We start from the raw sequence: 56,957 nt of genomic DNA on the forward strand, positions 1-56,957 counted from the left end.
GCAAGCTGGCCGCACACGCGTTTTCCGCGCGCATCGAAACGGTCGCGCGATTCGGGTTCAGGTTCGACGCGGGCGGATGACGATGCGGGATCGCGCCGGGCTGGTGGAGGGTGCGCATGCCGCGCGTCGCGCGGCAGGCTCGATTGCGTGCGGTCAGTGCGAATAGAGTTCGCGGTTGAGCTGCGCGAGCTGGCCGTCGTGTTCGGCGCGGACGAGCTGGCGATACACCTGCGCGCGTGTCAGCGGCGTGGCCGGCCGTGCGTTCCATGCCGGTTGCGACGACAACGCTGCGGACGCGGTTGCGGCGAACGTCCGCGGTGCAGTCGCGGCGTCGGGCTGCGTTGCGCTGGCCCGGCCGGGCAACGCGACACACAGGGCGGAGAGCAGGGTGGCGAACATCAATGTCTTCATGGCGTGATCCTTGTCGAAGGTCGGAGGCCAGTGTCGCGGATGCGATGCCGGCCTGAAACACGTTATCGGGCGCGTCCGTGCGGGCACCGGGCGCGCCGCTGAAGAAACGTTCATGAACGCGCGTCGTGCCAGCCGCCGCCGAGCGCGCGCACGAGCCCGACGGATGCCTGCAGGCGTCGGGCGTCGACGTCGAGCGCCGCGATCTGCGTATCGAGTTCGGTCGTCTGCGCGGTGACCACGTCGAGATAGCTGACCGCGCCGTCGCGATAGCGCGACATCGCCAGCGCAAGCGAATGCCGCGCCGCGATGAGTGCCGCGTCGTCCTGGTCCGATTCGTCGCCGAGGCGGTGCAACCGGGCAAGATCGTCCTCGACGTCGCGGAACGCCTGCAGCACGACCGCGCGGTAGCGCGCGCCCTGTTCGTCGAACTGCGCGCGCGCATTGCGTACGCCGGCGGCACGCCGGCCCCCGTCGAACAGCGTCATCGCGAGACGCGGCCCGATCGACCAGATCTCGTTGGGCGCCGCGAGCCAGGGCGAAAACGTATCGCTCTGGAACCCGGCGTCGAGGCCGAGCGACAGGTCGGGAAAGTACGCGGCGCGTGCGACGCCGATCCGCGCGTTCGCGGCCGCGACGCGGCGTTCGGCGGCGGCGACGTCAGGCCTGCGTTCGAGCAGGGTCGACGCGAGTCCCGTCGGAATCGACGGCACGCCCGGCAGCGCAGCAACGGGCGGCAGCGAGAACGTCGACGCGGATTCCCCGACGAGTGCCGCGATCGCATGCTCGTCGAGCGCGCGACGCGCGGCGATGTCGGACGCACGTGCCTGGGCGAGCGCGAGTTGCGTTTGCGCACGCGAGACGTCGAGTCCCGATGCGAGGCCGCCGCGATGGCGGCTGACCGTCAGTTGCCACGCACGGCGGTATGTGTCGATCGTTTGCGCGAGCGTGTCCGCTTCACGGTCGAGCCCCGCAAGGTCGAAGTAGGTGCTGGCGACGCCGGCCTGCAGGCTGAGCCGGACCGACGCGAGATCGTCGTCGGTCGCCTGCGCGTCGTCACGGCCGGCCGCGACCGCGTTGCGGACCTTGCCCCACAGATCGACGTCGTAGCCGAACCCCGCTTCGAGCGTGTTCGACTCATAGGTATCCGGCTGACCGCTGCCGCGCAGCGGCCGGCGCGCGGACTGACGGTCGCGGTCGGTCTCGGCATCGATCCCCACGGTCGGCAGCAATGCCGCATGCGCCTCGTCGAACAGCGCGGCGGCTTCATCGTGCCGCGCGACGGCGGCGGCCAGGTCGGGATTCGCGCGCGCGACGAGCGGTTCGAGCCGGTCGAGTGTCGCGTCGCCGTACACGCGCCACCAGCCGTCACGCGGCAGGCGATCGGCTGGTACGGCATCGACCCACGCGCCCGTTTCGCGAAACGCGGTCGGTACCGGAACGGCCGGCGCGCGATAGGCCGGTGCCAACGAGCAGCCGGCGAGCAGTGCGATGCTGCCCAGCCACACAGCGAGCAGACGGTCAGCCATGCGCACGCTCCGTCGCCGCGGTGCCGGCGATACGCACGGGGTCGCCATCCGCGAGCGAATCGGGTGGATTGTCGATCACGCGGTCGGCGGCCGCGAGCCCCGATGCGATCTCGACGCGCGTGCCGAGATCGGTCGCGATCGATACGTTGCGCAGCCGCGCATGCCCGGTGGCATCGAGCACGGCGACTTGCAACCCGTCGTGGCGGAAGATCAGCGTGCTGGCCGGAATCGACAGCGCATGCGCGGCGCCGGGCATCGCGATCCGCACCTGCGCGTACTCGCCCGGGAACAGCGTGCCTGCCGGGTTGGCGATCGAGAACTGCGCGAGCAGCGTGCCGGAACCCGGATCGATCGATTGGGCGGAATCGGCGAGCGTGGCGTCGAACGTCATGCCGGGCCGCTCGGGCACGGTCAGCGCGACACGCATGCCTGCGCGGATCGCGGCCGCGTCGTCTTGCGGCACGTGGACGTACAGCCGCAGCCGCCGCGCGTCCGAGACGGTGAAGAGCTCGGCGCCGTTGCCGCTGCCGGCGTCGATCAGTGCGCCGACATCGGTCTTGCGGGCCGTCACGATGCCGTCGAACGGTGCGGTGAGCCGCTTGAACGATTCGAGCGCTTCCAGCCGCCGTACATTGGCGGTGCTCGCCGCGACGGCCGCGCGTTTCGCGTCGAGGTCGCTGCGTTTCTCGTCGGCCTCCTGCTGCGAGACGGAATCCTGCGCGAGCATCTCGGTCCAGCGGGCGGCCGTGACGGCCGCAAGCCGTTCGTTCGCGGTCGCGCTCTCCAAGTCGGCACGTGCCTGCTGCAACTGCTGGTCGAGATCGGGCGTGTCGATCGACGCGAGCAACTGGCCGGCTTTCACATGCGCGCCGATGTCGGCGTACCACGCGTGCAGGTAGCCGGGCACGCGCGCGTAGATCGGCGCGTCGACGTACGCGTCGAGCCGGCCGGGCAGCACCAGCGCGTCGGCCGCGGCCGGCTGCGGCGCAACCGTCGCGACGGTCGGGATGGCCTGTTGCACGGTCCAGGCGGCGACTGCGTGCGCATCGTGCATGCGGGCGACGAGGCCGGCCGCCGCGACGGCGAGCGCGGCGATGGCGCCCGCGATCGCGAGCGGTTTCAGATGGCGCGGCGTGCCAGGGGGGCGGACGTCGAATTCAGTGGACATGCTGTTCTCCCGGAGTGAGGGGCAGGGATTCGGAACGGGGCGCGCGATCGCGCCGGTGGACGAGACTGAACACGACGGGCACGAACACGAGCGTGGCGACGGTCGCGCACAGCAGGCCGCCGATGACCGCACGGCCGAGCGGCGCGTTCTGCTCGCCGCCGTCGCCGAGACCGAGGGCCATCGGCGCCATGCCGATGATCATCGCGAGTGCGGTCATCATCACAGGCCGAAAGCGCGTGAAGCCGGCCTCGAGCGCGGCGACCGCCGCATCGGCGGTGTGCGCGAGCCGTTCGCGCGCGAAAGTCACGACGAGGATGCTGTTCGCGGTCGCGACCCCCATGCACAGGATCGCGCCCGTCAAGGCCGGCACCGACAGCGGCGTGCGCGTGACGAACAGCATCCAGACGATGCCGGCGAGTGCCGCGGGCAGGCCGCTCACGATCACGAATGCGTCGCGCCACGAATGGAAGTTGACGACGATCAGCAGGTAGATCAGCAGGACCGCGCCGGCGAGGCCCGCGAGCAGCCCGCCGAATGCGCCGTTCATCGTCTGTACCTGGCCGCGCACGGTCACGCGCGATCCCTTGGGCAAGCCGGCCGCGCTCGCGCGCAGCACGCGTTCGATGTCGGCGCTGACCGCGCCGAGATCGCGATCCTGCGTCGTCGCGAAGATGTCGTACAGCGGGGCGATGTCGTAGTGCGACACCACTGCGTCGGTCTGTCCGCGCACGATCGTCGCGAGGCCGCCGAGCAGTTGCGGCGCGCCCGAGCGGCCCGTGACGGGCAGCGCGCGCAGGTCCGACAGCGACGTCATCCGGTACTGGGGCGTCTGCGCGACGATCGGATACGACACGCCGTTGTGCGGATCGAGCCAGTAGGTCGGCGATACCTGGCTCGTGCCGGACAGGCTGGCGACCACGGCATTGGTGACATCCTGCTCGGTGATGCCGAGTTGCGCGGCACGCGTACGGTCGACCGATACGGTGAATTGCGGATAGGTCGATGCCTGCTGCACGCGGGCGTCGGCCACTCCCGGCACGCTGCGGATGCGCCGCAACAGCTCGGTCGCATAGGCGCGGTTGGCGGCGCGATCGGGGCCGGTTACCTGCACGTCGATCGGCGCGGGCGCGCCGAAGTTGAGGATCTGGCTCACGATGTCGGCGGGCAGGAACGAGAACGTCACGCCCGGAAACGCGCGCGGCAGCAGCGTACGCAACTGCTTGACGTAGTCGGCGGTCGGCGCGTGGTCGCCCGTGAGCGACACGAGGATATCGCCGTCCTGCGGGCCGATCGTGCCGCTGTTGCTGTACGTGAGGTTGATCCCGCTGTTCGGCAGCCCCATGTTGTCGACGATGCTCGCGATCGCGTGCGGCGGCACGACGCCGCGCACCCTCTGCTCGACGTGGTCGAACAGCGCGGCCGTCTCCTCGATGCGCGTGCCGATCGGTGCGCGCACGTGAATCGCGATTTCGCCCGCGTCGACCGACGGGAAGAAATTGCGGCCGAGCCACGGCACCAGCACGAACGACACGGCCACCGCCGCGAGGAACAGCGCGACGAAACGTGCGCGGTGGACGAGTGCGAGGCCGAGCACGACGCGGTAGCCGGTGCGCAGTGCGGCGAAGCGGCGCTCGAACCCCTGCTGGAACGCGACGAGCGGATTGCGCGCGCGTGGCGGCGGGAAGGGTGCGCCGTGCGGCGCGAGTGCGGCCGCCGGATGCGCGGCATGCGGTTTCAACAGATAGCGGGCCATCATCGGCACGAACGTGCGCGACAGCACGAACGACGCGATCATCGCGAAGATCACGGCTTCGGCCATCGGCACGAACAGGAAGCGGGCCACGCCATCGAGCAGCAGCATCGGCACGAACACGATGCAGATGCACAGCAGCGACACGAAGGCCGGCGCGACGATCTGCGACGCGCCGTCGAGGATCGCATCGCGCACCGCCTTGCCCTGTTCGAGGTGCCAGTTCACGTTCTCGATCGTGACGGTGGCATCGTCGACGAGTATGCCGACCGCGAGCGCGAGCCCGCCGAGCGTCATGACGTTGAGCGTCTCGCCCGCGGCCGCGAGCGCCGCGATCGCGGCCAGCACCGCGAGCGGAATGGACGCGGCGATGATCAGCGTCGAGCGCCAGCTGCCGAGAAACAGCAGGATCATCGCGGACGTGAGCGCGGCGGCGATCAGGCCTTCGCGCGCCACGCCGCTGACGGCGCCCTTGACGAACACGGACTGGTCGCCCATCACGACGAGCCTGAGCGACGGCGGCAGGGTCGCCTCGATGCGCGGCAACTGCGCCTTGACGCCCGAGATGATGTCGAGCGTCGACGCCGAGCCGCTTTTCAGTACGCTCATCAGCACCGCGCGCCGGCCGTCGACGCGCACGATGTTGCCCTGCGGCGGATAACCGTCGCGGACGTGCGCGACGTCGCGCATGAAGATCACCGCGCCGTTCACGCTCCGGATCGGCAGCGCATTGAGCTGGTCGATGGTCAGCGGGCTGTCGTTGAGCCGGATGTTGTACTCGAAGCCGCCGATCTTCTGCGTGCCGGCCGGGATGATCTGGTTCTGCTGCGCCAGCGCGGTCGCGACATCCTGCGCGGACAGCCCCTTGGCCTGCAGCGCCTGCGGATCGAGATCGATCTGCACCTGGCGCACCTTGCCGCCGTACGGCGACGGAATCGCGACACCCGCGACCGACAGCAGCTGAGGCCGGATCACGTTGGTCGCATAGTCGCCGAGCTGCTGTTCGTTCAGCGTGTCGCTCGTCAGCGCCAGCTGCAGCACGGGCACCGTCGACGCGTTGTAGTTGAGGATCTGCGGCGGCGTGGTGCCCGGCGGCATCTGCTTGAGCACGGTCTGCGAGATCGACGTGACCTGCGCGGTCGCGGTGCGGATGTCGACGCTCGGCTGGAAGAAGATCTTGACGATCCCGAAGCTGCGGAACGATTGCGACTCGATGTGCGCAACGTCGTTGACCGTCGTGCCGAGCGTGCGCTCGTAGTAGGTGACGATGCGTCCGGCCATGTCGGCCGGTTGCAGGCCCGCGTAGTTCCACACCACGCTGATGACCGGAATCCGGATGTCGGGGAAGATGTCGGTCGGCGTGCGCAGCGCCGCGAGCGGCCCCGCGATCAGGATCAGCAGCGCGAGGACGATGAACGTGTAGGGGCGCGCGAGCGCGAGTCGGACGAGTTTCAGCATCGGCGAGGTCTCCGCCGGCGCGGGGCGCCGGCCTGTCAGCGAAGTGCCGAAGCGCGGCGGGAGCCCGGTTCGGCTCGCGCAGTGTGCGTGGCGCCGCTTAACGTGGGGCGCGGGGCAGGATGAAAGATGTTTTAGGAATGGTGCGTGAGGGGCCGGACGGGCACCGATTGTTACAAGACGTTAGCGCGAGCTTCCCGTTGCGATGCCGCGCATCAGTTCTTACAAAGTGGAAATATGCGGAGACGGCGCTTGCCGTTATAGTCGAATCACACATGAAACAACCAGAAGAGGAATCCATGAAGACCTTGCGTGTTGCCTCGCTCTTGACCGGTATGACGGCCTTGCTCGTGTCGGGCGCAGCAATGGCGGGAGTCAATGTCGGGATCAATCTCGGCGTTCCGGCGCCGGTCTACGTCGCGCCCGCACCCGTGTATGCGCCGCCGCCTCCGCCGCCGGTCGTCTATCAGCCTGCGCCGGTCTACGCGCCCGCTCCGGTGTACGCACCTGGGCCGACCATCGTGATCGGCTGGCACGGCGACCGCTACTGGGACGGCCGTCGCTACTGGGGCCGTGACGAGTGGTACCGCCGTCACGGCCGCGGCTGGGGCGATCGTGGCGATCGCGGCCACTGGGACAACGGCCGCCACAACGGCTGGCGCTGATCGGCAGGGCGCGCCCGCATGACGCGCGCCCCCGATCCGCTCGTGAAGAAACCGCCCGCGTGGCGGTTTTCTTTTGGCTCGCCGGCTTGAATGGGTAGAATCGTCTCTCGTTACTACCCTCATTCGACCGACAGGGCCTCTATGACGAAGGGTTCGCCCCGGGCCGCCGCCGCGCGCGTCCGCCGTGCGATACGAACTGCCGGCCGCACGGCCGTGGTGTTCGTGCTGCAAGCGGTGCTGGCCGCGACCGCTGCGCACGCGGTCTACGCCATTGCGCAGTACGGTGAGCCGAAGTATCCGCCGGGCTTCAGGCATTTCGACTACGTCAACCCCGATGCGCCGAAGGGCGGCACGCTGGTGCTCGCGAACCCGAACCGGCTGACGTCGTTCGACAAGTTCAACCCGTTCACGATGCGCGGCAATGTCGCGCCGGGCATCGACATGCTGTTCGAGAGCCTCGCGACCGGCAGCTCGGACGAGCCGGCGTCCGCGTACGGGTTGCTCGCCGACGACATCGACATCGCACCGGACCGCCGTTCGGTCACGTTCCACCTGAATCCGCGCGCGCGCTTCTCGAACGGCGACCGCGTCACCGCCGATGACGTCAAATTCTCGTTCGACACGCTGAAGAGCAAGCAGGCCGCGCCGCAGTTCGGCGCCTATTTCGCGGAGATCGTGAAGGCCGTGGTCGTCGATCCGGCCACCGTGCGCTTCGAGTTCCGCAGTACGAACCGCGAATTGCCGCTGATCGCCGGCGGCATGCTGGTGTTTTCGCGCAAGTGGGGATTGCGCGCGGACGGCTCGCGCATCCCGTTCGACCAGCTCGCGTTCGAGCAGCCGATCGGCAGCGGTCCGTACCTGATCGACCATTACGACAACGGCCGGACGATCACTTACCGGCGCAATCCGACGTACTGGGGCGCCGAGCTGCCGGTGCGGGTGGGCACCAACAACTTCGAGCGGATCGTCTACAAGCTGTACGGCGACGGCGTCGCGCGGCTCGAGGCGTTCAAGGCCGGCGAATACGACGTGCTCGTCGAGTACATCGCGCGCAACTGGACGCGCCGCGACGTCGGCAAGCGTTTCGACAACGGCGAGCTCATCAAGCGTGAATTCCGCCAGCACAACGGCGCCGGCATGCAGGGCTTCTTCATGAACCTGCGCCGGCCGCTGTTTCGCGACGTGCGCGTGCGCCAGGCGCTCGATCTCGCGTTCGACTTCGAATGGCTGAACCGCCAGCTGTTCTATAGCGGCTACACGCGTATGAACAGCTACTTCGCCGACACCGACCTGCAGGCGACCGGCACGCCCGGCCCCGGCGAGCTGAAGCTGCTGGAGCCGCTGCGCGCGCAGCTCGACCCGGCCGTGTTCGGTCCGATGGTCACGCAGCCGAACACGAATCCGCCGGGCTCGCTGCGCGCGAACCTGCTGAAGGCGCGCGCGCTGCTCGCGCAGGCCGGCTGGACCTATCGCGACGGCGCGCTGCGCAACGCGAAAGGCGAGCCGTTCACGTTCGAGATCCTCGACGATTCCGGCGCGGCGATGGAAGGGATCGTGGCGGCGTACCAGCGCAACCTGGCGAAGCTCGGCATCGACGCACGTTTTCGGACGGCCGATTACGCGCTGCTGCAAAAGCGCCTCGACGCGTTCGACTACGACATGACGACGATCCGCTTGCCGGGCGTGCAGGTGCCGGGCGCCGAGCAATACTCGCGTTACGCGAGCAAGTTCGCCGACGAGCCGGGCTCCGACAACTTCATCGGGCTGAAGTCGCCGGCCGTCGACGCGCTGCTGCACGCGCTCGGTACCGCCCAGACGCGCGAAGACCTGCTCGATGCGACGCACGCGCTCGACCGCGTGCTGATGCACGGCTACTACGCGGTCCCGCAGTGGTACAGCACGACGCACCGGGTCGCGTACAAGCACACGCTTGCCTATCCGCAGACGCTGCCGCTGTACTATTCGGCCGAGGGCTGGGTCGTGTCGACCTGGTGGGCGAAGCCCGATCACTGACCCACGCCGCCCTGACGTCCAACCCCGCCTACCGATCGCGAGTCGACGCCCTATGTGGAGCTACATCCTCAAACGCCTGCTGCTGATGATCCCGACGCTCATCGGCGTGCTGACCCTCACGTTCGCGGTGATCCAGTTCGTGCCGGGCGGCCCCGTCGAACAGGCCGTGCAGGAATTGCGCAAGGGCGCGACGGAGCAGGGCGCGGTGCCGTTCGGGTTGCGGGCGCATACCGGCGTCGACGCGCAGCAGCTCGCGCAGCTCAAGGCGCTGTACGGCTTCGACAAACCGCCGCTCGAACGCTACTGGCTGATGCTCAAGCGCTTCGCGCGCTTCGATCTCGGCGACAGCTATTTCCGCCACCAGAGCGTGTGGTCGCTGGTCGTGCAGAAGCTGCCCGTGTCGATCAGCATCGGACTGTGGACGTTCTTCCTCACGTACCTGATATCGGTGCCGCTCGGCATCGCGAAGGCGGTGCGCAACGGTTCGCCGTTCGACGTCGCGACGAGCCTCGTCGTGCTCGTCGGCTATGCGATTCCGGGCTTCGTGCTCGGCGTGCTGCTGCTCGTGCTGTTCGGCGGCGGCTCGTTCTGGCAGCTGTTCCCGCTGCGCGGGCTCACGTCGGACAACTTCGCGCAGCTGTCGCTCGTCGGCAAGGTGCTCGACTACCTGTGGCACATCGCGCTGCCGATCACGGCGTCGGTCGTCGGCAGCTTCGCGGTCGTCACGATGCTCACGAAGAATGCGTTCCTCGACCAGATCCGCCGGCAATACGTGCTGACCGCGCGTGCGAAGGGGCTCTCCGAGCGCAACGTGCTGTGGAAGCACGTGTTCCGCAACGCGATGCTGCCGCTGATCGTCGGCTTTCCGGCCGCGTTCATCGGTGCGTTCTTCACCGGCAGCCTGCTGATCGAGACGCTGTTCTCGCTCGACGGCCTCGGGCTGCTGTCGTACGAGTCGGTCGTGCGGCGCGACTATCCGGTCGTGCTCGGCACGCTGTACCTGTTCACGCTGATCGGGCTCGCGACCAAGCTGATCTCCGATCTCTGCTATGTGTGGGTCGATCCGCGCATTCAATTCGACACCCTGGAGCGCTGACATGAAACCGTCCGTCTGCATGCCCGGCGTCACCGGGCGAGGTGAGCGATGAACCGGGCTGTCGTGTCATCCCGCATCGATGCGGCGCGCGCCCGCGTGTCGCCGTCGCCCGCGCGCCGCGTATGGCAGCGCTTCAGGCAGCAGCGCCTCGGCTACTGGAGCTTCGTGATCTTCTTCGTCGCGTTCGCCGCGAGCGTGGCGGCGCCGCTGTGGTCGAACGACAAGCCGCTCGTCGTGCGTTACGACGGCCAGTACTATTTCCCGCTGTTCCACGCGTATCCGGAGACGACCTTCGGCGGCGATTTCCCGACGCCGGCCGACTATCTCGATCCATACGTGCGCAAGCGGCTCGAGGCGCCCGGCAACTTCGTCGTCTACCCGCCGAACCGTTACAACTACGACACGCTGAACTACTTCTCGAACGTGCCGAACCCCGCGCCGCCGTCGCGCGCGAACTGGCTCGGCACCGACGCGCAGGGGCGCGACCTGCTCGCGCGGCTCGTGTACGGGTTCCGCGTGTCGGTCGAGTTCGGGCTGATCCTGACCGTGATCGGTACGCTGCTCGGGATTGCCGCGGGCGCCGTGCAGGGCTTCTTCGGCGGGCGCATCGACATCGTCGGGCAGCGGCTGATCGAGATCTGGAGTTCGCTGCCCGAGCTGTACCTGCTGATCATCTTCGCGTCGATCTTCGAACCGAGCTTCCTGCTGCTGATCGTGCTGCTGTCGCTGTTCGGCTGGATCGGGCTCGCCGACTACGTGCGCGCGGAATTCCTGCGCAACCGCACGCAGGACTACGTGCGCGCGGCGCGCGCGATGGGCCTCACGAACTGGCAGATCATCGGGCGCCACGTGCTGCCGAACAGTCTCACGCCGGTGATCACGTTCCTGCCGTTCCGGATGAGCGGCTCGATCCTCGCGCTCACGAGCCTCGATTTCCTCGGGCTCGGCGTGCCGCCGCCGACCCCGAGCCTCGGCGAGCTGCTCGCGCAGGGCAAGGGCAACCTCGACGCGTGGTGGATCTCGCTGTCGACCTTCGGCGTGCTGGTCGCGACGCTGCTGCTGCTGACCTTCATGGGCGATGCGCTGCGCAACGCACTCGATACGCGGATCGCCGATTCGGTGCGCGAGGCGGGAGGCCAGCGATGAGCGAACCGGTCGTATCGACGCAGCACGAGCCGCTGCTGGCGCTCGAGCATCTGAACGTGCGCTTCGGCGACACGGTCGCGGTGGACGACGTGACGCTCGCGATCGGTCGCGGCGAGCGCGTCGCGCTGGTCGGCGAGTCGGGCTCGGGCAAGAGCGTGACCGCGCTGTCGATCCTGCGGCTGCTGCGCGACGCCGACGTGTGCGGCGCGATCCGCTTCGCCGGACAGGACCTCGTCGGCAAGAGCGAGCGCGAGATGCGCGGGCTGCGCGGCTCGGACATCGCGATGATCTTCCAGGAGCCGATGACCGCGCTCAACCCGCTGTATACGATCGGCGTGCAGATCGGCGAGACGATCGTGCTGCACGACGGCGTGTCGGCGGTCGAGGCGCGCAAGCGCGCGATCGCATTGCTTGCGCGCACGGGCATCGCGGAGCCGGAGAGGCGCGTCGACAGCTATCCGCACCAGTTGTCGGGCGGCCAGCGCCAGCGCGCGATGATCGCGATGGCGCTCGCCTGCCGGCCGCGCCTGTTGCTGGCCGACGAGCCGACCACCGCGCTCGACGTGACGATCCGCGCGCAGATCGTCGATCTGCTGCTCGAACTGCAGCGCGAGGAAGCGGAGAAGCGCGGGATGGCGATCCTGCTGATCACGCACGACCTGAATCTCGTGCGGCACTTCGCGGATCGCGTCGCGGTGATGGAGCACGGCCGGCTCGTCGAGAGCGGGCCCGTCGAGCGGATCTTCGCGGAACCCGAGCATCCGTACACGCAGCGGCTGCTGAACAGCCGGCCGCAACGCGCGGTCACCCCGGTGATGCCGATCGCGCCCGTCGTGCTCGACGCGCAGCACGTGAGCGTGCAGTTCGCGCGCAAGCGGCCGGGCATCGCGGGCTGGTTCGGCTCGGTGCCGGTGACGGCCGTCGCGGACGTGTCGGTGTCGGTGCGGCAGGGCGAGACGCTCGGCATCGTCGGCGAATCGGGGTCCGGGAAGTCGACGCTCGCGATGGCGCTGCTCGGCCTGCAGAAGACGGCCGGCGGCACGATCGAATTCCAGGGGCGCGCGCTGTCGACCTATCGCGGCCGCGAACAGACCGCGCTGCGCTCGAACATGCAGGTCGTCTTTCAGGATCCGTTCAGTTCACTTTCACCGCGTCACACGATCGAGCGGATCGTCGGCGAGGGGCTCGAGCTGCATCGCCCGGACATGACGCCCGACGCGCGGCGTGCGAAGTCGCTGGCGGTGCTGCGCGAAGTCGGCCTCGACCGCACGGTGCTGCACCGTTATCCGCACGAATTCTCGGGCGGGCAGCGCCAGCGGATCGCGATCGCGCGGGCGCTGGTGCTGGAGCCGCGCATCCTGATCCTCGACGAACCGACGTCCGCGCTCGACGTGTCGATCCAGCAGCAGGTGCTGAAACTGCTTGCGAATTTGCAACAGAAATACAACCTCGGCTATGTCTTCATCAGCCATGACCTGGAGGTGATCGGGGCGATGGCGCACCGCGTCGCGGTGATGCAGGACGGGGCCGTCGTCGAGTCGGGAGAGGTGGCCGACATCTTCACCAGACCGTCACATCCTTACACACAAAAGCTGTTGAAAGCGGTCTGGAAAGCGTGATAGGCGGCCAATGGTCTGACCATCTCGATTGTATTTATTAATTTGTTTTGACAAACGATTACGCGCTGGCTAGTATCGACCGAAATTTTCCGCCAATCAGCTGATTTTTAAGCAAATTCCATCGACCAATGCAGCATCGATCCCTGACCCAGGCATGCGCGCGCACCATCGCCGGGCTGTTCATCGGCGCCCTGTTTGCAGCAGCTCCCGGCGCGTTCGCCGACGAAGTCAGCAGTTTTAACCAGAATGTCACGAATTCGACGCAGAACGCGTCGAGTTCCTCCCTCCAGCAGACCAGCGCGCAGCCGTCGAGCGGCGGCGCGAAGTCGTTCCTCGCGGGCATGGCCGGCAAGGCAGGCGACGTGGTCGTCGGCGCGCTGAACATGATCGGCGTGCGCTATCGCTGGGGCGGCAACTCGCCGGATTCGGGCCTCGACTGCAGCGGCTTCGTGCGCTACGTGTTCCAGGACACCCTCGGCATGTCGCTGCCGCGTCGTGCGGAAGAGATGAGCCGCGTCGGCGAGAAGGTGAGCATGAGCAACCTCAAGCCGGGCGATCTCGTGTTCTTCAACACGATGCGCCGTACGTTCTCGCACGTCGGCATCTACATCGGCGACAACAAGTTCGTGCACTCGCCGTCGACGGGCAGCACCATCCGCGTCGACGATCTCGACAGCGGCTACTGGGAAAAGCGTTTCACCGGCGCGCGCCGGCTCGAATCGGAGTTCCCGATGAAGCCGGAAGACCTGCGTCAGCGCGTGCGCGCGACGATCGGCGACGATTCGGCGAACGGCAACAACTGACGTTCGACGGCCGGTCCGGCCGGATCGAAAAAACCCTGTCACCGAAAGGCGGCAGGGTTTTTTGTTTTGGGGCGGTGCAAACGGTGAGCTGAAAACCGTTTCGCCGTTGGCAGGCCGGCGGCGCGCGCCGGCCCGCGCATCGCGTGGTTACGCGGCAGCCACGCCGCGCGCTGCCGCGAGCTTGCGCTGCAGTTCCGGCATGATCCGCGCGACGGCTTCCTCGCCCGCGAGAATCGCCGCGTTGCGCTGGTTGAAGTCGCTGCCGCCCATCGCGTTGAGATTCGGGCGGATCACGACGTCCGCGTACTTGTCGAGTTCGTAGGTCTTGATCGTCTGGCCCATGATCGTGAAGGTCTGCAGCAGCATCTCGATCGGGTTGTTGGTTGCCGCGCCGTCCGGCCGGGACGAGATGTCGACCGCGATCACGAAGCTCGCGCCCATCTTGCGCGCATATGACGCGGGCACCGGGCTCACGAGGCCGCCATCCACATACTCGCGGTTGCCGATCTTCACCGGCTCGAACACCGACGGCACGCTGCACGATGCGCGCACGGCGAGCCCCGTATTGCCTTGCTGGAACAGGATCGGCTGGCCGTTCTGCAGATCGGTCGCGACGATGCCGAGCGGCTTCGCCATCTTCTCGATCGGCCGGTTGTTGAGTGTCTTGTTCAGGAAGTTCTGCAGCGCGACGCCTTGCAGCAGCCCGCGCGAGCGGAACGGCAGCGCCCAGTCGCTGATCGCCGCCTGATCCATGTCGAGCGCGATCTTGTTGATCTGCAGTGCGCTCATGCCCGATGCATAGAGTGCGCCGACCACCGAGCCCGCGCTCGTGCCCGCGACGATCTCGATCGGGATGCCACGCGCCTCGAGCGCTTTCAGCACGCCGATGTGCGAGAAGCCGCGCGCGGCGCCGCCGCCGAGGGCGATGCCGATCTTCACGGGCTTTTCCTGCGGCAGCGCAGCGCCGGGGCGGGATTTGTCGCCGAACGACGTGCAGGCGGCGAGGCTGGCGGACGCGGCGGCGATCGTGAAGTGGCGGCGCGACAGGCGAGGGGACGACATCGAATGGTTCTCCGGCGGCTTGGCGGCGGGTTACACGGCCCGCGGCGGCGATAGGTTCCGAGCGGCCGCGCAGGGGTTCCGTGCGGCCGGCGCCGCGCCGGCTGGCGGCCGCGGCGCGCACATCATAAAGCAAGCGGCGCGCTTGGCGCGATGTCCGGCGCGAGTATAATTCCGGCTTCTTTCCCGTTCCGGGCGTCGCCGGCCCCGTTGCTGTCCGGGCTGCCGCCGTCGATCCCGCGTCGAATCATTCATGCGCCCCAGGCGTTCGAGTTACCGTTTATGACCCGTCCTGTCCGTACCCGCTTCGCGCCGAGTCCCACCGGCTTCATCCACCTCGGCAACATCCGCTCCGCGCTCTATCCGTGGGCGTTCGCCCGCAAGATGAAGGGCACGTTCGTGCTGCGCATCGAGGATACCGACGTCGAGCGCTCGTCGCAGGAAGCGGTCGACGCGATCCTCGAAGGGATGCAATGGCTCGGCCTGGATTTCGACGAAGGCCCGATCTACCAGATGCAGCGGATGGACCGCTATCGCGAGGTGCTCGCGCAGATGCTCGAGAAGGGCCTCGCGTACCCGTGCTACATGTCGGCCGAAGAACTCGACGCGCTGCGCGAACGCCAGCGCGAGGCCGGCCTGAAGCCGCGCTACGACGGCACGTGGCGTCCGGAGCCCGGCAAGGTGCTGCCGGAGCCGCCGGCCGGCGTGAAGCCGGTGCTGCGCTTCCGCAATCCGTTGACCGGCACGGTCGTGTGGGACGACGCCGTGAAGGGGCGTGTCGAGATCTCGAACGAGGAACTCGACGACCTCGTGATCGCGCGCCCGGACGGCACGCCGATCTACAACTTCTGCGTCGTGGTGGACGACATGGACATGGGCATCACGCACGTGATCCGTGGCGACGACCACGTGAACAACACGCCGCGCCAGATCAACATCCTGAATGCGCTCGGCGGCGAGCCGCCCGTCTACGCGCACCTGCCGACCGTGCTGAACGAGCAGGGCGAGAAGATGAGCAAGCGGCATGGCGCGATGAGCGTGATGGCGTACCGCGACGCGGGTTTCCTGCCCGAAGCCGTCGTCAACTATCTCGCGCGCCTCGGCTGGTCGCACGGCGACGCCGAGATCTTCTCGCGCGAGCAGTTCGTCGAGTGGTTCGATCTCGAGCATCTCGGCAAGTCGCCCGCGCAGTACGACCACAGCAAGCTGAGCTGGCTGAACGCGCATTACATCAAGGAAGCCGACAACGCGCGCCTCGCCGAGCTGGCGAAGCCGTTCCTCTCCGCGCTCGGTATCGACGATGCGGCGATCGCGACGGGCCCTGCGCTCGAAGCGGTGGTCGGTCTGATGAAGGATCGTGCGACGACGGTGAAGGAGATCGCGGAAGGCGCCACGATGTTCTACCGTGTGCCGGCACCGGAAGCCGATGCGCTTGCGCAGCACGTGACCGATGCGGTGCGTCCGGCGCTGGCCGATCTCGCTGCTGCGCTGAAGGCGGCCGACTGGACGAAGGAGGCCGTGTCCGCCGCGCTGAAGTCGACGCTCGGCACGCACAAGCTGAAGATGCCGCAACTCGCGATGCCGGTGCGCCTGCTGGTGGCGGGTACGACGCATACGCCGTCGATCGATGCGGTGCTCGTGCTGTTCGGTCGCGATGTCGTGGTGTCGCGCATCGAGGCGGCGCTGGCCTGAGGTTCGACGGCGAGCGAAGCTGCCCGTGCGTGACATCGCGGCAGCTTCGCAAAAAATTTCGCTCGAATCGCAAAAAGGGTATTTACAAGTTCGAAGTAGCTCCATATAATCTCATTTCTGTTCTGCAAGGGGGTATAGCTCAGCTGGGAGAGCGCTTGCATGGCATGCAAGAGGTCAGCGGTTCGATCCCGCTTACCTCCACCATCAGAACAAGCTGGGTTGATTTGCGAAGCAGTGGTAGTAATAAATGCTTCACAAAATGATTCAAAGCAGTTAGAATTTCGGCCTTCGCTGTTGATTGAAAAATGAATAGCGAAAGTCAGACAGATCTGAAAAGATTTTGTCCCCTTCGTCTAGAGGCCTAGGACATCACCCTTTCACGGTGAGTACAGGGGTTCGAATCCCCTAGGGGACGCCAGATTCAGCGGCGTTTCGTAGAAATGTCGCAACGCCTGCAGGAACGTAACCGACGTCCTGCAGGTGAGGGTAAGAAAGCTGGAGCGGTAGTTCAGTCGGTTAGAATACCGGCCTGTCACGCCGGGGGTCGCGGGTTCGAGTCCCGTCCGCTCCGCCAGAACGAAGCCCGTTCAAGACGTTTTTGAGCGGGCTTTTGTATTAAGGATGTAAGCAGTACGTTGTCCCCTTCGTCTAGAGGCCTAGGACATCACCCTTTCACGGTGAGTACAGGGGTTCGAATCCCCTAGGGGACGCCAGATTCAGCGGCGTTTCGTAGAAGTGTCGCAACACATGCAGGAACGTGACGATGTCCTGCAGGTGTGAGTAAGAAAGCTGGAGCGGTAGTTCAGTTGGTTAGAATACCGGCCTGTCACGCCGGGGGTCGCGGGTTCGAGCCCCGTCCGCTCCGCCAGAACGAAGCCCGTTCAAAGAACGATTTTTGAACGGGCTTTTGCATTAAGGATGTAAGCAGTACGTTGTCCCCTTCGTCTAGAGGCCTAGGACATCACCCTTTCACGGTGAGTACAGGGGTTCGAATCCCCTAGGGGACGCCAGATTTCGGCGTCGTTCGAACAAACGATGCGCCGGCAGGAAGCAACCGACGCCTGCCAGGCAAGTAGCAAGACTGGAGCGGTAGTTCAGTCGGTTAGAATACCGGCCTGTCACGCCGGGGGTCGCGGGTTCGAGTCCCGTCCGCTCCGCCAAAAAAATGAAGAAGCCCGCCTTGTGCGGGCTTTTTCATTTGCGTTTCCGGTTGCGCCCGCTGGCCGCGTAACCGCCGGTCATCCTGTGTCGAGCCGCTACGAGAAATCCGCGATTGCATCCGTACGCGACTGCGCTATCGTGGCGGCATGCGTTCTTGACCCCTGCGCGATGCTCGATCCGACCGACCTGCGACTCCTTTATCAGCTCCGGCCCGCGGAGGCTGGCGATTTTCCGTTTGCCGAAGCGCTGACGCACGGCAACATGGGCGGCTACTACAAGCGGCATGGGCTCGTGTGGCGCAGTGACCTGTTCTACGCGAGCTGGCGCGATTCCGAGAACTTCATCCTGGAAGCTGACGGCGAGCGCATCGGCGTGCTGCGCGTGACCGAGGAGGGCGACTCGCTGCACATCCGCGACGTACAGATCGCGGCCGGTCATCGCAGGCAAGGCGCCGGCACCTACTTGCTCGACATGTCGCACCGCTGGGCGCGCGCGCGCGGGCTGCACGAACTGCAACTGCGCGTGTTCGTCGACAATCCAGCCGCGCGTCTCTACCTGCGCATGGGCTATCAGGTTACCGGGTCGCGGCTCGCGCAACTGGGCTCGATCCGCCACATGGTGCGACCGGTCTGAAGTCCTGACGACCTGGCGCGAGGCGTTCAGCGGGCAGCGTCGATCGCGTCGTCGTCGGGGGGGGCGTCGTCCGCGCGGCTGCCTTCCGGGCCGCGGTGCTCATAGCCGCGCAGCATGAATGCGCGCGGGCTTTCTCCGAATGCACGCCGGAACATCGCCGAAAACGCGCTCTGGCTCTGGTAGCCGAGTTCGCGCGCGATATGCGACAGCGGGCGCCCCTGGTTCAGCAACGGAATGGCCCGCGCCAGCAGCGCCTGCTGGCGCCACTGCGAAAAGCTCACACCCAGTTCCTGCTTGAAGAGCCGCGAAATCGTGCGCGTGCTGGCGCCGACCTCGCTGGCCCAATGCTCGAGCGACTCCGCATGGGCCGGTTGCGCGAGGACCGATTCGCACAGCATGCGCAGCCGTTTTTCGTCGGGCATCGGCACCGCGAGCGGCAGCGGCTCGGCGTGACTCAACTCGTCGAGCACGAGCCCGCACAGCAGGCGCTCGCGCGTGGCGCTCAGGTCGCGCGCGTCGAGTGCGACGATCAGTTCGCGCAGGAGTCCCGTCACTTCGACGACGCGGCACGCGTCGAGTCCGTCCGGCACGATCGACTCGTCGATATACAGCGTGCGCAGATACGCCTCTTCGACGATCACGACCTCATGCGTCACGCGCGGCGGCACCCAGATCGCGCGGGACGGCGGCACCATCCATGTCGTGCCGGTCGTCGCGACGCGCAGCACGCCGCGCGAGGCGTACGCGAGCTGCGCCCACGCATGCGTATGCAGCGGGATGCGGTGCCCGGTATCGACCTGCCGGGCGCGCACGCGCATCGGATGGGCGGCGGTCGGCGCGAATTCGGGCGGAATGTCGATGACGTACGGGTTCGATACGTCGGCTTGGAACGGCGGGTTCATGGACGATTCGGGCAGCGCGGCGGCGATGCCGTTATTGTAGAAGGCGCCGCGAAAGTGCATGCGGCGGTTTGTCGGGCGATCATGCCGCGTTCAAATGAACTTTGTGTGGGGGGGCGGCGATTTTCGGACTGCCCCGGGGCCGGGCGCGCCTGCGGGTTCGAACCATCCGGCCGGTATCGTGGTCTATCGATGCGCGGGCGATTTCGCCACGAATCGCGTGCGAACACGGCAACATACGAATCAAAGAGGAGAACCACGATGCGCTACGTATTCGTCTACGGCACCCTGAGAAACGGGGAGGTCAACGACATCGGCCACGCGGCCGCCAAATACGGGATTGCCGCGCCGACGCTGCTCGGTGCCGCCGCGCTGCCGGGCGAACTGTACGATTTCGGCACGTATCCGGGAATGATCGCCGGGTCGGCCGGCAAGTCGCTGGTCTGGGGCGACGTCTACGAGGTCGACGACCAGCTCGTTCCCGTGCTCGACGAAATCGAGCGCGTGTATCCGGGCGTCGACTCGCTGTTCAAGCCGGAAGACGTGACCGTCGAGCTCGGCGGCCGGCAGTACGCCTGCCTTTACTATCCGGTCGCCGAGCACGCGATTGCCGGGCGTCCGCGCATTGCGTCGGGCGACTGGGTTCAGCACCGGCGCGAGCGGGAAGCCGTCTGACCGGTTGCGCGGCCGCCGCGGTAGCGGATCCGGCCGCAAAAGAAAAAGCGCCCCGAGGGGCGCTTTTTTTGATGCCGTCATCGCATGCGACCGGCGCAGACGCAGGGCCGGCCCCGGTCGAGGCGGGCAGCGACGTCAGATTTCCTCGTACAGCGGCAGCGTCAGGAATTCGGTGAAGCCTTCCGACGTCGACATCTGCTCGAAGATCGCCGCGGCGCGCTCGTACGGCTGCGTGTTGCCGCCGACCGAGCGCTTCACGTTGTCGAGTTCGGCCTTCGCGAATTCACGCACGAGTTCCGCGGTGACCTTGCGGCCGTCGTCGAGCACGCCCTTCGGCGAGCGGATCCATTGCCACACCTGCGAACGGGAGATCTCGGCCGTGGCCGCGTCTTCCATCAGGTTGTGGATCGGCACGCAGCCGTTGCCGTCGAGCCATGCGCCGAGGTAGTGGATGCCGACGTTGATGTTGTTGCGCAGGCCGGCTTCGGTGATCGGCGCTTCCGGCTGGAAGTCGAGCAGGTTCTTGCCTTCGACCTGCACGTCGTCGCGCTGCTTCGCGATCTGGTTCGGCTTGTCGCCGAGCACCTTGACGAATTCTTCCATCGCGATCGGCACGAGGCCCGGGTGGGCCACCCAGCCGCCGTCGTAGCCGTCGGTCGCGTCGCGCTGCTTGTCCGAGCGCACGCCGCCCATGGCCTTGTCGTTCGCTTCCGGATCGTTCTTGATCGGGATCAGCGCGCTCATCCCGCCGATCGCCGGCGCGTTGCGCTTGTGGCAGGTCTTCAGCAGCAGCAGCGCGTACGCGCGCATGAACGGCACCGTCATCGTGATCTTCGAACGCTCGGCGAGGCAGAAGTCGCGGTCGTTCTTGAATTTCTTGATCGCCGAGAAGATGTAGTCCCAACGGCCGGCGTTCAGGCCCGAGCTGTGTTCGCGCAGTTCGTACAGGATCTCGTCCATCTCGAACGCGGCGAGGATCGTCTCGATCAGCACCGTCGCGCGGATCGTGCCGCGCGGCACACCGACGCCTTCCTGCGCGGCGACGAAGATGTCGTTCCACAGGCGCGCCTCGAGATGGCTTTCCATCTTCGGCAGGTAGAAGTACGGGCCCGAGCCGCGCGCGAGCAGTTCCTTCGCGTTGTGGAACAGGAACAGTGCGAAATCGAAGATGCCGCCGGACACGCGCTGGCCGTCGACCGTCACGTGCTTCTCGTCGAGGTGCCAGCCGCGCGGACGCACGATCAGCGTCGCGACCTTGTCGTTCAGCTGGTACGACTTGCCGTTCTGCTCGAGCGAGATCGTGCGGCGCACCGCGTCCTTCAGGTTGATCTGGCCGTCGATCTGGTTCGTCCAGCTCGGCGCGTTCGAATCCTCGAAGTCCGTCATGTACGAATCGGCGCCCGAGTTCAGCGCGTTGATGACCATCTTGCGCTCCACGGGGCCCGTGATCTCGACACGGCGGCATTGCAGGTCGGCCGGCAGCGGCGCGACCTTCCAGTCGCCTTCGCGGATCGCCTTCGTCTCGGCCAGGAAGTCTGGGCGCTCGCCCGCGTCGAGGCGTTTCGTGCGCTCGACGCGCGCATGCAGCAGCGCCTGGCGGCGCGGCTCGAACGTGCGGTGCAGCGCTGCGACGAGTGCGAGCGCTTCGGGCGTCAGGATTGCTTCGTAACCCGGCTTGATTTCGCCGGTGATCGCCATGCCTTGCGGCAGCGTGATCGGGGTGCTCATGAGTCTCATCTCCTTGGTCGGTCAGTTGCGGTTTCGGTGAAGGGGGAAGGCGGCAGCGCTGCGAACGTCATGCACCCGGGCTGGGGCGCGTGCGGTTTGCGGGTCTGCCGGACGGAGCCGGGGTGGCGAGGAATGCGAGCAGGTCGGCCATGCCGGAGCCGGTGCCGTCGGGCGGCGCGCCGAGTTCCTCGGCGGGCGCGCCCGTGCGGTTGAGCCAGAACGTCGTGTAGCCGAACCAGACGGCGCCGGCGACGTCCCACGCGTTCGACGACACGAACACGATGCCGCGCCGGTTCGGCCCGAACGCGTCGGTGCCGAGCGCGTAGGCGGCCGGGCTCGGCTTGTACGCGCGCACGGTGTCGGCCGACAGCACGCGATCGAACAGCCCGGACATGCCGGCGCTCTTGATCGCGATGTCGAGCATCTGCGGCGTGCCGTTCGACAGGATCCCGAGCGGCGGGCGCGGGTCGAGCGCGCGCAGCTTGCGCAGCGCGGGCACCGTATCGGGATAGGTGGACAGGCACGCGTATTCGTCCATCAGCCGCTTCTCGGCCGCGCTGTTCAGCGCGAGCCCGAGCCGGCGCGCGGCGAACCGCAGCGCATCGAGCGTGATGTCCCGGAACGGGCGATAGCGGGCGCCGGCCGGATCGGCGAGCGTGCGCAGTTGCGAGTATTCGATTTGCTTGCGTCGCCACAACTGCGACAACCGTTCCCCGTGACCGGGAAACATCTGCTCCGCCGCGGCCAGGACCGCACGCACGTCGAACAACGTGCCGAATGCGTCGAAGAGGATTGCGTCGGGAGAGGAGAGTGTCGTTGTGGCCGACATAGCCTTGCGCTCCAGTTTCAGAGGTCAGGTGAATTCTATTCGTGATCGTATGTGCTAAAAAAGACGCTAAACATCACTTGATCTTTTACTTTCATATACATAATCTTGAGCGGTTTAAGCCATTTGAAGGGCGGCAGCGCGCCGCCCCCTGTGAGTCATGGACCGGTTCAAGCAGATCGAAACGTTCGCCGCGGTCGCGGCAAAGGGCAGCCTGTCGGCGGCCGCGCACGCGGAAGGTGTCGCGCCGGCGATCATCGGCCGCCGGCTCGACGCGCTCGAGGAGCGGCTCGGCGTGAAACTGCTGGTGCGCACGACGCGCAAGCTCACGCTGACGTTCGAGGGTTCGGCGTTCCTCGAGGATTGCCAGCGCGTGATCAACGACATGCAGAACGCGGAGGCGAGCGTGTCCGCCGGCGGCGTCAAGGCGAGCGGCCACCTGCGCATTTCCGCGCCGGCCGGCTTCGGCCGGCGGCACGTCGCGCCGCTCGTGCCCGAATTCAGCGTCGGGCATCCGGACGTATCGGTCACGCTCGACCTGTCCGACCGGATGGTCGACCTCGTCAACGAGGGGTTCGATTGCGCGGTGCGGCTCGGCGAGCTGCCCGACTCGTCGCTCGTGTCGCTGAAGCTCGGCGAGAACCGCCGCGTGTGCGTCGCGTCGCCCGCGTATCTCTCCCGGCGCGGCACGCCGGCCACGCTCGCCGAGCTGGCGCGGCACAACTGCCTCGCGCTCGCGGCAAATGCGAACCAGCAACGCGGCTGGACGTTCCAGGAAGACGACAAGGTCGTGTCGATCCGCGTGAACGGCACGATGGAATGCTCGGACGGTGCGGTGCTGCACGAGTGGTGCCTGGAGGGTCACGGGCTCGCGTGGCGCTCGTGGTGGGAGGTCGGCGAGGACATCGCGGCCGGCCGGCTCGTCAGCGTGCTCGACGCGTTCGCCGCCCCGCCGATCGGCATTCACGCGGTGTTCCCGCAGCGCCGGCATCTGCCGCTGCGCGTGCGGCTGTTTCTCGATTACCTGAAGCACACGTACGAGCAGCCTGGATATTGGGGCGAGTAGGCCACGCGTGCCCGCGCGTTTCCGATATGAGGGCGAACCCGCTGCGCGGCCCGGCCGTGTGCTTTCACGTCCTACAATCGAAACTGGCATGCCCCACGCGACGCAGCCGGACCGCCCGGAAGCGCGGCGCGCGGAGTGCGATTGACGAAGGAGGGCGCGATGTTCCGGCACATCCTCGTTCCAACCGACGGTTCCGAACTGTCGCAGAAGGCGATCGACGGCGCGATCGACCTGGCGCGCGCGGTCGGTGCGCGGGTTACGGCCTACGCGTGCCTGCCGCAGTATCCGTACTCGCCGTTTTCCGAAGTGATCATCGAGCCGCCCGCCGATTTCCGGGCGCGCAGCGAGCGCGAGGCGCGCGCGCATCTCGACGAGGTCGAATCGGCCGCGAAGGCGGCCGGCGTCGATTGCGACACCTGGACGAGCGTGCATCCGTCGCCGTATCTCGGCATCATCGAGGCGGCCGAACGCGGCGGCTGCGACGTGATCTTCATGGCGTCCCACGGTCGCCGCGGGCTCGGCAGCTTGCTGATCGGCAGCGAGACGCAGCGCGTGCTGACCCATACGAAAATTCCGGTGATCGTGTATCGGTAGGGCGGCGCCCTGGAAAAAAGGCGCGCCGGACGGAGCCGGCGCGCGTCATTGCTGGCGGCCCGCAGGCCGCGCGGCCGGTCGCGCGATCGGTATCGCGCGCCTGCCGTCTCCTCCCTGATTGTTGTTCGGTGGCCGATGCCCGCCGTCGCAAGACGAGGTCGGGCATCGGCATGACGCGTGGCGCGTCGTGTTTTTCTGCTTACGCGACCTTCTTGCCGTCGAAGAACTGTTCGTCCTCGGTCGAGCCGTGCAATGCGGTGGTCGATGCTTCGCGCTCGACCGTCTGCGTCACGGCGTCGAAGTAGCCGGTGCCGACTTCGCGCTGGTGCTTGACCGCCGTGAAGCCCTTGTCCGCTGCCGCGAACTCGGCCTGCTGCAATTCGACGAATGCGCTCATCTGCGTGCGGGCATAGCCGTGCGCGAGGTTGAACATCGAGTAGTTCAGCGCATGGAAGCCGGCCAGCGTGATGAACTGGAACTTGTAGCCCATCGCGCCGAGCTCCTTCTGGAACTTCGCGATCGTCGCGTCGTCGAGGTTCTTCTTCCAGTTGAACGACGGCGAGCAGTTGTACGACAGCAGCTTGCCCGGGAACTGCTTGTGGATCGCTTCCGCGAACTTCTTCGCGTACTCGAGATCCGGCTTGCCCGTTTCGCACCAGACCAGGTCGGCGTACGGCGCGTACGCGAGACCGCGCGAGATCGCCTGTTCGATGCCCGGCTTCGTGCGGAAGAAGCCTTCCACCGTGCGCTCGCCCGTCAGGAACGGCTTGTCGTTGTCGTCGACGTCGGACGTGATCAGGTCGGCCGCTTCCGCGTCGGTGCGGGCGACCAGCACGGTCGACGTGCCCATCACGTCGGCCGCGAGACGTGCGGCCGACAGCTTCGCGACGGCCTCACGCGTCGGCACGAGCACCTTGCCGCCCATGTGGCCGCACTTCTTCACCGACGCGAGCTGGTCCTCGAAGTGGACGCCCGACGCACCGGCTTCGATCATCGCCTTCATCAGTTCGAATGCATTCAGCACGCCGCCGAAACCGGCTTCCGCATCGGCGACGATCGGTGCGAAGAAGTCGACGTAGCCTTCGTCGCCCGGGTTCTTGCCTTCCGACCACTGGATCTGGTCGGCGCGCGTCAGCGTGTTATTGATGCGCTTCACGACGAGCGGCACCGAGTTTGCCGGGTACAGCGACTGGTCCGGGTACATTTCGCCCGCGACGTTCGCGTCGCCGGCCACTTGCCAGCCGGACAGGTAGATCGCCTTCAGGCCGGCCTTCACCTGCTGCATCGCCTGGTTGCCGGTCAGTGCGCCGAGTGCGTTGACGAACGGCTCATTGTTGACGAGGCTCCACAGCTTTTCCGCACCGCGCTTGGCGAGCGTGTGCTCGATCGGGATCGAACCACGCAGCCGGACCACGTCCTCAGCCGAGTAGCTGCGCTTGATGCCTTTCCAGCGCGGATCGGTTTCCCATTGCTTTTGCAGTTCCTGTGCCTGTTGCTGTCGCGACATGATGAGCTCCTTGATGCGATGCGATGCCTGATGGGTTGACTCTGACGGTGTTGACGCTGTTCTCGAAGCCGGAAGCGGCGCGTTCGGTTTCGTGAGGTCTTGTATAAGAGTCTAGGCAAATCGACTGGAGCAGGACAGGGGGCGGGTGGAGGCGTCGGGTAAATTTTTAATTGTTTTAAATCAATATCTTGAAATTGTAATTTCGGGATAAGAAATGCTTTTTCCCATCCTGCAATCGACCGGGTTGTGCCGCGCAGCATGATTTTTTACGACACAAAAAAATTTTCCGTATCGTGAAATGTAGGGCGGGGCGAAAAAAAACCGGCGCGGATGCGCCGGTTGGCTGGATGGGCAGGGCGGTTATCCGCGGGTCTGCCCTCCGTGGGGCGGCCCATGGCCGCCCGTGTGTGCTTACGACGCGGGGTTGCTGCGACGCGGGCCGCCGCTGCGCTGGCCGTCGCGACGCGGGCCGCCGTCACGGCTGCCGCCCGGCTTGCCGCTCCAGCCGCCGCCATTGCCGCCACCGTAGCTGCGGCCGTTGCCGTTGCCGCCATAACCGCCGCCCGGCTTGCCGCCGAAACGACGACCGCCGTTGCCGCCACCCGGACGGCCACGGCCACCGGTACCGCCGTTGCGCGGGGGCGCCTTGCGCGGCTCGAAGCCTTCGATCACGTTGACCGGCAGCGGCGAGCGCACGAAGCGCTCGATGCGCTTGAGCGCGCCTTGCTCGGCGTGGTGCACGAGGCTCACTGCCGTGCCCGAACGGCCTGCACGGCCCGTACGGCCGATACGGTGCACGTAGTCTTCCGCGAACTTCGGCAGGTCGTAGTTGAACACGTGCGTGATGCCCGGGATGTCGATGCCGCGTGCCGCGACGTCGGTGGCCACCAGCACGCGCACACGGCGCTCGCGCAGCGCACGGATCGTGCGGTTACGCGCGCCCTGCGGCAGGTCGCCGTGCAGCGCGGCCGATTCGAAGCCTGCGTCGGCGAGACGGCCGGCGAGCTGGTCGGCGTCGATCTTGGTCGCCGTGAAGATGATCGCCTGGTCGAGCGCGTCGTCGCGCAGCAGGTGATCGAGCAGGCGATCCTTGTGGTCGCGGTCGTCGACGTAGTGCACGGTCTGCGCGATGTTCGCGCGCGACTCGAGGCGCTGCTGGATCTCGATACGTTCCGGATCCTTCAGCAGGCGGCTCGTCAGCGAACCGATCTTGCCGTCGAGCGTGGCCGAGAACAGCATCGTCTGGCGCGACGCGGGGGTGGCGGCGACGATCGTTTCGATGTCGTCAATGAAGCCCATGTCGAGCATGCGGTCGGCTTCGTCCAGCACGAGCATCTTCAGCTCGGACAGGTCGATACGGCCGCGCTCGAGGTGGTCGAGCAGACGGCCCGGCGTGGCGACCAGGATTTCCGGGTTCTTCGCGAGCAGCATCAGCTGCTGGCCGTAGGCGACGCCGCCGAGGATGCTGACCGTGCGCAGGCGCTTCAGGTGCTTGCCGTAGGTCGTTGCGGCCGTGGTGACCTGCATCGCGAGTTCACGGGTCGGCGTCAGCACGAGCAGGCCCGGGCGCGCGACGGGTTGCGGGCGGCGCGCGCGGCGGTCGCCCTGGTTCGGTTCGCGCGGCGCGCGCGGTTGCTGCGCCTGCGCCTTCTGGAGCTGCGCGAAACGTTCGATCGCGGGCAGCATGAATGCGGCGGTCTTGCCCGAACCGGTCGGGCTCGAGACCAGCAGGTCACGGCCGGCGATGCCGGCCGGAATCGCGCGCTGCTGGACCGGCGTCGGCTTCACATAGCCGGCGGCCTGCAGCGCGGAGACGATCTCCGGCGACAACCCGAGCGACGCGAAGTTCGGCTCGTCCGACGCCGGTTCGACCGCGGCCGGTGCGGCGGCGTCGTCGAGACCGAGCGCCTGGTCGGCGATCGCGTTGAGCGGGCTGGAGTTGATGCTCGAAGTCATAACAATCCTTGAAACACAGTGGGTGAAACGTCGGCGCCAATCGCGCATACCCAAGTCGTCGGATTCAGCGAGCAAATCGGGAAACGGGGGTGCAATCCGCCGAACCGTCGGCGGATGAGGCATTAGAAGCTGTTTTGGGTGCGGCGCGCTTCAGGAGCGTGGCCGCCAGCCTGATAAGTGACGACCGTGAAGGTCGAAGCAGGAGGGGACAGGTTCTAAACCGGATTGGAGCTTAACGCTACGAGGCGCCAGGCCGGAACGGCTTGCGAGCCGAGCGCGGAAGATGACGCAGGCAGCATTATAAAGAGATTTGCTGCGCTGCGCCACTGATTTGATTGCCTATTGCGGCAGGGGGCGATTCGGTCAGGAAGTTGTGCCGTTCTTCAGCGATTCGACGAGTTCGATGTATTGCTGCTTCGCTGCATCCTGCGACGTGCCCTTCAGCGCATCCCACGCGTCGTACTTGTATTTGCCGACGATGTCGGTGAAGCCCGGCTTGTCGCCATGGGCGTCGCCGTCGGTCGCCTGCTTGAAGAGTGCGTACAGGCGCAGCAGGGTCAGGTTGCCCGGCCGTTCCGTCAGTTGCTTGACGTCGATCTGGGCCTGGTCGAATTGGGCGGTGAGTTCGCTCATCGGGTGTCTCCGTAAGGGTTTCAGGTCGGGCGATCTTAACAAGCGGACCGCCGCGCGGGGTCGAGCGATCCTTCCAAACCGCCACCCGGTGCGGCGCACACGCACGGATCGGGCCCGATCGCCCGTGGGAGCGGGGCGCCGCATTACAATGTCGCCCATGACGCAAACAGTGCTCCTCGCCATCGATACGTCGACCGAATACTGCTCGGTCGCGCTGCTGCGCTCGGCCCACGCCGATGACGCCGTTTCCACCCCGCAAACCTGGGTCCGCCACGAACTGACGGGCGCCGTGTCGAGCACGCGCGTGCTGCCGGCCATCCAGGACCTTTTCGCCGAATCGGGGCTGACGCTCGCCGATTGCGACGCGATCGCGTTCGGCTCAGGCCCCGGCTCGTTCACGGGCCTGCGTACCGCGACAGGCATCACCCAGGGTCTCGCGTTCGGGCGCGGGCTGCCGGTCGTGCCGATCGGCACGCTGCTCGCGTGTGCCGAGCACGCACGGCTGCGCGCGCCTGGCACGACCCGCGTGCTGGCCGCGCTGGACGCGCGGATGGATGAAGCCTACTGGGCGGATTTCGCGTGGGACGACAGCACCGGCGACTGGCGCACGCTGCATCCGGCTTCGCTCGATGCGCCGGGCGCCGTCGGCGTGCCCGATGCACCGTTCACGCTCGCGGGCAATGCGGCCGCCGCGTTCGGCGCGCAGTTGCCGGCTGCGGCGCACGCGGCCGTGATCGACGGCGACGCGATGCCGCATGCGCTGGCGGTCGCCCATGCCGCCCTGCGTGCGTTCCGCGCCGGCCGCGCTGTGCCCGCCGATCAGGCCGCGCCGGAGTACGTGCGCGACAAGGTCGCGCAGACCACCGCCGAGCGCGTTGCGGCACGGGCCGCGCAGACGGGTGGAGCGAAGGGATGACGGGCGTCCTGCTGAGCGACCGCTATCTGGCGCCGATGACGGATGCCGATCTCGACGAGGTCGTCGCGATCGAGCACGTCGCGTACGAATTCCCGTGGAGCCGCGGCAATTTCGAGGATTCGTTGCGCAACGGCTATCTGGGCGTGTGCCTGCGGCACGTGACGGGTTCGTTGATCGGCTATTGCGTACTGATGCCCGTGGTCGACGAGATGCACCTGCTGAACCTGTGCGTCGCGCCGGCCGCGCAGTGCGCGGGCGCGGGCCTGGCGCTGCTGCGCGAGGCCGTGCGCATTTCGCGCGCGGAAGGGCTCGACGGCGTGCTGCTCGAGGTGCGGCCGTCCAATCTGCGCGCGATCCATCTGTACGAGCGTTTCGGCTTCTTGACGATCGGCCGGCGCAAGAATTATTACCCGGCGAAGCATCGCAGCCGCGAGGACGCGATCGTGATGCGTCTGACGCTGAACAAGGACAAAGGGGACGCGCATGGCATGGGCTGAAGCGGCGCTCGAGGAAATGGGCCTCGCGCAGATCTGGGTGCGGCGCGGGCAAAGCGCGGATGAAGGCACGGCCGAGGGCGCGGCAGCCGAAGCGCACACCGCCGCGCAAACCGGTGCCGTGGACGCCACACCGGCCGTCGCGACCGAGCGACCTGCGCGGACCGCGCGTACGCCGGTGCAGGGCGACGCACCGCCGGCGGTGGCGCGAAGCGTCGATGCGTCGCCGGCTCGCGAGCCGGCCGCCGCCCCGTCGCGCCGCGTCGACGACGGCGATCGCGCGCCTGCACCGGTCATGCCGGTCGCGTCGACCGACACGATGCCGCCGATGGACGACATGCCGCCTGCCGGACCCGACGATTTCGCGTGGTTCGATGCTGCGCCGCCGGGCGATCCCATGCCGGTGGCCGAATCGCGCCCCGTCGGTACGCCGGTTGCCGCGCTCGACTGGGATGCGCTGGCCGCGCGCGTGGCCGACTGCACGCTGTGCGGTCTGTGCGAGAAGCGGACCAACACAGTGTTCGGCGTCGGCGACCGCGAAGCGGACTGGATGCTGATCGGCGAAGCGCCGGGCGAGAACGAGGACAAGCAGGGCGAGCCGTTCGTCGGCCAGGCCGGCAAGCTGCTCGACAACATGCTGCACTCGCTGTCGCTCAAGCGCGGCGACAACGTGTACATCGCGAACGTGATCAAGTGCCGGCCGCCCGGCAACCGCAATCCCGAGCCGGACGAGGTCGCGAGCTGCGAGCCGTATCTGCAGCGCCAGGTCGCGCTCGTGAAGCCGAAGCTGATCGTCGCGCTCGGCCGCTTCGCCGCGCAGACGCTGCTGAAGACGGACGCGAGCATCGCGTCGCTGCGCGGCCGCGTGCATGCGTACGAAGGCGTGCCGGTGATCGTGACCTACCATCCGGCATACCTGCTGCGCAGCCTGCCGGACAAGTCGAAGGCGTGGGCCGACCTGTGCCTCGCGCGCGACACGTTCCAGCGCGCAGAAGGCGGCGACGCGAACGGGCCGGCCGGACAATGACGACCGGCGCGGCGTTCGCATTCGTCGATACGCTGCACGACGTCGCGGTTCGGGATCTGGGCTGGCTGCTGGCCAGCCCGAGCCTGCTGACCGCGGTCCCGGACGCGCCGCTGGCGCGCCCGTGGCTGGATGCGGTGGGACAGTCGGCCGTCGAAGCATGGCTCGCCGCGCTCGATGCGCAGCCCGAGCCGCTGCATCGCGCGCTCGACGGTTTCCGGCCCACCCGGCTCGGCCGCTACGCCGAATGCCTGCTCGAGTATTTCCTGACGCACGGGCCGTCGCTGCGGCTCGTCGCGGCCAATCTGCCGCTGCGCAGCAACGGCAAGACGCTCGGCGAAGTCGATTTTCTCGTCGATGCCCCGGACGGGCAGCGCCTGCACTGGGAACTCGCGGTGAAGTGCTACCTGTGCGCACCGGTGCAAGCCGGTGCATCGCTTGCCGATTTCGTCGGCCCCAACCTCGTCGACCGGTTCGACCGCAAGCGCACTCGGTTACTCGAGCACCAGCTGCGGCTCGGCGATCGCGACGGGTTTGCGCGGCTCGGCTACGGCGCGCCGTCCGACGCGCAGATGTTCATCAAGGGCTGGTTGTTCTACCCCTACGGCGCGCCGCTGCCGCCGGTGTCCGCGGAAATCGCGCCGGATCACCCGCACGGTTTCTGGCTGACGCACGCGCAGTGGCCGGCCTGGGCGGCCGCCCAGCGTGCCGGCGTCGCGTGGAGCGTGTTGCCGCGGCTTGCGTGGCTGGCGCCGCGACGGGCTGCCGCCGGTAGCGGATTCGAACCCGAAACGCTGGCGGCTACGCTGGAACTGCCGCCGGTGTTGACGACGCGCGAGGCGCCCGCGCTGATCGGCATCCATGAAAAGGGTAGTGACGGCACGTGGCGCGAAACGGCGCGCGGCTTCGTCGTGCCGGACGACTGGCCGGTACGCGCCCAGGCGTTCGCGGCGCAGGATCACTGACGCCGCGCCAGCCGGCGCTCACCACCAGCGATGGAAGTGATGGACGGGGCCGACGCCGTGACCGACGTCGAGGTGGCTGCTCGCGGCGATCGCGCCGGTCAGGTAGGTCTTGGCTTCGCGTACCGCGCTTTCAAGGTCGGGCTGCTGCGGCAGCAGCGCGGCGATCGCCGACGACAGCGTGCAGCCGGTGCCGTGCGTGTTGCTGACCGGCACGCGTGCGCCGTCGAGCCGCACCGTGCGGGTCGCTTCGACGAGCCAGTCGGGGCTCGCGGACGCGTCCGGCAGGTGACCGCCTTTCATCAACACGGCGCGCGCGCCCGTCTGCAGCAATGCCTGGCCTTGCCGGACCATGTCGTCTTCGGTGGTTGCGGGCACATCGTTCAGCAGCGCGGCCGCTTCGGGCAGGTTCGGCGTCACGACCGTCGCGAGCGGCAGCAGCGCGTCGCGCAACGCGTCGACGGCATCGGGTGCGAGCAGCGCGTGCGAGCTCTTCGAGATCATCACCGTGTCGAGCACGACGAAGCGCGGTGTGTAGCGCCGCAGCGCGTCGGCGACCGCGTGCACGATCGCCGCATTCGCGAGCATCCCGATCTTGACCGCATCGATGCGGATATCGCCGAACACCGCGTCGAGTTGCGCGGTCACGAACGCCGCGTCCGGGGCGTGCACGCCCGTCACGCCGCGCGTGTTCTGCGCGGTCAGCGCGGTGATCACGCTCGCGCCATACGCGCCGAGCGCGGAAAAGGTCTTCAGGTCGGCCTGGATGCCTGCGCCGCCGCCCGAATCGGAGCCGGCGATCGTCAGGATGTTGGGTATCGGGTGCGTCATGAGGGCAACGCGCCGGTTCGAGGGCCGGCGCCGGCGGACGGAAACGGGAAGTGTAGCGTCAGTGCCGCGATTCGCCGATCAGCGCGACCGAGTCGAACTGGCGCTGGTTTGCCTGGTGACGACGCATCACGAGCCACATCGTCAGGCAGACGAACGTGCCGAACAGTACGATCACGACGCCGACCGGCACGTCGAGCCACACGAGCACCGCATACAGGCACAGCATCACGAGCACCGACAGGTTCTCGTTGAAGTTCTGCACCGCGATAGAGTGGCCGGCCGACAGCAGCACGTGGCCGCGATGCTGCAGCAGCGCGTTCATCGGAACGACGAAGTAGCCGGACAATGCGCCGACGCACATCAGGAAGATGTACGCGATGATCAGGTACACGGGCATGCGCAGGTGGCCGATGTGCACGGCCCAGTTCGACGGGAACAGGTCGCGCGTGTAGAACGCCATCAGCATCACCGCGATGCCCATGATGATGCCGACGGGCAGCACGGTCAGCGACTTCTTCAACGGGATTCGGGCGGCAGCAGCGATTGCGCCGGCCGCGACGCCCACGGCAACCACCGCCTGCAGGATCGCGCCTTCCGACAGCGACATGCCGAGCGACACTTCAGCCCACTTCAGCACGATGAACTGCAGCGTCGCGCCCGCGCCCCAGAACAGCGTCGTGACCGCCAGCGAGATCTGGCCGAGCTTGTCGCGCCACAGCACCATGAAGCAGTCGGCGAAATCAGTGAGGAGCTTGACCGGGCCGCGTTCCTGCTTCGGGTAGCGGGCGCCCGTATCGGGGATGCGCAGGTTGAACAGCGCGGCGATCACGTAGATCGCCATGATGATCGCCATCGCCGCTTCGGCGGGCGTGCCGATCCAGGCTGGCGTGTGCGCGATCACGTGCGACGCGATGTGCGGGCTGATCAGCGCACCGCCGAGCACGGTGCCGAGAATGATCGAGCTGACGGTCGTGCCTTCGATCCAGCCGTTCGCGGCGACCAGCCGGTCGGCCGGCAGCAGCTCGGTGAGGATGCCGTATTTCGCGGGCGAGTAGGCCGCCGCGCCGAAGCCGACGATCCCGTACGCAATCAACGGGTGGGCGCCGAACAGCATGATCATGCAGCCGACGACCTTGATCGAGTTGGTGATGAACATCACGCGGCCCTTCGGGCGCGAATCCGCGAAGGCGCCGACATAGGCCGCCAGCACCACATAGGACAACACGAAGAACAGCTTCAACAGCGGTGTCATCCAGTTGGGGGCGTGGAGGTCTTTCAGCAGGGCGATGGCGGCGATGAGGAGCGCATTGTCGGCCAGCGACGAGAAAAACTGCGCGGCCATGATGGTGTAAAAACCTTTTTTCATCTGATGCGATGCTTTCGTCGCTGCGGCAGGGCCGCGTAGGCCGCCTGGTATGCGATCGGCTTATTCCGTTCGAAATGGGTTGTGCGCACGGCTTTATAACATGAAAATACGCCAATTCGGACTAGCAAGATTCCCCGATCGTTCCGCAAATTGTCGGCTTCAGTGCTCAAAAGGCGCGGTAAGCTGATGATTCGCAAGCGTCTTTACGTAAATTTCCCATGCCGCGCCCGATCTCCGCCACCATCCATACCGCCGCTCTCGCGAACAATCTCTCCGTCGTCCGCCGCTTTGCCGGCCCGTCCAAGGTCTGGGCGGTCGTCAAGGCCAACGCGTACGGTCACGGTCTCGCGCGTGTGTTTCCCGGCCTGCGCGGCACCGACGGCTTCGGCCTGCTCGACCTCGACGAGGCCGTCAAGCTGCGCGAGCTCGGCTGGGCCGGCCCGATCCTGCTGCTCGAAGGGTTCTTCCGCTCGACCGACATCGACGTGATCGACCGCTACAGCCTGACGACGACCGTCCACAACGACGAGCAGATGCGGATGCTGGAAACGGCGCGGCTGTCGAAGCCCGTCAACGTGCAGCTCAAGATGAACAGCGGGATGAACCGGCTCGGCTACCAGCCGGAAAAATACCGCGCCGCTTGGGAGCGCGCCCGCGCATGCCCCGGCATCGGCCAGATCACGTTGATGACCCATTTTTCGGACGCGGACAACGAGCGCGGCGTCGCCGAGCAGCTCGCGACGTTCGAGCGCGGCGCGGAAAGCATCGCCGGCGCGCGCAGCCTCGCGAACTCCGCGGCCGTGCTGTGGCATCCGGACACGCACTTCGACTGGGTGCGCCCGGGGATCGTGCTGTACGGCGCGTCGCCGTCCGGGCTGTCGTCCGACATCGCCGATACCGGGCTGAAGCCCGCGATGACGCTTGCGTCCGAGCTGATCGCGGTGCAGACGATCGGGAAGGGCCAGGCGATCGGCTATGGCTCGACGTTCTCCGCACAGGCGCCGATGCGGATCGGCGTGGTCGCGTGCGGTTACGCGGACGGCTATCCGCGGGTCGCGCCCGAAGGCACGCCGGTGATCGTCGACGGCATCCGCACGCGGATCGTCGGTCGCGTATCGATGGACATGATCACCGTCGACCTGACCCCGTGCCCGCAGGCCGGCGTCGGCGCGCGCGTCGAGCTGTGGGGCAACGCGCTGCCGATCGACGACGTCGCCCGCCATTGCGGCACGATCGGCTACGAGCTGATGTGCGCGGTCGCCGGCCGCGTGCCCGTGCGCGCGGAATAAGGGCGTCGCGCGTGGCCAAACAGAAAACCGTATACGTCTGCAGCGAGTGCGGCGGACAGACCCCGAAGTGGCAGGGCCAATGCCCGTCGTGCCAGGCCTGGAACACGCTGGTTGAATCGGCCGCCGAGGCGCCGTCGGCCCACCGTTTCCAGTCGCTCGCCAAGCGGGCGCCCGTCCAGCGTCTCGTCGACATCGAAGCGGCCGACGTGCCGCGCTTCTCGACCGGCATCGGCGAATTCGACCGCGTGCTCGGCGGCGGGCTGGTCCCGGGCGGCGTCGTGCTGATCGGCGGCGATCCGGGCATCGGCAAGTCGACGCTGCTGCTGCAGTCGCTCGCGGATATCGCGAGCGAGCGGCGCGCGCTCTATATCAGCGGTGAGGAGTCGGCCGCGCAGATCGCGTTGCGCGCGCAACGGCTTGCGCTGCTCGACGGCGGTGCGGCGGCGGATGAACTGAAGCTGCTCGCCGAGATCCAGCTCGAGAAGATCCAGGCCGCGATCGACACGGAACGGCCGGACGTGGCCGTGATCGACTCGATCCAGACCGTCTATTCGGAAGCGCTCACATCGGCGCCGGGCTCGGTCGCGCAGGTGCGCGAGTGCGCGGCGCAGCTCACGCGCATCGCGAAGCAGTCGGGCACCGCGATCATCATGGTCGGGCACGTGACGAAGGAGGGCAACCTGGCCGGCCCGCGCGTGCTCGAGCACATCGTCGACACCGTGCTGTACTTCGAAGGCGACACGCATTCGTCGTTCCGGCTCGTGCGCGCGTTCAAGAACCGTTTCGGGGCGGTCAACGAACTCGGCGTGTTCGCGATGACCGAGCGCGGGCTGCGCGGCGTCGCGAATCCGTCCGCGCTGTTCCTGTCGCAGCACGAGCAGGTCGTGCCCGGCTCGTGCGTGCTCGTCACGCAGGAAGGCACGCGCCCGCTGCTCGTCGAAATCCAGGCGCTCGTCGATACGGCGCACGTGCCGAACCCGCGCCGGCTCGCGGTCGGCCTCGAGCAGAACCGGCTCGCGATGCTGCTCGCGGTGCTGCACCGGCACGCGGGCATCGCGGCCTTCGACCAGGACGTGTTCCTCAATGCCGTGGGCGGCGTGAAGATCACCGAGCCGGCCGCCGACCTCGCGGTGCTGCTGGCGATCCATTCGTCGATGCGCAACAAGGCGCTGCCGAAGGGGCTGATCGTGTTCGGCGAAGTCGGGCTGGCGGGCGAGATCCGGCCGTCGCCGCGCGGGCAGGAACGGCTGCGCGAAGCCGCGAAGCTCGGTTTCACGTCCGCGCTGATTCCGAAGGCGAATGCGCCGAAGCAGCCGATCGAAGGGCTGAACGTGATGGCCGTCGATCGGCTCGAACAGGCGATCGACCGCGTGCGCGATCTCGAGTGACCGGCCCGGAAGGCGCCCGCCCATGCGTGCGTGCGTTCTGTCGCGTAATTCGTTGTAAAGAAGATGTAGGCTCCTGTAACCCGACGGACATCGCTTTTCCCTATCCTTTGCCGGATTGTCGAACCGCGCAATGCGAAGGGATCCTATGTTGAAATCGTATGGGGAAGCGCCGAGCGGACGCCTTTACAACCTGCGTGGCTGCCGCGTGTCGGAGCCGATCCGCCAGCCCTGGGGCGGCGGATGCCGGATCGTCGAATGGATCGACGACGAGGGGCGCCTGGCGCGCAAGGTCGTGTCCGAGGACGTGACGGAAGCGGAAGTCGCTGCGGCGATCCGGCGGCCAACCGAAGGGCGCCGGCACCTGATGGGCGACGACGAGCAGATGCCGCGCGACACGTTGCCGCGACGCTGAGCCGGCAACGCGGCGAATCGGGTGACTGCGGTAATGAATGAACAGGCCGGGCCGGCGCGCCCGGCCTTGTCGTATCTGGGCCCGCCCACGGCCCGATGGTCTGTCGAGGTACTGCGATGCCGCGGAGCCAGTCGGCACGCCGGGCTGGCCGGCGTTTCGGCTAGCCGTGCCGCGACGGCGGTCAGCCGATCTGCTCGAGTTCTTCCTGCGCGGCGAGCCAGTCGGCCTCGACCGTTTCGAGACGCGTGTTGACGTCCCCGAGCTTGCGGATCGCATCGGTCAGTTCCGTCTTGCGCTCGGCCTCGTAGCTCGCCGGATCGGCGACGAATGCGTCGAGGCGCGCCTTCTCCGCGTGCAGCGTCTCCATTTCCTTTTCGAGCTTCGTGATGCGCGTCTGCAGCGGCTTTTTCAGCACCGACAGGCGCTGCCGCTCCTCGGCGGCCTGACGCTTCTGGTCCTTGCGGTTGGCCGCGGCACCCGCGCCCGCCGCCGCCGCGCTGTCGGCCTTCGCGGCGGCGCGCTGCTCGGCCGCGTGCTGCAGTAGCCAGTCACGGTAGTCGTCGAGGTCGCCGTCGAACGGCTGCAGCCGGTGCTTCGCGACCAGCATGAACTGGTCGGTCGTCGCGCGCAGCAGGTGGCGGTCGTGCGAGACGAGGATCAGCGTGCCTTCGAACTGCGCGAGCGCCATCGTCAGCGCATGGCGGGTTTCGAGGTCGAGGTGGTTGGTCGGTTCGTCGAGCAGCAGCAGGTTCGGCTTCTGCCAGATGATCAGCGCGAGCGCGAGGCGTGCCTTTTCACCGCCCGAAAACGGCCCGACCGGGGTGGTCGCCATGTCGCCCGAGAAGTTGAAGCCGCCGAGGAAGTCCCGCAGCTCCTGTTCGCGCGTGTCGGGCGCGAGCCGTGCCAGATGCGCGAGCGGGGAATCATCTTCGCGCAGCGTTTCGAGCTGGTGCTGCGCGAAATAGCCGATCGTCAGCCCCTTGCCGTCGCGCACGTGCCCCGACAGCGGCGCGAGCGTGCCGGCCAGCGTCTTGATCAGCGTCGACTTGCCCTGGCCGTTCGCACCGAGCAGGCCGATGCGCTGGCCGTTCTGGATCGACAGCGCGACGCGCTCGACGATCGGGATTTCCGCTCCGCCGTCGGCGTGGTAGCCGCAGCGGACGTCTTCCATCACCATCATCGGGTTCGGCGCGGCATCGGGCGTGCGGAATTCGAACGTGAATGGCGACGCGATGTGCGCGGGCGCGATCAGCTCCATCTTTTCCAGCGCCTTCATCCGGCTCTGCGCCTGCTTGGCCTTGGTCGCCTTGGCCTTGAAGCGGTCGACGAAGCTCTGCAGGTGTTCGATCGTCTTCTGCTGCTTTTCGTACGCGCTTTGCTGCAGCGCCAGTTGCTGCGCGCGCAGCACTTCGAACTGCGAGTAGTTGCCGCCGTAGCGCTTCACCTGGCGGTTTTCCAGATGCAGCGTGACATTGCAGATCGAATCGAGGAATTCGCGGTCGTGCGAAATCACGACGAGCGTGCCGGGGTAGCGGTGCAGCCAATCCTCGAGCCAGACGATCGCGTCGAGGTCGAGGTGGTTCGTCGGTTCGTCGAGCAGCAGCAGGTCGGAACGGCACATCAGCGCCTGCGCGAGGTTCAGGCGCATGCGCCAGCCGCCGGAGAAGCTGGCGACGGATTCGCGCGTCTGCGCGAGCGTGAAGCCGAGGCCGAGCAGCAGCGCCTCGGCGCGGGCAGGCGCGGTGTAGCCGTCGGCGTCGGCGAACGCCGCATGCGCGTCGGCTTCGGCGGCGCCGTCATGCGCGGCGGAGGCGGCGGCGATGCGGGCCTCGATCTCGCGCAGCGCGGCGTCGCCGTCGAGCGTGTAGTCGAGCGCCGAGCGGTCGACCGCGGGCGTTTCCTGCGACACATGGGCGATCCGCCACGACGGCGGCATCGAGAAATCGCCGCCGTCCGAGTGCAGCTCGCCGCGCAGGACCGAGAACAGGGTCGACTTGCCGGCGCCGTTCGCGCCGATCAGGCCGGCTTTCTCGCCGGGATTGAGCACGAAGGAGGTCGACTCGAACAGCGGCTTGGTGCCGCGCGCAAGGCTGAACTGATTGAAACGGATCACGGCGGAAATGACTGGCCAAAACCGCTATTCTAGACTGCGCGCCGCTCGCGCCGGGCATTGGCCGTTCGGCGGATGCCGCAACGGGGCAATTTCGCCTAGACTCCACGTCGATCCGGTTTCGTAAAAGGAGTGCCCGATGTCCACCCTGTATTCGTTCAGCGCAGAGACGCTTGCCGGCGCGCCGGCGTCGCTCGATGCGTATCGCGGCAAGGTGCTGCTGATCGTCAACACCGCGAGCGAGTGTGGTTTCACACCGCAGTACGCGGGCCTGCAGAAGTTGTACGACCAGTACGCGGCACGCGGCTTCTATGTGCTCGGCTTCCCGTGCAACCAGTTCGGCAAGCAGGAGCCCGGCGACGCCACGCAGATCGGCGCGTTCTGCGAGCGCAATTACGGCGTCACGTTCCCGATGTTCGCGAAGATCGACGTGAAGGGCGACCATGCGCATCCGCTGTACCGCTACCTGACCGACGAGGCGCCCGGCATTCTCGGCCTCAAGGCGATCAAGTGGAATTTCACGAAATTCCTGGTCGATCGTGATGGGCGCATCGTCAAGCGCTACGCGCCGTCGACCAAGCCGGAGGAAATCGCCGCGGATATCGACAAGCTGCTGTGACGGCTGCCGGCGGCGTTCACGGCGCCGGTGCGGGTCGCACGGGCGCCGCCGCCGTCCCGGCCGTTAGAGGATCGGTGCGAACAATCGCGCGACGTGCATCGCGATGCGCCGCCAGGCGGGCGATTGGCGGTATTCGCTCGCATCGACCTCGTACGCCTGCGCGAAATCGGCATCGAGCATCGTCTCGACTTCGTCGGCGAACGTGCGATCGACGGTCAGCACCATGATCTCGAAATTGAGGCGGAACGAACGGTTGTCTAGATTCGCGCTGCCGATCGCCGCCGCGATGCGGTCGATCAGCACGACCTTCTGGTGCAGGAAGCCGGGCCGGTAGCGGAACACCTTGACGCCCGCATCGACCAGGTCGCGCGCGTACAGCTTCGACGCCTCGAATACCACGTAGTGATCGCGCCGGCTCGGGATCAGGATGCGCACGTCGACGCCGCGCATCACGGCGAGCTTCAGCGCGGAGATCACGGCTTCGTCGGGGACGAGGTACGGCGTGGTGATCCAGACCCGCTCGCGCGCGGCGTTGATCGCCTCGACGAAGAACAGCGAGCCCGTCTCCTGCTTGTCGGCCGGGCCCATCGGCACCGCGAGGCAATGCATGTTGTCGCCGGGCAGTGCGGGCGGCGGTAGCGCGAGCGGCGGTAGCTTCTGCGTTGCCCAGTGCCAGTCTTCGGCGAACACGTACTGGATGCTGGCGACCACCGGGCCGCGGATCTCGATGTGCGTGTCGCGCCACGGCGACAGGCGCGGCTTCGCGCCGAGATACTCGACGCCGATGTTGTGGCCGCCGACGAACGCGCGATTGCCGTCTACGACGACGATCTTGCGGTGGTTGCGGAAGTTGAGCTGGAAGCGGTTGACGAACGTCCGGTTGGTCGCGAACGGGTGAACCTCCACGCCGCCCCGGCGCAGCGTGTCGACGTAGCTGTGCGGCAGGTCGAAGCTGCCGATGCTGTCGTACAGCAGGCAGCAGCGCACGCCCGCTGCCGCACGCGCGAGCAGTGAGTCGCGCATCATCCGGCCGAGTGCATCGTCGCGCACGATGAAGAACTGCACCACCACGTAGTCGCGCGCGGCGTCGATGGCCGCCAGGATCGCCGAGAACGTCGCGTCGCCGTTCACGAGCGTGCGCACCGAATTACCGCCGAGGAACGGCATGCCGCCGAGCCGCGTGAGCGCGAGCACCGCGGCCTGGCCGATTGCGTCGGCGGCCGGCCCGTCAGTCGCGTCGGTGCTGAGCCAGGGCGAGCGCGGTGTGTGCATGCGCAACATTTCCAGCTCGTGGCGCCGGGCGTCGACGTAGCCGGAGAACTTGCTGCGGCCGAGGAACAGGTACGGAATGAGCGTCAGGTACGGCATGGCCGCGAGCGAGACGGCCCACGCGATCGCGCCTTGAGACGTGCGCGTGTTCATGATCGCGTGGAATGCCGCGACGATCCCGAGCACGTGGATGGTCAGGATCAGGGTGCCGAGATGTAGCCAGTCGAGGGTCATGGGCGCGTGACGGACTCCTGAGGTCGTGCGGCCGGGCGGCCGCCTACGCGCATCTTACCCAACCGTGCGGCGCAACGGTGCACCGCACGGCGGGCGAGCCGGACAGGCTCAGGCCTTGCGGGGCAGGTCCGACGCCTGGATCAGGAACACGGCGTCGTCGCCCGCGCTGGTGGGCAGCCACGTGAGCTCGAGGCCGCCGAACGCGGCTTCGACGTGTTCGCGCTCGTTGCCGATCTCGACGACGAGCACGCCGTCGTCGTGCAGCCAGCGATGGGCCTCGGCGACGATACGTCGCACGATGTCCATCCCGTCATCGCCACCCGCGAGCGCCATTTCCGGCTCGTGCCGGTACTCGGGCGGCAGCGCGGCCATCGACGACGCGTTCACGTACGGCGGGTTCGTCAGGATCACGTCATAGCGCGAGCCCGGATCGGTGCGGAACGCAGGCAGCGGCGCGTAGAGGTCGCCACGGTGCAGCGCGATGCGGTCTTCGAGGCCGTAGTCGCGCACGTTGATCTCGGCGACTTCGAGCGCCTTGTCGGACAGGTCGACCGCATCGATCTCGGCGTTCGGGAACGCGCTCGCCGCGAGGATCGCGAGGCAACCGGAGCCCGTGCACAGTTCGAGCACCGCGCCGACCTGCTCGGGGTCGGCGACGTACGGCTGCAGCCCGTCGTCGAGCAGTTCGCCGATGAACGAGCGCGGCACGATCACGCGTTCGTCGACGTAGAAGCGGTGGCCGTGCATCCACGCTTCATGCGTGAGGTACGCGGCCGGCACGCGGTCGGTCGCGCGCCGTTCGATCACGGCGAGCACGGCCGCGATTTCGTCGGGCAGCAGCCGCGCGTCGAGGAACGGCTCGAGCGTGTCGAGCGGCAGGTCGAGCGTGCGCAGCACGAGGTAGGCCGCTTCGTCGTACGCATTGTCGGAGCCGTGGCCGAACGCGAGCTTCGCCTTCGAGAAGCGCGTGACCGCGTAGCGCAGCAGGTCGCGAATAGTTACAAAAGGTGTCGTCATGCGAGGCTCCATCAGGCGATCAGTTGTTCGAGCACGCGGCGGTACACGTTCTTCAGCGGGTCGACGAAGCGCACTTCGATGTGCTCGTCGATCTTGTGGATGCTGCCGTTCGGCGGGCCGAACTCGATCACCTGCGGGCAGATGCGCGCGATGAAACGGCCGTCCGACGTGCCGCCCGTGGTCGACAGCTCGGTCGTGATGCCGGTCTCGGCGCGGATCGCGTTTTCCAGTGCGCCCGACAGCTCGCCGCGCGGCGTGAGGAACGGCAGGCCGCTCACCGACCACTTCAGCGTGTATTCGAGGCCGTGCTTGTCGAGGATCGCGTGCACGCGTGCCTGCAGGCCCTCGACCGTGCTGGCGGTCGAGAAGCGGAAGTTGAACAGCAGGTCGGCGTGGCCGGGAATCACGTTGGTCGCGCCGGTGCCGGCGTGCAGGTTCGACACCTGCCAGGTGGTCGGCGGAAAGTATTCGTTGCCTTCGTCCCACTGCTCGGCGGCGAGCTCGGCGAGCGCCGGCGCGAGCAGGTGGATCGGGTTCTTCGCAAGGTGCGGATACGCGATGTGGCCCTGCACGCCCTTGACGACGAGTTCGCCCGACATCGAGCCGCGGCGGCCGTTCTTCACGACATCGCCGAGCTCGTTGGTCGACGTCGGCTCGCCGACGATGCAGTAGTCCATGCGTTCGCCGCGCGCTTCGAGCAGCTCGACGACCTTTACGGTGCCGTCGGTGGCGGGGCCTTCCTCGTCGCTCGTGATCAGGAACGCGACCGTGCCGCGGTGGCCGGGATGGGCCGCGACGAATTCCTCGGACGCGACGACGAACGCCGCGAGCGACGTCTTCATGTCGGCCGCGCCGCGGCCGTACAGCTTGCCGTCACGATGGGCGGGGATGAACGGTGGCGAGCTCCACTGCTCGAGCGGGCCGGTCGGCACGACGTCGGTGTGGCCCGCGAACGCGAGCAGCTTGCCGTCGCGGCCGTCGGTGCCGCGCTTGACGGCCCACAGGTTGGTCACGCCGTGCGACGCGATGGTCTCGCATTCGAAGCCGAGCGCCGCGAGGCGCTCGGTCATGATCTGCTGGCAATGCTGGTCGTCGGGCGTCACGGACGCGCGGGCGATCAGCTGTTCGGTAAGGGCTAGGGTGGCGGACATGGTTCGGACCACTTTCGATAAAAAATGCCGGCGCGGTGGCCGGCAGCGACAAGACGTCGGGCTGCGCCGACAGGCGCAGCGCGGGCAGCCCTATGCGGCAAACAGCGCCGCGTATTGATCGGCCGCGAAGCCGAGCGATTTCACGCGGCCGTTGACCACCAGCACGGGGCGCTTGATGACCGACGGCTTGTGGATCATCAGCGCGACCGCGCCGGCCTTCGTTTCGGCGGCCGCCTTCATCGCGTCGTCCAGGCCGCGCCACGTCGTGCCGCGCTTGTTGACGAGCGCGTCGAGCGACACGTCCTTCAGCCAGTCCTCGACGAGCGGTGCGCTGACACCGAGCTTCTTGAAGTCGTGAAACTCGAATTCGACGCCGTGATCGTCGAGCCACACGCGGGCCTTCTTCACGGTGTCGCAGTTCGGAATGCCGTAGACGACCACGGTGTGCGGCTTCGCCATCAGTCGCCTCGCAGCAGCTCGTTCAGGCCGACCTTCGCACGCGTCTTCGCGTCGACCTTCTTGACGATCACCGCGCAGTACAGGCTGTGCGAGCCATCCTTCGACGGCAGGTTGCCGGCGACGACGACCGAGCCGGCCGGGATGCGGCCGTAGCTGACTTCGCCCGTCTCGCGGTCGTAGATCTTCGTGCTTTGGCCGAGGTACACGCCCATCGAGATCACCGAGTTTTCCTCGACGATCACGCCTTCGACGACTTCCGAGCGTGCGCCAATGAAGCAGTTGTCTTCGATGATGACCGGGTTCGCCTGCAGCGGCTCGAGCACGCCGCCAATGCCGACGCCGCCCGACAGGTGCACGTTCTTGCCGATCTGCGCGCACGAACCGACCGTTGCCCACGTATCGACCATCGTGCCTTCGTCGACGTACGCGCCGATGTTGGTGTACGACGGCATCAGCACGACGTTCTTCGCGATGAACGAGCCGCGGCGCGCGATGGCCGGCGGGACGACGCGGAAGCCGCCCGCGGCGAAATCTTCGGCGGTGTAGTTCGCGAACTTCGACGGCACCTTGTCGTAGAACTGCGAGTAGCCGCCGGCGGGCATCGGCGCGTTGTCCTCCAGGCGGAACGACAGCAGCACGGCCTTCTTCAGCCACTGGTGCACGGTCCAGTTGCCGTCGATCTTCTCGGCCACGCGCAGCGCGCCTTTGTCGAGCTGCTCGATCGCGTGCGCGACGGCTTCGCGGACGTCGGCCGGTGCGGCCTTCGGCGACAGCTCGGCGCGGTTTTCCCAGGCGGTATCGATGATTTGCTGAAGTTGTTGCGACATGTTCGTTTTCGCAGGAGATGGATGGAATTGATCGGATGGACGATTACCGCGCGAGAGAGCGGCAGAAATCGACGATGCGTTGCGCGCCCTCGACGCATTCGGGGGTGCCCGCGACGAGCGCGATCCGGATGAAATCGCGGCCCGGATTCGTGCCGTGCGCATCACGCGCCAGGTACGAGCCGGGCAGAACCGTCACATTATAGTCGGCGTACAGGCGGCGGGCGAACTCGGTGTCCGACAGCCCGGTGCGCGACACGTTGGCCCACAGGTAGAACGCCGCGTCGGGCAGCTTCACGTCGATCACGTCGGCGAGCATCGGCGTGACGGTATTGAACTTCTGCAGGTACAGCGCGCGGTTCTCGCGCACGTGCGCCTCGTCGTTCCACGCGGCGATGCTCGCGTGCTGCCAGACCGGCGACAGCGCCGCGCCGTGGTACGTGCGGTACAGCAGGAATTTCTTCAGCAGCGCCGCGTCGCCGGCGACGAAGCCCGAGCGCATGCCCGGCACGTTCGAGCGCTTCGACAGGCTCGACAGCATCACGAGCCGCTCGAAGCCGCGGCCGAGGCGGTGCGCGGCCTCGAGGCCGCCGAGCGGCGGCGCCGCTTCGTCGAAATAGATTTCCGAATAGCATTCGTCGGACGCGATCACGAAACCGTGGCGGTCGGACAGCGCGAACAGCTCGCGCCAGTCGTCGAGCGTCAGCACGGCGCCCGTCGGGTTGCCCGGCGAGCACACGTACAGCAGTTGCGTGCGCGCCCAGACTTCGTCCGGCACGGATGCGTAGTCGCACGCGAAGTTGCGGGCCGGGTCGCTGTTCGCGAAATAGGGTTCGGCACCGGCCAGCAGCGCCGCGCCCTCGTAAATTTGATAGAAAGGATTCGGACAGAGTACGATCGCCTTCTCGCCCTGTTCGGCCGGGCGGGCGTCGATCACCGTCTGCGCAAGCGAGAACAGCGCCTCGCGCGACCCCGACACGGGCAGCACCTGCGTGGCCGGATCGATGGCCGGCAGCCCGTAGCGGCGCTCGAGCCAGTGCGCGATCGACGTGCGCAGCGCGTCCGAGCCGGCGGTGGCCGGGTACGACGCGAGACCGTCGAGCGCGGCCACCACGGCGTCGCGGATCAGCGCCGGGGTCGCATGTTTGGGCTCGCCGATGCCGAAGCTGATCGGTTTGAGGGCGCCGGAGGGCGTCACGTCCTTGAACAGGGCGCGCAGCTTTTCGAAGGGATAGGGCTGGAGCGAGTCGAGTCGAGGGTTCACGGGCGAAGCGGCCATCGCGGCCGGTTGGAGCGAAAGAAGCGGCGGGCGCGCCGCGCGGCTGCGAACGGGCGCTGATGGCGCGCGGGTCGCAACGGACGATTATAGCGTGACGGAATGCGGTCACGGCCTGCCGGAACGGCGGCCGGGCCGGTCGAATAAAGGGTATCGAACCAAATGAATAACGCGGTACGCGGCAGCCTGCCGACGCTGGCCATCCTGATCGGCGCATCGGTATGGGGCCTGATCTGGTATCCGCTGCGGATCCTGGCGTCGCTCGGCGTGACGGGCACGCTGGCGAGCGCGCTGACGAGCCTCGTTGCCTTCCTGTTCGTGATCGTCGCGCGCCACCGCACGATCGCGACGCTGCGCTGGCACTGGGTGCTGCCCGGCATCGCGGTGACGGCCGGCGTGACGAACCTCGGGTTCGTGTGGGGCACGATCCACGGCGAGGTGCTGCGCGTGATGCTGCTGTTCTACCTGACCCCAGCATGGACCGCGATCTACGCGCACTTCCTGCTGCGCGAGCGGCTGACCTGGGCCGGCGCGGGGCTCGCGGCGCTGTCGATCGGCGGCGCGATGCTGATGCTGTGGTCGCCGGCGCTCGGCCTGCCGCTGCCGGCCACGCCGGCCGAATGGGCCGGTCTCGCGGCCGGGTTGAGCTTTGCGATGAGCAACGTGCTCGTGATCAAGGCGAGCCGCGAGCTGCCGGAGATGCGCGCCGAGATGCGTACCGCGACGCTGTTCGGCGGCGCGGCGGTGTTCGGCGCGATCGCGTCGCTGTTCGAGGGGATACCGGCCGCGCCGGCGGGCGGCCACCTCGGCACGGCCGCGCTGATCATCGTCGCGATCGGCGTGACGATGGCGTCGAACAACCTGCTCGTGCAATACGGGCTGGCGCGCGTGCCGGCGAACCGTGCGTCGATCATCATGCTGTTCGAGATCGTGATCACCGCGCTGTCGGCATGGGTGTTCGCGAACGAGCTGCCGACCGCGCGCGAGTGGGCGGGCGGCGCGTGCATCGTGCTGGCGACGCTGCTGTCGAGCCGGGTCCATCGTGCCGCGCCGGCACCGGACAAACCCGGCGACGGTCGGGACGGCGCACGCGCGATGGTATGATGGAAGCCGTTTGCGGGGCCCAACGCTGTATGCGCGCGGCCCCGCTTTTGAATTCCGGAGCGCATCGCGCGCATGGGCTGTCCGGCCTCGCGCAGTGCGGCTCCGTCCGTTTCACACCTTCTTCACATCCGATACCGCCGTGCGTCTGAGCTCGATCAAACTCGCTGGCTTCAAATCCTTTGTCGATCCCACGCATTTCCAGGTTCCGGGCCAGCTTGTCGGCGTGGTGGGCCCGAACGGGTGCGGCAAGTCCAACATCATCGATGCCGTGCGCTGGGTGCTCGGCGAGTCGCGCGCTTCCGAGCTGCGCGGCGAATCGATGCAGGACGTGATCTTCAACGGCTCGACCGCCCGCAAGCCCGGCAGCCGGGCCAGTGTCGAACTGATCTTCGACAACTCCGACGGCCGCGCGGCCGGCCAGTGGGGCCAGTACGGCGAGATCGCCGTGAAGCGCGTGCTCACGCGCGACGGCACGTCGAGTTACTACATCAACAACCTGCCGGCGCGCCGCCGCGACATCCAGGACATCTTCCTCGGCACCGGCCTCGGGCCGCGTGCGTACGCGATCATCGGGCAGGGCATGATCGCCCGGATCATCGAGGCGAAGCCGGAAGAGCTGCGCGTGTTCCTCGAGGAAGCCGCGGGCGTGTCGAAGTACAAGGAACGCCGCCGCGAGACCGAGAACCGCCTGCACGACACGCGCGAGAACCTGACGCGCGTCGAGGACATCGTCCGCGAACTCGGCGCGAACCTCGAGAAGCTCGAGGCGCAGGCCGTCGTCGCGACCAAGTACAAGGAACTCGTCGCCGACGGCGAGGAGAAGCAGCGCCTGTTGTGGCTGCTGCGCAAGAACGAGGCCGCCGGCGAGCAGCAGAAGCAGCAGCGCGCGATCGAACAGGCGCAGATCGACCTCGAGGCGCAGACGGCGAAGCTGCGCGAGGTCGAGGCGCAGCTCGAGACGCTGCGCGTCGCGCATTACGCGGCAAGCGACGCGATGCAGGGCGCGCAGGGTTCGCTCTACGAAGCGAACGCCGAGGTGAGCCGCCTCGAAGCCGAGATCAAGTTCATCGTCGAATCGCGCAATCGCGTGCAGGCGCAGATCGCCGCGCTGAATGCGCAGCGCGAGCAATGGCGCGCGCAGGCCGAGAAGGCGCAGGACGAGCTCGAGGAAGCCGAAGAGGCGCGCGCGATGGCCGACGAGAAGGCCGCGCTCGCCGAAGACAACGCTGCCGCGAAGCACGATGCGCTACCGGCGCTCGAGGCCAAATTCCGCGATGCGCAGGCGCAGCTCAACGACGAGCGCGCGCGGATTGCGCAGACCGAACAGTCGCTGAAGCTCGAAGCCGCGCACCAGCGCAACGCCGACCAGCAGCTCCAGCAGCTGCAGCAGCGCCATGAGCGCCTGAAGAGCGAAGCGAGCGGGCTCGACGCGCCGGACGAGGCGCAGCTCGAAGAGCTGCGCATGCAGCTCGCCGAGCAGGAAGAGATCCTGGCCGAGGCGCAGGCGCGCCTCGCCGACGCGCAGGAAACGGTGCCGCGCCTCGATGGCGAGCGCCGTGCCGCGCAGGAGCGCGTGCAGGCCGAAGCCGCGCAGATCCACCAGCTCGAGGCACGTCTCGCCGCGCTGAAGCAGCTGCAGGAAAACGTGCAGACCGAAGGCAAGGTGCAGCCGTGGCTCGACAAGCATGAGCTCGGCGCGCTGCCGCGTCTGTGGAAGAAGCTGCATGTCGAAGCCGGCTGGGAAGCGGCGCTCGAAGCCGTGCTGCGCGAGCGCCTCGCCGCGCTCGAAGTGTCGAATCTCGACTGGGTGAAGGCTTTTGCCACCGACGCGCCGCCCGCGAAGCTCGCGTTCTACGCGCCGCCCGCGGCCGGTGAACCGCCGGCGGCCGTGGCTGGCCTGCGTCCGGTGCTGTCGCTCGTGCGCATCGACGATGCGGGCATCCGCGCGGTGCTGAACGACTGGCTCGGCAACGTGTATGTCGCCGACGACGTCGCGCAGGCGCTCGCGACGCGCACGCAGCTGCCGGCAGGCGGCGCGTTCGTCGTCAAGGCCGGCCATATCGTCACGCGCGTCGGCGTGCAGCTGTATGCCGCCGATTCGGAGCAGGCCGGGATGCTGGCCCGCCAGCAGGAAATCGAAAACCTGACGCGCCAGGTGCGTGCGCAAGCGCTGCTCGCCGACGAGGCGCGCACGGCCGCGGTACGCGCGGAAGCCGCGCACACGCAGGCCACGCAGGCGCTCGGCGATGTACGTGCGCAGGCCGAGCGTGCGACGCAGCGCGTGCACGCGCTGCAGATGGACGTGCTGAAGCTGGCGCAGGCGCACGAGCGTTACACGCAGCGCAGCACGCAGATCCGCGAGGAACTCGAGGAAATCGGCGCGCAGATCGAAGAGCAGCGCGCGATGCGCGCGGAGTCGGAAGCGAATTTCGAGCGTTTCGACGGCGAGCTCGCGGAACTGCAGGCGCGCTTCGAGGACAACCAGCTCGCATTCGAAGCGCTGGACGAATCGCTGACGCAGGCGCGTCAGGAAGCGCGTGACCTGGAGCGCGGCGCGAACGACGCGCGCTTCGCCGCACGCAACGCCGTGACGCGGATCGACGAACTCAAGCGCAGCATCCAGGTCGCGCACGAGCAGAGCGAGCGCGTCGCCGCGTCGCTGGAAGACGCACGCGCCGAGCTCGAGACGATCAACGAGCAGACCGCGCACACGGGCCTGCAGGATGCGCTCGAGATTCGTGCGGTGAAGGAAGAGGCGCTGCAGGCCGCGCGGATCGAACTCGACGACCTGACCGCGAAGCTGCGCGCGTCGGACGAGCAGCGACTCGTCGCCGAGCGCTCGCTGCAGCCGCTGCGCGACCGCATCACCGAATTGCAGTTGAAGGAGCAGGCTGCGCGCCTGTCGGTCGAGCAGTTCGCGGAGCAGCTGACGACGGCCGAGGTCGACGAGGAAGCGCTGCGCGAGAAGCTCACGCCGGATCTGAAGCCGTCGTACCTGCAGGGCGAGGTTACGCGCCTGAACAACGCGATCAACGCGCTCGGTCCGGTGAACATGGCCGCGCTCGACGAGCTGAAGGCCGCGAGCGAGCGCAAGGTGTTCCTCGACGCGCAGTCGGCGGACCTGATCGACGCGATCACGACGCTCGAGGACGCGATCCACAAGATCGACCAGGAAACCCGCACGCTGCTGCAGGGCACCTTCGACGAGGTCAACCGTCACTTCAGCGACCTGTTCCCGCGTCTGTTCGGCGGCGGCCAGGCGAAGCTGATCATGACGGGCGACGAAATTCTCGACGCCGGCGTGCAGGTGATGGCGCAGCCGCCGGGCAAGAAGAACGCGACGATCCACCTGCTGTCGGGCGGCGAGAAGGCACTGACCGCGACCGCACTGGTGTTCGCGATGTTCCAGCTGAACCCGGCGCCGTTCTGTCTGCTCGACGAGGTCGACGCGCCGCTCGACGACGCGAACACCGAGCGTTTCGCGAATCTCGTGCGCGCGATGTCCGACAAGACGCAGTTCCTGTTCATCTCGCACAACAAGATCGCGATGGAAATGGCGCAGCAGCTGATCGGCGTGACGATGCAGGAGCAGGGCGTGTCGCGGATCGTTGCGGTAGACATGGAAACCGCCGCGGGTTTTGCCCAGAATTGACGTTTGACGAAACCGGACCGCGTTCGCGCGGCGCATGGGCGCCCGTTCGCGGTTCCGACGAACAAGAATTGCTGATGGAGCGTGCATGGACGAGTTGACACTCGGTTTGATCGGCGCGGGCGCCGTCGTAGTGGGCGGCGTCGTGGTCTACAACGCATGGCAGGGCGCGAAGGTGCGGCGCAGGATGCCGCGCCCGATGCCGGAGGAGGCGGCCGAGGCGATGAACCGCCCCGAACGCGAGGAAGAATTGCCGTTCATCGAGCCGGTGCGCCAGCCGGTGCGGCGCGAGCCCGCGGCACCGGCCCCGGCGGCCGCCACGGGCGGCACGCCGGCCGAAGTCGCGCGCGTCGAGCCGACGTTCGGTGGAGCGGCACCTGCCGACATGCCGGCCGATCTGCAGGCCGAGGCGACCGGCGTCGATGCACCGTCCGAGTCGGTCGAGCCGGTTGCCGGCGAAGCAGCCGTGCCGGCTTCCGCGCACGACACGCACGCGGAACCGGCAGAGCCGGCCGAACCGGTGCTGCCGGCCGCCACGACGATCTCGTCGGCCCCGCCGGCGATCGTCGACCGCCGGATCGACTGCATCGTGCCGATCCGCCTCGGCGGGTCGCTGCCGGGCGACAAGATCCTGCCGGCCGCGCAGCGTCTGCGTCGCGCGGGCAGCAAGCCCGTGCACATCGAAGGCAAGCCGGAAGGCGGCCAGTGGGAGTTGCTGCAGAACGGCGTGCGCTACGAGGAACTGCGCGCGGCCGCGCAGCTCGCGAACCGCAGCGGTGCGCTGAACGAGCTCGAGTTCTCCGAATTCGTGACGGGCGTCCAGCAGTTCGCCGACGCGATCGACGGCGCGCCGGAATTCCCGGACATGATGGAAACGGTCGCGATGGCGCGCGAGCTCGACGCGTTCGCCGCGCAGTGCGACGCGCAGCTGTCGATCAACGTGATGTCGGACGGCGCGCCGTGGTCGGCGAACTACGTGCAGGCGGTCGCGTCGCAGGACGGGCTGCTGCTGTCGCGCGACGGCACGCGTTTCGTGAAGCTCGACGCGAAGCAGAACCCCGTGTTCATGCTGCAGTTCGGCGACACGAACTTCCTGCGCGACGACCTCACGTACAAGGGCGGCAACATGATCACGCTGGTGCTCGACGTGCCGGTCGCCGAAGAGGACATCCTGCCGTTCCGGCTGATGTGCGATTACGCGAAGTCGCTGTCCGAGCGGATCGGCGCGCGGGTCGTCGACGATTCGCGGCGGCCGCTGCCGGAATCGACGCTGGTCGCGATCGATCAGCAACTGATGAAGCTGTACGCGAAGCTCGAGGAAGCCGGCATCCCGGCCGGTTCGCCGGTCACGCGCCGCCTCTTCAGCCAGTAACGCGCGCCCGGCGGGCGGCGGCTTCCGGTGCCGTCGCCCGACGCTGCCATGCACCGTGCTTGTGTGCACTGCAGCGGGCCCGCGCGGCACGCATCGCGTGCCCCCGCTGCGGCGTCAAACTGAGATAATCGGAATTCCGATTTTTCAGAACGACTCTGCCGCCAGCATGGCCCGAACCCAAGCCGAACCGCCAGCCAGCCAGCCCGACGCGCGCGCCGCGTGGCTGCGCGATCAACTCGAGCGGGCGAACTACGCCTATTACGTGCTCGACCAGCCGGATCTGCCAGACGCCGAATACGACCGGCTGTTCCGCGAATTGCAGCAGCTCGAGACCGACCATCCCGAACTCGTGACGCCCGATTCGCCGACGCAGCGTGTCGGCGGCGAGGCGGCCGGCGGCTTCACGCCGGTCGTCCATGATGCGCCGATGCTGTCGCTGAACAACGGTTTCGCCGACGAGGACATCGTCGCATTCGACAAGCGTGTCGCCGACGCGCTCGACAAGACGACCGATCTCGCCGGCTCGGTGACAGAGCCCGTCGAGTACGCATGCGAACTGAAGTTCGACGGTCTCGCGATCTCGCTGCGCTACGAGCAGGGGGTATTCGTGCAGGCGGCCACGCGCGGCGACGGGACGACGGGCGAGGACGTGACCGAGAACGTGCGCACGATCCGCTCGATTCCGCTGAAGCTGAAGGGCAAGAACGTGCCGGCCTTGCTCGACGTGCGCGGCGAGGTGCTGATGTTCAAGCGCGATTTCGCACGCCTGAACGAACGCCAGCGCGCGGCCGAGCAGCGCGAATTCGCGAACCCGCGCAACGCGGCGGCCGGCAGCCTGCGCCAGCTCGACTCGAAGATCACCGCGCAGCGTCCGCTGTCGTTCTTCGCGTACGGGATCGGCGTGCTCGACGGGATGCCGATGCCCGATACGCACAGCGCGCTGCTCGACTGGTACGAGTCGCTCGGCCTGCCCGTGAACCGCGAGCGCGCGGTCGTGCACGGGGCCGAAGGCTTGCTCGACTTCTTCCGCACGGTCGGCGAGAAGCGCGAGTCGCTGCCGTACGACATCGACGGCGTCGTCTACAAGGTCAACCGGCGCGACGAACAGGAGCGCCTCGGCTTCGTGTCGCGCGCGCCGCGCTTCGCGCTCGCGCACAAGTTCCCTGCACAGGAAGCGCTGACCAAGCTCGTCGCGATCGACGTGCAGGTCGGCCGCACCGGCGCGATCACGCCGGTCGCGCGCCTCGAGCCCGTGTTCGTCGGCGGTGCGACCGTGACGAATGCGACGCTGCACAACGAGGACGAAGTGCGCCGCAAGGACATCCGGATCGGCGATACCGTGATCGTGCGCCGCGCGGGCGATGTGATCCCCGAGGTGGTCGGCGCGCTGCTCGACCGGCGACCGGCCGATGCGGCCGAGTTCGTGATGCCGACCGAATGCCCGGTGTGCGGCTCGAAGATCGAGCGCCTGCCGGACGAGGCGATCGCGCGCTGCACGGGCGGCCTGTTCTGCCCGGCGCAGCGCAAGCAGGCGTTGTGGCACTTCGCGCAGCGCCGCGCGCTCGACATCGACGGGCTCGGCGAGAAGATCATCGACCAGCTCGTCGAGCTGAATCTCGTGCGCACGCCGGCCGACCTGTTCAATCTCGGCTTTGCGACGCTCGCCGAGCTCGACCGGTTCGCCGAGAAGTCGGCACAGAACCTGCTCGACTCGCTCGAGAAGGCGAAGCACACGACGCTCGCGCGCTTCATCTATGGGCTCGGCATCCGTCATGTGGGCGAATCGACCGCGAAGGATCTGGCGAAGCATTTCGGCTCGCTGACGCCGATCATGGACGCATCGATCGAAGAACTGCTCGAAGTCAACGACGTCGGGCCGATCGTCGCCGAGTCGCTCCATCAGTTCTTCGCGGAAGAGCACAACCGGACCGTGATCGAGCAGTTGCGCGCGCCGGGCAAGGTAACGTGGCCGGAAGGGCCGCCCGCGCCGAAGGCGCCGCAGGGCGTGCTGGCCGGCAAGACGGTCGTGCTGACGGGCACGCTGCCGACGCTCACGCGCGATGCCGCGAAGGAAATGCTCGAAGCGGCGGGCGCGAAAGTGGCCGGTTCGGTATCGAAGAAGACGGATTACGTGGTCGCGGGCGCCGAAGCCGGCAGCAAGCTCGCGAAGGCCGAGGAACTCGGCATCCCCGTGCTGGACGAAGACGGTCTGCACCAACTCCTGGAGGGTAATACGCCATGATTCGCGAGATCCTGAAGATGGGCGATCCGCGCCTGCTCGAAGTCGCCAAGCCGGTCGAGCGGTTCGATACACCCGAACTGCACGAGATCGTCGCGGACATGTTCGAGACGATGCACCATGCGAACGGCGCCGGCCTGGCCGCACCGCAGATCGGCATCGGGCTGCAGATCATCATCTTCGGCTTCGGCAACAACAACCGCTACCCGGACGCGCCCCCGGTGCCCGAGACCGTGCTGATCAACCCGAAGATCGAGTACATGCCGCCGGACATGGAAGAGGGCTGGGAAGGCTGCCTGTCGGTCCCGGGCATGCGCGGCGTCGTCAGCCGCTACGCGAAAGTGCGCTACAGCGGCTTCGACCAGTACGGCGAGAAGATCGACCGCGTGGTCGACGGTTTTCACGCACGCGTCGTCCAGCACGAATACGATCACCTGATCGGCAAGCTGTATCCGATGCGGATCACCGACTTCACGCGCTTCGGCTTCACGGAAGTGCTGTTCCCGGGGCTCGATCCGGCTTCCGACGATTGATTGGCCGGCTTTGCCGGCTTCTCGCAGACAAGAAAAAAGCCCGCTTGCGCGGGCTTTTTCATTGCGTGGCGCACGGGTGTGCGCCCGCGATCAGAACGTCTCGTCGGCCGACAGATAGCGCCATTGACCCTGCGGCAGTGCGCCGAGCATCACGCGGCCCATCCGGACGCGCTTCAGGCCGATCACGTCGAGGCCCACCAGCTCGCACATGCGACGGATCTGGCGCTTCTTGCCTTCGCGCAGCACGAAGCGCAACTGCTCGCCGTTCTGCCAGCTCACCATCGCGGGCTTCAGCGCGACGCCGTCGAGCTCGAGGCCGTGGCGCAGCTTCGCGAGCGATTCCGCGGGGAAGTGCTGGTCGATGTCGATGAGCCGTTCGCCGAAGCGCACGCGCACCAGGTACTCCTTGTCGATGTCCGATTGCTCGCCGATCAGCTGTTTCGCGATCACGCCGTTCTGCGTCAGCACGAGCAGGCCGGTCGAATCGATGTCCAGGCGGCCGGCCGGCGCGAGCGCATGCAGGTGCTGCGGCGAGAAGCGCACCGGCGAATGGTCGCCGCTCCAGCGGTTCGCGCGCGTGATCAGCACGGCCGCGGGCTCGTAGCCGTCTTCCGCCTGGCCGGACACATAGCCGACCGGCTTGTGCAGAAGGATCGTGACTTGCGCGGCCTGCGCGGCGCTCGCGCGTTCGTCGATCTCGATCTTCTGGTCCGCGCGTACCTTGGTGCCGAGCGTGTCGATGCGTTCGCCGTCGACGAGGACCCAGCCCTTTTCGATCCATTCGTCGGCTTCGCGGCGCGAGCACATGCCGAGCTCGGACATCCGTTTCGACAGGCGCATCAGGCCCGATTCGTCACCGTAGTCGATATCGGCGGCGGCGCGCTTGACCGGTTGCGCGGTCTTGACCGCACCGAACGAGCGGCGCTCGCCGTCGCGCGCGGGGCGGGCCGGGCGGTCGCCGAAGCTGCGCTTCGCACCTTCGCCGGCAGGCTTGTCGCGATACGACGGGCGCTTGCCGTCGTCGGCGCCTGCGCGGCGCGGGCGGGCATCGTCATCACGGCGCGGCGGGCGATCGGACGACGTGCGGCGGTCGCCGAAGCTACGCTTCGCGCCTTCGCCGGGTGCCTTGTCGCGATACGGCGCGCGTGCGCTGCCTTCACTGGAACCTGCGCGACGCGGACGTGCATCGTCATCGCGGCGCGGCGGGCGATCGGACGACGTGCGACGGTCGCCGAAGCTGCGCTTTGCGCCTTCACCGGATGCGTTGTCGCGATACGGCGCGCGTGCGCCGCCTTCACTGGAACCTGCGCGACGCGGACGTGCATCGTCATCGCGGCGCGGCGGGCGATCGGACGACGTGCGGCGGTCGCCGAAGCTGCGCTTCGAGCCTTCGCCGGATGCGTTGTCGCGATACGGCGCGCGTGCGCCGCCTTCACTGGAACCTGCGCGGCGCGGGCGGGCATCGTCATCGCGGCGCGGCGGGCGATCCGACGACGTGCGGCGGTCGCCGAAGCTGCGCTTTGCGCCTTCGCCGGATGCGTTGTCGCGATAAGGCGTGCGTGCGCCGCCTTCGCCACCTGCACGACGCGGGCGGGCATCATCATCGCGGCGGGGCGGGCGATCCGACGACGTACGGCGGTCACCGAAGTTGCGCTTTGCGCCTTCACCGCCGGCATTGTCGCGATACGGCGTGCGTGCGCCGCCTTCGCCACCTGTGCGACGCGGCCGTGCGTCGTCATCACGGCGGGGCGGCCGATCCGACGACGTGCGTCGATCGCCGAAACTGCGCTTCGCGCCTTCACCGGACGCGTTGTCGCGATAAGGGGCGCGCGTGCCGCGTTCCGCACCGCCGTCACGCGGCGCACGCTTGGCCGGTGCGCGATCCGCGCCCGGGCGCTCGGCGCCCGCGGCAGCGCGCGGCTTGAACGTGCGTTCGCCGGCGGCGGCCGGGGACGCCTTCTTCGGGCGGGCCGGCTTGTCCCCGGCGGGAGGCGTAGCGGGACGCACCGCCTTGCGGGCGACGAGGCTGCCGGAGCGGACAGGGGCGCGGGTCGGCGACGCCGGCTTCGGATTCTTGACGGTTAATTTGGTGCGCATAAACGCTGGGATTCATTCAGACTGCGATCGCACGCAGCAATTCGGTTTCGAGCTGGATCTGCAGGCGGTTGTCGGACAGGCCGGCACCCGCGAGCAGGAAAATGTCCTCGACGCGTTCGCCGAGCGTATTGATCCGCGCCGCGTGGACGCCGATCCGATGCTCGGCGAGTACGCGCGCGATCGAATAGAGAAGGCCCGGCCGGTCGTTGGCCGACACGGACAGGATGTAGTACTGGCCGCG

The 56,957-nt window shown here is 67.5% G+C and carries 47 protein-coding genes and 7 tRNA genes (2 of these 54 cut by a window edge); 32 read left to right on the forward strand and 22 right to left on the reverse strand.

Annotation, left to right across the window (positions count from 1 at the left end):
- Positions 1-80, forward strand: partial view of a winged helix-turn-helix domain-containing protein gene (locus tag F3J15_RS07900; protein ID WP_166889546.1) — the final stretch only. Its footprint begins 586 nt before the window's first position; the window shows 80 of its 666 coding nt (coding positions 587-666); its start codon lies off the left edge, out of view; it ends in the stop codon at positions 78-80.
- A gap of 73 nt (positions 81-153) precedes the next feature.
- On the opposite strand, the gene F3J15_RS07905 is transcribed toward F3J15_RS07900, so the two are convergent.
- From F3J15_RS07905 to F3J15_RS07920, 4 genes are all read right to left on the reverse strand, one after another.
- On the reverse strand, positions 154-411 hold the full coding sequence (locus tag F3J15_RS07905) for a DUF4148 domain-containing protein (protein WP_166889549.1): 258 nt from the start codon (positions 409-411) through the stop codon (positions 154-156).
- 110 nt (positions 412-521) lie between these two features.
- Entirely contained in the window at positions 522-1,937 is a 1,416-nt protein-coding gene (locus F3J15_RS07910; RefSeq protein ID WP_166889552.1) for an efflux transporter outer membrane subunit, read from the reverse strand.
- Positions 1,930-3,105 (reverse strand): efflux RND transporter periplasmic adaptor subunit, encoded by a 1,176-nt coding sequence (locus F3J15_RS07915; RefSeq protein ID WP_166889555.1) that lies wholly within the window; start codon positions 3,103-3,105, stop codon positions 1,930-1,932. The genes F3J15_RS07910 and F3J15_RS07915 overlap by 8 nt, the downstream gene beginning before the upstream one ends.
- Positions 3,095-6,313 (reverse strand): efflux RND transporter permease subunit, encoded by a 3,219-nt coding sequence (locus F3J15_RS07920; protein ID WP_166889558.1) that lies wholly within the window; start codon positions 6,311-6,313, stop codon positions 3,095-3,097. The genes F3J15_RS07915 and F3J15_RS07920 overlap by 11 nt, the downstream gene beginning before the upstream one ends.
- 296 nt (positions 6,314-6,609) lie before the next feature.
- On the opposite strand from F3J15_RS07920, the gene F3J15_RS07925 reads away from it, so the two are divergent.
- The 6 genes from F3J15_RS07925 (at position 6,610) to F3J15_RS07950 (ending at position 13,652) form a co-directional block, all read left to right on the forward strand.
- Positions 6,610-6,975, forward strand: coding sequence for a hypothetical protein (locus F3J15_RS07925; RefSeq protein ID WP_166889560.1), 366 nt, complete (start codon positions 6,610-6,612; stop codon positions 6,973-6,975).
- A 141-nt stretch (positions 6,976-7,116) separates the two neighbouring features.
- Positions 7,117-8,988: an extracellular solute-binding protein gene (locus F3J15_RS07930; protein ID WP_166889563.1), complete on the forward strand. Its 1,872-nt coding sequence runs from the start codon at positions 7,117-7,119 to the stop codon at positions 8,986-8,988.
- A 52-nt stretch (positions 8,989-9,040) separates the two neighbouring features.
- Entirely contained in the window at positions 9,041-10,084 is a 1,044-nt protein-coding gene (locus F3J15_RS07935; RefSeq protein ID WP_089445888.1) for an ABC transporter permease subunit, read from the forward strand.
- Positions 10,085-10,132: 48 nt separating this feature from the next.
- The gene (locus F3J15_RS07940) at positions 10,133-11,230 is read left to right on the forward strand and encodes an ABC transporter permease (RefSeq protein ID WP_166889566.1); all 1,098 of its coding nucleotides are present in this window, start codon (positions 10,133-10,135) and stop codon (positions 11,228-11,230) included.
- Positions 11,227-12,849 carry a dipeptide ABC transporter ATP-binding protein gene (locus F3J15_RS07945; RefSeq protein WP_166889568.1) on the forward strand — a complete coding sequence of 541 codons (1,623 nt, stop codon included), beginning with the start codon at positions 11,227-11,229 and terminating at the stop codon, positions 12,847-12,849. The genes F3J15_RS07940 and F3J15_RS07945 overlap by 4 nt, the downstream gene beginning before the upstream one ends.
- Positions 12,850-12,977: 128 nt before the next feature.
- On the forward strand, positions 12,978-13,652 hold the full coding sequence (locus F3J15_RS07950; RefSeq protein ID WP_069248306.1) for a C40 family peptidase: 675 nt from the start codon (positions 12,978-12,980) through the stop codon (positions 13,650-13,652).
- Positions 13,653-13,799: 147 nt separating this feature from the next.
- Here F3J15_RS07950 and F3J15_RS07955 read toward each other — a convergent pair whose 3' ends face one another.
- Positions 13,800-14,714, reverse strand: coding sequence for a patatin-like phospholipase family protein (locus tag F3J15_RS07955; RefSeq protein ID WP_089425949.1), 915 nt, complete (start codon positions 14,712-14,714; stop codon positions 13,800-13,802).
- A 279-nt stretch (positions 14,715-14,993) separates the two neighbouring features.
- Between F3J15_RS07955 and gltX the strand changes: the two genes are divergently transcribed.
- From gltX to F3J15_RS08000, 9 genes are all read left to right on the forward strand, one after another.
- Positions 14,994-16,403, forward strand: coding sequence for a glutamate--tRNA ligase (gltX, locus tag F3J15_RS07960; RefSeq protein WP_069248305.1), 1,410 nt, complete (start codon positions 14,994-14,996; stop codon positions 16,401-16,403).
- Positions 16,404-16,531: 128 nt separating this feature from the next.
- Positions 16,532-16,607, forward strand: a tRNA-Ala gene (locus tag F3J15_RS07965).
- 138 nt (positions 16,608-16,745) lie between these two features.
- A tRNA-Glu gene (locus F3J15_RS07970) sits at positions 16,746-16,821 on the forward strand.
- Between the two features lie 79 nt (positions 16,822-16,900).
- A tRNA-Asp gene (locus tag F3J15_RS07975) sits at positions 16,901-16,977 on the forward strand.
- A 63-nt stretch (positions 16,978-17,040) separates the two neighbouring features.
- A tRNA-Glu gene (locus F3J15_RS07980) sits at positions 17,041-17,116 on the forward strand.
- 78 nt (positions 17,117-17,194) lie between these two features.
- Positions 17,195-17,271: transfer RNA gene (locus F3J15_RS07985), tRNA-Asp, on the forward strand.
- A gap of 66 nt (positions 17,272-17,337) precedes the next feature.
- Positions 17,338-17,413, forward strand: a tRNA-Glu gene (locus F3J15_RS07990).
- Between the two features lie 73 nt (positions 17,414-17,486).
- Positions 17,487-17,563, forward strand: a tRNA-Asp gene (locus F3J15_RS07995).
- A gap of 169 nt (positions 17,564-17,732) precedes the next feature.
- Complete coding sequence (locus F3J15_RS08000; protein WP_166889571.1) at positions 17,733-18,197, forward strand: GNAT family N-acetyltransferase; 465 nt, start codon at positions 17,733-17,735, stop codon at positions 18,195-18,197.
- Positions 18,198-18,223: 26 nt separating this feature from the next.
- Here F3J15_RS08000 and F3J15_RS08005 read toward each other — a convergent pair whose 3' ends face one another.
- Complete coding sequence (locus tag F3J15_RS08005) at positions 18,224-19,099, reverse strand: helix-turn-helix transcriptional regulator (RefSeq protein ID WP_166889573.1); 876 nt, start codon at positions 19,097-19,099, stop codon at positions 18,224-18,226.
- A 258-nt stretch (positions 19,100-19,357) separates the two neighbouring features.
- Here F3J15_RS08005 and F3J15_RS08010 point away from each other — a divergent pair, with 258 nt between their 5' ends.
- Positions 19,358-19,771, forward strand: coding sequence for a gamma-glutamylcyclotransferase family protein (locus F3J15_RS08010; protein WP_089445884.1), 414 nt, complete (start codon positions 19,358-19,360; stop codon positions 19,769-19,771).
- 135 nt (positions 19,772-19,906) lie between these two features.
- Here the strand turns inward: F3J15_RS08010 and aceB are convergent, their stop codons facing one another.
- Both aceB and F3J15_RS08020 read right to left on the reverse strand, forming a co-directional pair.
- Positions 19,907-21,499: a malate synthase A gene (gene aceB, locus F3J15_RS08015; RefSeq protein WP_166889576.1), complete on the reverse strand. Its 1,593-nt coding sequence runs from the start codon at positions 21,497-21,499 to the stop codon at positions 19,907-19,909.
- Positions 21,500-21,566: 67 nt separating this feature from the next.
- Positions 21,567-22,328: a haloacid dehalogenase type II gene (locus tag F3J15_RS08020; RefSeq protein ID WP_166889579.1), complete on the reverse strand. Its 762-nt coding sequence runs from the start codon at positions 22,326-22,328 to the stop codon at positions 21,567-21,569.
- Positions 22,329-22,485: 157 nt separating this feature from the next.
- On the opposite strand from F3J15_RS08020, the gene F3J15_RS08025 reads away from it, so the two are divergent.
- Positions 22,486-23,391, forward strand: a complete 906-nt coding sequence (locus F3J15_RS08025) for a LysR family transcriptional regulator (RefSeq protein ID WP_069248301.1) — start codon at positions 22,486-22,488, stop codon at positions 23,389-23,391.
- A gap of 159 nt (positions 23,392-23,550) precedes the next feature.
- Positions 23,551-23,985, forward strand: coding sequence for a universal stress protein (locus tag F3J15_RS08030; RefSeq protein WP_031399397.1), 435 nt, complete (start codon positions 23,551-23,553; stop codon positions 23,983-23,985).
- A 199-nt stretch (positions 23,986-24,184) separates the two neighbouring features.
- Here the strand turns inward: F3J15_RS08030 and aceA are convergent, their stop codons facing one another.
- From aceA to F3J15_RS08045, 3 genes are all read right to left on the reverse strand, one after another.
- Positions 24,185-25,492 carry an isocitrate lyase gene (aceA, locus tag F3J15_RS08035; protein WP_069248300.1) on the reverse strand — a complete coding sequence of 436 codons (1,308 nt, stop codon included), beginning with the start codon at positions 25,490-25,492 and terminating at the stop codon, positions 24,185-24,187.
- Positions 25,493-25,903: 411 nt separating this feature from the next.
- Positions 25,904-27,448, reverse strand: coding sequence for a DEAD/DEAH box helicase (locus F3J15_RS08040; protein WP_166889582.1), 1,545 nt, complete (start codon positions 27,446-27,448; stop codon positions 25,904-25,906).
- A 363-nt stretch (positions 27,449-27,811) separates the two neighbouring features.
- A complete protein-coding gene (locus F3J15_RS08045; protein ID WP_166889585.1) occupies positions 27,812-28,081 on the reverse strand; it encodes an acyl-CoA-binding protein in 270 nt (89 codons plus the stop codon).
- A gap of 148 nt (positions 28,082-28,229) precedes the next feature.
- Here F3J15_RS08045 and tsaB point away from each other — a divergent pair, with 148 nt between their 5' ends.
- Genes tsaB through F3J15_RS08065 form a run of 4 tightly spaced genes read left to right on the forward strand, consistent with a single transcriptional unit; the run spans position 28,230 to position 31,480 of the window.
- Positions 28,230-28,997: a tRNA (adenosine(37)-N6)-threonylcarbamoyltransferase complex dimerization subunit type 1 TsaB gene (tsaB, locus tag F3J15_RS08050; protein WP_089445880.1), complete on the forward strand. Its 768-nt coding sequence runs from the start codon at positions 28,230-28,232 to the stop codon at positions 28,995-28,997.
- The gene (rimI, locus tag F3J15_RS08055) at positions 28,994-29,494 is read left to right on the forward strand and encodes a ribosomal protein S18-alanine N-acetyltransferase (RefSeq protein WP_069248297.1); all 501 of its coding nucleotides are present in this window, start codon (positions 28,994-28,996) and stop codon (positions 29,492-29,494) included. Before tsaB ends, rimI begins: the two co-directional genes overlap by 4 nt.
- Positions 29,481-30,518 (forward strand): uracil-DNA glycosylase, encoded by a 1,038-nt coding sequence (locus tag F3J15_RS08060; protein WP_166889588.1) that lies wholly within the window; start codon positions 29,481-29,483, stop codon positions 30,516-30,518. The genes rimI and F3J15_RS08060 overlap by 14 nt, the downstream gene beginning before the upstream one ends.
- Positions 30,515-31,480 (forward strand): DUF1853 family protein, encoded by a 966-nt coding sequence (locus tag F3J15_RS08065; protein WP_069248295.1) that lies wholly within the window; start codon positions 30,515-30,517, stop codon positions 31,478-31,480. The genes F3J15_RS08060 and F3J15_RS08065 overlap by 4 nt, the downstream gene beginning before the upstream one ends.
- Positions 31,481-31,498: 18 nt before the next feature.
- Here the strand turns inward: F3J15_RS08065 and thiD are convergent, their stop codons facing one another.
- Positions 31,499-32,308 carry a bifunctional hydroxymethylpyrimidine kinase/phosphomethylpyrimidine kinase gene (thiD, locus tag F3J15_RS08070; protein WP_166889591.1) on the reverse strand — a complete coding sequence of 270 codons (810 nt, stop codon included), beginning with the start codon at positions 32,306-32,308 and terminating at the stop codon, positions 31,499-31,501.
- A gap of 58 nt (positions 32,309-32,366) precedes the next feature.
- On the reverse strand, positions 32,367-33,674 hold the full coding sequence (gene lplT, locus F3J15_RS08075) for a lysophospholipid transporter LplT (RefSeq protein WP_069248293.1): 1,308 nt from the start codon (positions 33,672-33,674) through the stop codon (positions 32,367-32,369).
- 218 nt (positions 33,675-33,892) lie between these two features.
- On the opposite strand from lplT, the gene alr reads away from it, so the two are divergent.
- The 3 genes from alr (at position 33,893) to F3J15_RS08090 (ending at position 36,763) form a co-directional block, all read left to right on the forward strand.
- Positions 33,893-34,963: an alanine racemase gene (gene alr / locus F3J15_RS08080; protein ID WP_069248292.1), complete on the forward strand. Its 1,071-nt coding sequence runs from the start codon at positions 33,893-33,895 to the stop codon at positions 34,961-34,963.
- Between the two features lie 11 nt (positions 34,964-34,974).
- On the forward strand, positions 34,975-36,351 hold the full coding sequence (gene radA, locus F3J15_RS08085; RefSeq protein ID WP_069248291.1) for a DNA repair protein RadA: 1,377 nt from the start codon (positions 34,975-34,977) through the stop codon (positions 36,349-36,351).
- 145 nt (positions 36,352-36,496) lie between these two features.
- Positions 36,497-36,763, forward strand: coding sequence for a DUF2866 domain-containing protein (locus F3J15_RS08090; RefSeq protein ID WP_039342663.1), 267 nt, complete (start codon positions 36,497-36,499; stop codon positions 36,761-36,763).
- 181 nt (positions 36,764-36,944) lie between these two features.
- On the opposite strand, the gene F3J15_RS08095 is transcribed toward F3J15_RS08090, so the two are convergent.
- The gene (locus tag F3J15_RS08095; protein ID WP_166889594.1) at positions 36,945-38,876 is read right to left on the reverse strand and encodes an ATP-binding cassette domain-containing protein; all 1,932 of its coding nucleotides are present in this window, start codon (positions 38,874-38,876) and stop codon (positions 36,945-36,947) included.
- A 136-nt stretch (positions 38,877-39,012) separates the two neighbouring features.
- Here F3J15_RS08095 and F3J15_RS08100 point away from each other — a divergent pair, with 136 nt between their 5' ends.
- On the forward strand, positions 39,013-39,492 hold the full coding sequence (locus tag F3J15_RS08100; protein ID WP_039342668.1) for a glutathione peroxidase: 480 nt from the start codon (positions 39,013-39,015) through the stop codon (positions 39,490-39,492).
- A gap of 63 nt (positions 39,493-39,555) precedes the next feature.
- Here the strand turns inward: F3J15_RS08100 and cls are convergent, their stop codons facing one another.
- From cls to dapC, 6 genes are all read right to left on the reverse strand, one after another.
- Positions 39,556-40,995, reverse strand: a complete 1,440-nt coding sequence (gene cls, locus F3J15_RS08105) for a cardiolipin synthase (protein WP_089445876.1) — start codon at positions 40,993-40,995, stop codon at positions 39,556-39,558.
- A 108-nt stretch (positions 40,996-41,103) separates the two neighbouring features.
- Positions 41,104-42,012, reverse strand: a complete 909-nt coding sequence (gene prmB, locus F3J15_RS08110; RefSeq protein ID WP_166889599.1) for a 50S ribosomal protein L3 N(5)-glutamine methyltransferase — start codon at positions 42,010-42,012, stop codon at positions 41,104-41,106.
- Positions 42,013-42,023: 11 nt separating this feature from the next.
- Positions 42,024-43,163, reverse strand: coding sequence for a succinyl-diaminopimelate desuccinylase (gene dapE / locus F3J15_RS08115; RefSeq protein ID WP_166889602.1), 1,140 nt, complete (start codon positions 43,161-43,163; stop codon positions 42,024-42,026).
- A gap of 90 nt (positions 43,164-43,253) precedes the next feature.
- Positions 43,254-43,622, reverse strand: coding sequence for an ArsC family reductase (locus F3J15_RS08120; protein WP_011352471.1), 369 nt, complete (start codon positions 43,620-43,622; stop codon positions 43,254-43,256).
- Positions 43,622-44,449 (reverse strand): 2,3,4,5-tetrahydropyridine-2,6-dicarboxylate N-succinyltransferase, encoded by an 828-nt coding sequence (dapD, locus tag F3J15_RS08125; protein WP_006478479.1) that lies wholly within the window; start codon positions 44,447-44,449, stop codon positions 43,622-43,624. The genes F3J15_RS08120 and dapD overlap by 1 nt, the downstream gene beginning before the upstream one ends.
- A 43-nt stretch (positions 44,450-44,492) precedes the next feature.
- Positions 44,493-45,725 (reverse strand): succinyldiaminopimelate transaminase, encoded by a 1,233-nt coding sequence (gene dapC, locus F3J15_RS08130; RefSeq protein WP_166889605.1) that lies wholly within the window; start codon positions 45,723-45,725, stop codon positions 44,493-44,495.
- A 159-nt stretch (positions 45,726-45,884) separates the two neighbouring features.
- On the opposite strand from dapC, the gene F3J15_RS08135 reads away from it, so the two are divergent.
- The 5 genes from F3J15_RS08135 (at position 45,885) to def (ending at position 54,619) form a co-directional block, all read left to right on the forward strand.
- Entirely contained in the window at positions 45,885-46,826 is a 942-nt protein-coding gene (locus F3J15_RS08135) for a DMT family transporter (protein WP_089484159.1), read from the forward strand.
- Positions 46,827-46,965: 139 nt separating this feature from the next.
- Complete coding sequence (smc, locus tag F3J15_RS08140; RefSeq protein WP_166889609.1) at positions 46,966-50,478, forward strand: chromosome segregation protein SMC; 3,513 nt, start codon at positions 46,966-46,968, stop codon at positions 50,476-50,478.
- Positions 50,479-50,563: 85 nt separating this feature from the next.
- Positions 50,564-51,847, forward strand: coding sequence for a cell division protein ZipA C-terminal FtsZ-binding domain-containing protein (locus F3J15_RS08145; protein WP_166889612.1), 1,284 nt, complete (start codon positions 50,564-50,566; stop codon positions 51,845-51,847).
- 166 nt (positions 51,848-52,013) lie between these two features.
- Positions 52,014-54,089 carry an NAD-dependent DNA ligase LigA gene (ligA, locus tag F3J15_RS08150; protein WP_166889614.1) on the forward strand — a complete coding sequence of 692 codons (2,076 nt, stop codon included), beginning with the start codon at positions 52,014-52,016 and terminating at the stop codon, positions 54,087-54,089.
- Positions 54,086-54,619, forward strand: coding sequence for a peptide deformylase (def, locus tag F3J15_RS08155; protein ID WP_069248281.1), 534 nt, complete (start codon positions 54,086-54,088; stop codon positions 54,617-54,619). Before ligA ends, def begins: the two co-directional genes overlap by 4 nt.
- A 90-nt stretch (positions 54,620-54,709) precedes the next feature.
- Here the strand turns inward: def and F3J15_RS08160 are convergent, their stop codons facing one another.
- Together F3J15_RS08160 and F3J15_RS08165 are read right to left on the reverse strand one after the other, a co-directional pair.
- On the reverse strand, positions 54,710-56,716 hold the full coding sequence (locus F3J15_RS08160) for a pseudouridine synthase (protein WP_166889616.1): 2,007 nt from the start codon (positions 56,714-56,716) through the stop codon (positions 54,710-54,712).
- 16 nt (positions 56,717-56,732) lie between these two features.
- On the reverse strand, positions 56,733-56,957 hold the 3' end of the coding sequence (locus F3J15_RS08165) for a [protein-PII] uridylyltransferase (RefSeq protein WP_166889618.1). Its footprint extends 2,352 nt past the window's final position; only the last 225 of its 2,577 coding nucleotides appear in the window; its start codon lies beyond the right edge, outside the window; it ends in the stop codon at positions 56,733-56,735.

The sequence above is a fragment of the Burkholderia sp. Ap-955 genome (assembly GCF_011753045.1).
GTDB lineage: Bacteria > Pseudomonadota > Gammaproteobacteria > Burkholderiales > Burkholderiaceae > Burkholderia > Burkholderia lata_D.

Bases quoted from the DNA above. Each gene is read 5' to 3' on its own strand.
- F3J15_RS08145 (WP_166889612.1), top strand. From the start codon at position 50,564: ATGGACGAGTTGACACTCGGTTTGATCGGCGCGGGCGCCGTCGTAGTG.
- cls (WP_089445876.1), bottom strand. From the start codon at position 40,995: ATGACCCTCGACTGGCTACATCTCGGCACCCTGATCCTGACCATCCAC.
- F3J15_RS08090 (WP_039342663.1), top strand. From the start codon at position 36,497: ATGTTGAAATCGTATGGGGAAGCGCCGAGCGGACGCCTTTACAACCTG.
- F3J15_RS07930 (WP_166889563.1), top strand. From the start codon at position 7,117: ATGACGAAGGGTTCGCCCCGGGCCGCCGCCGCGCGCGTCCGCCGTGCG.
- alr (WP_069248292.1), top strand. From the start codon at position 33,893: ATGCCGCGCCCGATCTCCGCCACCATCCATACCGCCGCTCTCGCGAAC.
- F3J15_RS07925 (WP_166889560.1), top strand. From the start codon at position 6,610: ATGAAGACCTTGCGTGTTGCCTCGCTCTTGACCGGTATGACGGCCTTG.
- F3J15_RS07905 (WP_166889549.1), bottom strand. From the start codon at position 411: ATGAAGACATTGATGTTCGCCACCCTGCTCTCCGCCCTGTGTGTCGCG.
- F3J15_RS07920 (WP_166889558.1), bottom strand. From the start codon at position 6,313: ATGCTGAAACTCGTCCGACTCGCGCTCGCGCGCCCCTACACGTTCATC.
- F3J15_RS07950 (WP_069248306.1), top strand. From the start codon at position 12,978: ATGCAGCATCGATCCCTGACCCAGGCATGCGCGCGCACCATCGCCGGG.
- F3J15_RS07940 (WP_166889566.1), top strand. From the start codon at position 10,133: ATGAACCGGGCTGTCGTGTCATCCCGCATCGATGCGGCGCGCGCCCGC.
- def (WP_069248281.1), top strand. From the start codon at position 54,086: ATGATTCGCGAGATCCTGAAGATGGGCGATCCGCGCCTGCTCGAAGTC.
- gltX (WP_069248305.1), top strand. From the start codon at position 14,994: ATGACCCGTCCTGTCCGTACCCGCTTCGCGCCGAGTCCCACCGGCTTC.
- F3J15_RS08045 (WP_166889585.1), bottom strand. From the start codon at position 28,081: ATGAGCGAACTCACCGCCCAATTCGACCAGGCCCAGATCGACGTCAAG.
- F3J15_RS08010 (WP_089445884.1), top strand. From the start codon at position 19,358: ATGCGCTACGTATTCGTCTACGGCACCCTGAGAAACGGGGAGGTCAAC.
- F3J15_RS08060 (WP_166889588.1), top strand. From the start codon at position 29,481: ATGGCATGGGCTGAAGCGGCGCTCGAGGAAATGGGCCTCGCGCAGATC.
- tsaB (WP_089445880.1), top strand. From the start codon at position 28,230: ATGTCGCCCATGACGCAAACAGTGCTCCTCGCCATCGATACGTCGACC.
- F3J15_RS08000 (WP_166889571.1), top strand. From the start codon at position 17,733: ATGCTCGATCCGACCGACCTGCGACTCCTTTATCAGCTCCGGCCCGCG.
- F3J15_RS08100 (WP_039342668.1), top strand. From the start codon at position 39,013: ATGTCCACCCTGTATTCGTTCAGCGCAGAGACGCTTGCCGGCGCGCCG.
- F3J15_RS07955 (WP_089425949.1), bottom strand. From the start codon at position 14,714: ATGTCGTCCCCTCGCCTGTCGCGCCGCCACTTCACGATCGCCGCCGCG.
- F3J15_RS07935 (WP_089445888.1), top strand. From the start codon at position 9,041: ATGTGGAGCTACATCCTCAAACGCCTGCTGCTGATGATCCCGACGCTC.
- F3J15_RS07945 (WP_166889568.1), top strand. From the start codon at position 11,227: ATGAGCGAACCGGTCGTATCGACGCAGCACGAGCCGCTGCTGGCGCTC.
- F3J15_RS08025 (WP_069248301.1), top strand. From the start codon at position 22,486: ATGGACCGGTTCAAGCAGATCGAAACGTTCGCCGCGGTCGCGGCAAAG.
- lplT (WP_069248293.1), bottom strand. From the start codon at position 33,674: ATGAAAAAAGGTTTTTACACCATCATGGCCGCGCAGTTTTTCTCGTCG.
- dapD (WP_006478479.1), bottom strand. From the start codon at position 44,449: ATGTCGCAACAACTTCAGCAAATCATCGATACCGCCTGGGAAAACCGC.
- dapE (WP_166889602.1), bottom strand. From the start codon at position 43,163: ATGTCCGCCACCCTAGCCCTTACCGAACAGCTGATCGCCCGCGCGTCC.
- ligA (WP_166889614.1), top strand. From the start codon at position 52,014: ATGGCCCGAACCCAAGCCGAACCGCCAGCCAGCCAGCCCGACGCGCGC.
- F3J15_RS08020 (WP_166889579.1), bottom strand. From the start codon at position 22,328: ATGTCGGCCACAACGACACTCTCCTCTCCCGACGCAATCCTCTTCGAC.
- aceB (WP_166889576.1), bottom strand. From the start codon at position 21,499: ATGAGCACCCCGATCACGCTGCCGCAAGGCATGGCGATCACCGGCGAA.
- F3J15_RS07910 (WP_166889552.1), bottom strand. From the start codon at position 1,937: ATGGCTGACCGTCTGCTCGCTGTGTGGCTGGGCAGCATCGCACTGCTC.
- F3J15_RS08005 (WP_166889573.1), bottom strand. From the start codon at position 19,099: ATGAACCCGCCGTTCCAAGCCGACGTATCGAACCCGTACGTCATCGAC.
- dapC (WP_166889605.1), bottom strand. From the start codon at position 45,725: ATGGCCGCTTCGCCCGTGAACCCTCGACTCGACTCGCTCCAGCCCTAT.
- F3J15_RS08135 (WP_089484159.1), top strand. From the start codon at position 45,885: ATGAATAACGCGGTACGCGGCAGCCTGCCGACGCTGGCCATCCTGATC.
- aceA (WP_069248300.1), bottom strand. From the start codon at position 25,492: ATGTCGCGACAGCAACAGGCACAGGAACTGCAAAAGCAATGGGAAACC.
- F3J15_RS08030 (WP_031399397.1), top strand. From the start codon at position 23,551: ATGTTCCGGCACATCCTCGTTCCAACCGACGGTTCCGAACTGTCGCAG.
- F3J15_RS08120 (WP_011352471.1), bottom strand. From the start codon at position 43,622: ATGGCGAAGCCGCACACCGTGGTCGTCTACGGCATTCCGAACTGCGAC.
- F3J15_RS08065 (WP_069248295.1), top strand. From the start codon at position 30,515: ATGACGACCGGCGCGGCGTTCGCATTCGTCGATACGCTGCACGACGTC.
- F3J15_RS08040 (WP_166889582.1), bottom strand. From the start codon at position 27,448: ATGACTTCGAGCATCAACTCCAGCCCGCTCAACGCGATCGCCGACCAG.
- prmB (WP_166889599.1), bottom strand. From the start codon at position 42,012: ATGACGACACCTTTTGTAACTATTCGCGACCTGCTGCGCTACGCGGTC.
- F3J15_RS07915 (WP_166889555.1), bottom strand. From the start codon at position 3,105: ATGTCCACTGAATTCGACGTCCGCCCCCCTGGCACGCCGCGCCATCTG.
- rimI (WP_069248297.1), top strand. From the start codon at position 28,994: ATGACGGGCGTCCTGCTGAGCGACCGCTATCTGGCGCCGATGACGGAT.
- F3J15_RS08160 (WP_166889616.1), bottom strand. From the start codon at position 56,716: ATGCGCACCAAATTAACCGTCAAGAATCCGAAGCCGGCGTCGCCGACC.
- thiD (WP_166889591.1), bottom strand. From the start codon at position 32,308: ATGACGCACCCGATACCCAACATCCTGACGATCGCCGGCTCCGATTCG.